55 protein-coding genes (2 of these 55 only partly in view) are annotated in these 56,419 nt (G+C 67.7%); 22 read left to right on the top strand and 33 right to left on the bottom strand.

Annotated features, from left to right (window positions below):
• The 3 genes from CJZ80_RS10730 to CJZ80_RS10720 form a co-directional block, all read right to left on the bottom strand.
• Nucleotides 1-897 carry the 5' portion of an N-acetylmuramoyl-L-alanine amidase gene (locus CJZ80_RS10730; RefSeq protein WP_094512980.1) on the bottom strand. Its footprint begins 186 nt before the window's first position, so 897 of the gene's 1,083 nt are visible here — the first part of the coding sequence; the start codon lies at nt 895-897; its stop codon lies off the left edge, out of view.
• A gap of 35 nt (nt 898-932) precedes the next feature.
• Nucleotides 933-1,751 (bottom strand): carbon-nitrogen hydrolase family protein, encoded by an 819-nt coding sequence (locus CJZ80_RS10725; protein WP_094513055.1) that lies wholly within the window; start codon nt 1,749-1,751, stop codon nt 933-935.
• A 74-nt stretch (nt 1,752-1,825) separates the two neighbouring features.
• Nucleotides 1,826-2,584 carry a 2-phosphosulfolactate phosphatase family protein gene (locus CJZ80_RS10720; protein ID WP_094513054.1) on the bottom strand — a complete coding sequence of 253 codons (759 nt, stop codon included), beginning with the start codon at nt 2,582-2,584 and terminating at the stop codon, nt 1,826-1,828.
• 57 nt (nt 2,585-2,641) lie between these two features.
• Between CJZ80_RS10720 and CJZ80_RS10715 the strand changes: the two genes are divergently transcribed.
• From CJZ80_RS10715 to CJZ80_RS10700, 4 genes are all read left to right on the top strand, one after another.
• Nucleotides 2,642-4,204: a UbiD family decarboxylase gene (locus CJZ80_RS10715; protein ID WP_094512979.1), complete on the top strand. Its 1,563-nt coding sequence runs from the start codon at nt 2,642-2,644 to the stop codon at nt 4,202-4,204.
• Nucleotides 4,201-4,647, top strand: a complete 447-nt coding sequence (locus tag CJZ80_RS10710; protein WP_094512978.1) for an Rrf2 family transcriptional regulator — start codon at nt 4,201-4,203, stop codon at nt 4,645-4,647. Before CJZ80_RS10715 ends, CJZ80_RS10710 begins: the two co-directional genes overlap by 4 nt.
• Nucleotides 4,648-4,711: 64 nt before the next feature.
• Nucleotides 4,712-7,375, top strand: coding sequence for a glucosidase (locus CJZ80_RS10705; protein ID WP_094512977.1), 2,664 nt, complete (start codon nt 4,712-4,714; stop codon nt 7,373-7,375).
• A 51-nt stretch (nt 7,376-7,426) separates the two neighbouring features.
• A complete protein-coding gene (locus CJZ80_RS10700) occupies nt 7,427-9,064 on the top strand; it encodes a GMC family oxidoreductase (RefSeq protein WP_094512976.1) in 1,638 nt (545 codons plus the stop codon).
• A gap of 104 nt (nt 9,065-9,168) precedes the next feature.
• Here the strand turns inward: CJZ80_RS10700 and CJZ80_RS10695 are convergent, their stop codons facing one another.
• The 3 genes from CJZ80_RS10695 to CJZ80_RS10685 form a co-directional block, all read right to left on the bottom strand.
• On the bottom strand, nt 9,169-9,660 hold the full coding sequence (locus CJZ80_RS10695) for a DoxX family protein (RefSeq protein WP_369803040.1): 492 nt from the start codon (nt 9,658-9,660) through the stop codon (nt 9,169-9,171).
• 66 nt (nt 9,661-9,726) lie between these two features.
• A complete protein-coding gene (locus CJZ80_RS10690; RefSeq protein ID WP_094512974.1) occupies nt 9,727-10,737 on the bottom strand; it encodes a VOC family protein in 1,011 nt (336 codons plus the stop codon).
• Nucleotides 10,734-11,714, bottom strand: coding sequence for a DMT family transporter (locus CJZ80_RS10685; protein ID WP_144037011.1), 981 nt, complete (start codon nt 11,712-11,714; stop codon nt 10,734-10,736). Before CJZ80_RS10685 ends, CJZ80_RS10690 begins: the two co-directional genes overlap by 4 nt.
• 66 nt (nt 11,715-11,780) lie before the next feature.
• Between CJZ80_RS10685 and CJZ80_RS10680 the strand changes: the two genes are divergently transcribed.
• Complete coding sequence (locus CJZ80_RS10680) at nt 11,781-12,590, top strand: SDR family NAD(P)-dependent oxidoreductase (protein WP_233133006.1); 810 nt, start codon at nt 11,781-11,783, stop codon at nt 12,588-12,590.
• Here the strand turns inward: CJZ80_RS10680 and CJZ80_RS10675 are convergent.
• From CJZ80_RS10675 to hemL, 7 genes are all read right to left on the bottom strand, one after another.
• Nucleotides 12,565-13,941, bottom strand: a complete 1,377-nt coding sequence (locus CJZ80_RS10675) for an NAD(P)/FAD-dependent oxidoreductase (RefSeq protein ID WP_094512971.1) — start codon at nt 13,939-13,941, stop codon at nt 12,565-12,567. The two genes, CJZ80_RS10680 and CJZ80_RS10675, sit on opposite strands and share 26 nt — an antisense overlap.
• 107 nt (nt 13,942-14,048) lie before the next feature.
• On the bottom strand, nt 14,049-14,786 hold the full coding sequence (locus tag CJZ80_RS10670) for an ABC transporter ATP-binding protein (protein WP_094512970.1): 738 nt from the start codon (nt 14,784-14,786) through the stop codon (nt 14,049-14,051).
• On the bottom strand, nt 14,783-15,556 hold the full coding sequence (locus CJZ80_RS10665) for an ABC transporter ATP-binding protein (protein ID WP_094512969.1): 774 nt from the start codon (nt 15,554-15,556) through the stop codon (nt 14,783-14,785). The genes CJZ80_RS10670 and CJZ80_RS10665 overlap by 4 nt, the downstream gene beginning before the upstream one ends.
• Nucleotides 15,553-16,458, bottom strand: coding sequence for a branched-chain amino acid ABC transporter permease (locus CJZ80_RS10660; RefSeq protein WP_233133005.1), 906 nt, complete (start codon nt 16,456-16,458; stop codon nt 15,553-15,555). Before CJZ80_RS10660 ends, CJZ80_RS10665 begins: the two co-directional genes overlap by 4 nt.
• A complete protein-coding gene (locus CJZ80_RS10655) occupies nt 16,455-17,387 on the bottom strand; it encodes a branched-chain amino acid ABC transporter permease (protein WP_094513052.1) in 933 nt (310 codons plus the stop codon). The genes CJZ80_RS10660 and CJZ80_RS10655 overlap by 4 nt, the downstream gene beginning before the upstream one ends.
• 8 nt (nt 17,388-17,395) lie before the next feature.
• Nucleotides 17,396-18,589: an ABC transporter substrate-binding protein gene (locus CJZ80_RS10650; RefSeq protein ID WP_094512968.1), complete on the bottom strand. Its 1,194-nt coding sequence runs from the start codon at nt 18,587-18,589 to the stop codon at nt 17,396-17,398.
• Nucleotides 18,590-18,594: 5 nt separating this feature from the next.
• A complete protein-coding gene (gene hemL / locus CJZ80_RS10645; RefSeq protein ID WP_094513051.1) occupies nt 18,595-19,896 on the bottom strand; it encodes a glutamate-1-semialdehyde 2,1-aminomutase in 1,302 nt (433 codons plus the stop codon).
• A gap of 240 nt (nt 19,897-20,136) precedes the next feature.
• Here hemL and CJZ80_RS10640 point away from each other — a divergent pair, with 240 nt between their 5' ends.
• A complete protein-coding gene (locus tag CJZ80_RS10640) occupies nt 20,137-21,687 on the top strand; it encodes an FAD-linked oxidase C-terminal domain-containing protein (RefSeq protein WP_094512967.1) in 1,551 nt (516 codons plus the stop codon).
• Between the two features lie 70 nt (nt 21,688-21,757).
• Here the strand turns inward: CJZ80_RS10640 and ppsA are convergent, their stop codons facing one another.
• The 7 genes from ppsA to hemH all read right to left on the bottom strand — a co-directional run bounded on the left by ppsA (nt 21,758) and on the right by hemH (nt 30,066).
• A complete protein-coding gene (ppsA, locus tag CJZ80_RS10635) occupies nt 21,758-24,262 on the bottom strand; it encodes a phosphoenolpyruvate synthase (RefSeq protein WP_233133003.1) in 2,505 nt (834 codons plus the stop codon).
• A 25-nt stretch (nt 24,263-24,287) separates the two neighbouring features.
• The gene (locus tag CJZ80_RS10630) at nt 24,288-25,475 is read right to left on the bottom strand and encodes an ABC transporter substrate-binding protein (protein WP_094513050.1); all 1,188 of its coding nucleotides are present in this window, start codon (nt 25,473-25,475) and stop codon (nt 24,288-24,290) included.
• 26 nt (nt 25,476-25,501) lie between these two features.
• The gene (locus CJZ80_RS15950; protein ID WP_369803035.1) at nt 25,502-25,846 is read right to left on the bottom strand and encodes a GIVxVP protein; all 345 of its coding nucleotides are present in this window, start codon (nt 25,844-25,846) and stop codon (nt 25,502-25,504) included.
• Nucleotides 25,843-26,220 (bottom strand): hypothetical protein, encoded by a 378-nt coding sequence (locus tag CJZ80_RS10620; protein WP_315855824.1) that lies wholly within the window; start codon nt 26,218-26,220, stop codon nt 25,843-25,845. The genes CJZ80_RS15950 and CJZ80_RS10620 overlap by 4 nt, the downstream gene beginning before the upstream one ends.
• A 176-nt stretch (nt 26,221-26,396) precedes the next feature.
• Complete coding sequence (ilvB, locus tag CJZ80_RS10615) at nt 26,397-28,265, bottom strand: biosynthetic-type acetolactate synthase large subunit (protein WP_369803034.1); 1,869 nt, start codon at nt 28,263-28,265, stop codon at nt 26,397-26,399.
• A 78-nt stretch (nt 28,266-28,343) separates the two neighbouring features.
• Nucleotides 28,344-28,910 (bottom strand): M23 family metallopeptidase, encoded by a 567-nt coding sequence (locus CJZ80_RS10610; protein WP_094512964.1) that lies wholly within the window; start codon nt 28,908-28,910, stop codon nt 28,344-28,346.
• Nucleotides 28,891-30,066 (bottom strand): ferrochelatase, encoded by a 1,176-nt coding sequence (gene hemH, locus CJZ80_RS10605; protein WP_094512963.1) that lies wholly within the window; start codon nt 30,064-30,066, stop codon nt 28,891-28,893. Before hemH ends, CJZ80_RS10610 begins: the two co-directional genes overlap by 20 nt.
• Before the next feature lie 167 nt (nt 30,067-30,233).
• Here hemH and CJZ80_RS10600 point away from each other — a divergent pair, with 167 nt between their 5' ends.
• The 5 genes from CJZ80_RS10600 to CJZ80_RS10580 all read left to right on the top strand — a co-directional run bounded on the left by CJZ80_RS10600 (nt 30,234) and on the right by CJZ80_RS10580 (nt 34,752).
• Complete coding sequence (locus tag CJZ80_RS10600; protein ID WP_094513048.1) at nt 30,234-31,421, top strand: site-specific integrase; 1,188 nt, start codon at nt 30,234-30,236, stop codon at nt 31,419-31,421.
• A 93-nt stretch (nt 31,422-31,514) separates the two neighbouring features.
• Nucleotides 31,515-32,279, top strand: coding sequence for a cob(I)yrinic acid a,c-diamide adenosyltransferase (gene cobO, locus CJZ80_RS10595; RefSeq protein ID WP_094512962.1), 765 nt, complete (start codon nt 31,515-31,517; stop codon nt 32,277-32,279).
• 55 nt (nt 32,280-32,334) lie between these two features.
• Nucleotides 32,335-33,048, top strand: a complete 714-nt coding sequence (pyrH, locus tag CJZ80_RS10590; RefSeq protein ID WP_094512961.1) for a UMP kinase — start codon at nt 32,335-32,337, stop codon at nt 33,046-33,048.
• Between the two features lie 25 nt (nt 33,049-33,073).
• Nucleotides 33,074-33,613 (top strand): ribosome recycling factor, encoded by a 540-nt coding sequence (gene frr, locus CJZ80_RS10585; protein WP_094512960.1) that lies wholly within the window; start codon nt 33,074-33,076, stop codon nt 33,611-33,613.
• A 5-nt stretch (nt 33,614-33,618) separates the two neighbouring features.
• Complete coding sequence (locus tag CJZ80_RS10580; RefSeq protein WP_094513046.1) at nt 33,619-34,752, top strand: NAD(P)/FAD-dependent oxidoreductase; 1,134 nt, start codon at nt 33,619-33,621, stop codon at nt 34,750-34,752.
• Here CJZ80_RS10580 and CJZ80_RS10575 read toward each other — a convergent pair.
• The 5 genes from CJZ80_RS10575 to CJZ80_RS10555 all read right to left on the bottom strand — a co-directional run bounded on the left by CJZ80_RS10575 (nt 34,730) and on the right by CJZ80_RS10555 (nt 40,320).
• On the bottom strand, nt 34,730-35,113 hold the full coding sequence (locus CJZ80_RS10575; RefSeq protein ID WP_233133001.1) for a Crp/Fnr family transcriptional regulator: 384 nt from the start codon (nt 35,111-35,113) through the stop codon (nt 34,730-34,732). The genes CJZ80_RS10580 and CJZ80_RS10575 overlap by 23 nt on opposite strands.
• A 98-nt stretch (nt 35,114-35,211) precedes the next feature.
• Complete coding sequence (locus CJZ80_RS10570) at nt 35,212-36,399, bottom strand: transaldolase (RefSeq protein ID WP_094512959.1); 1,188 nt, start codon at nt 36,397-36,399, stop codon at nt 35,212-35,214.
• A gap of 65 nt (nt 36,400-36,464) precedes the next feature.
• Nucleotides 36,465-38,324 (bottom strand): penicillin-binding protein 2, encoded by a 1,860-nt coding sequence (locus CJZ80_RS10565; protein WP_233133025.1) that lies wholly within the window; start codon nt 38,322-38,324, stop codon nt 36,465-36,467.
• A 46-nt stretch (nt 38,325-38,370) separates the two neighbouring features.
• Nucleotides 38,371-38,718, bottom strand: a complete 348-nt coding sequence (locus CJZ80_RS10560; RefSeq protein ID WP_094512957.1) for a hypothetical protein — start codon at nt 38,716-38,718, stop codon at nt 38,371-38,373.
• 177 nt (nt 38,719-38,895) lie between these two features.
• Complete coding sequence (locus tag CJZ80_RS10555; protein WP_233133000.1) at nt 38,896-40,320, bottom strand: CPBP family intramembrane glutamic endopeptidase; 1,425 nt, start codon at nt 40,318-40,320, stop codon at nt 38,896-38,898.
• Nucleotides 40,321-40,394: 74 nt separating this feature from the next.
• On the opposite strand from CJZ80_RS10555, the gene CJZ80_RS10550 reads away from it, so the two are divergent.
• Nucleotides 40,395-41,771, top strand: coding sequence for a histidine phosphatase family protein (locus CJZ80_RS10550; RefSeq protein WP_094512955.1), 1,377 nt, complete (start codon nt 40,395-40,397; stop codon nt 41,769-41,771).
• Complete coding sequence (locus CJZ80_RS10545; protein WP_198948289.1) at nt 41,771-43,042, top strand: dihydroorotase; 1,272 nt, start codon at nt 41,771-41,773, stop codon at nt 43,040-43,042. The genes CJZ80_RS10550 and CJZ80_RS10545 overlap by 1 nt, the downstream gene beginning before the upstream one ends.
• Here CJZ80_RS10545 and lepB read toward each other — a convergent pair.
• Nucleotides 42,981-43,811, bottom strand: a complete 831-nt coding sequence (gene lepB, locus CJZ80_RS10540; protein WP_255374148.1) for a signal peptidase I — start codon at nt 43,809-43,811, stop codon at nt 42,981-42,983. The two genes, CJZ80_RS10545 and lepB, sit on opposite strands and share 62 nt — an antisense overlap.
• Before the next feature lie 114 nt (nt 43,812-43,925).
• On the opposite strand from lepB, the gene CJZ80_RS10535 reads away from it, so the two are divergent.
• Nucleotides 43,926-45,440, top strand: coding sequence for a hypothetical protein (locus CJZ80_RS10535; RefSeq protein WP_094513043.1), 1,515 nt, complete (start codon nt 43,926-43,928; stop codon nt 45,438-45,440).
• Here CJZ80_RS10535 and CJZ80_RS10530 read toward each other — a convergent pair.
• Nucleotides 45,376-45,753 (bottom strand): Spx/MgsR family RNA polymerase-binding regulatory protein, encoded by a 378-nt coding sequence (locus CJZ80_RS10530; RefSeq protein ID WP_094512954.1) that lies wholly within the window; start codon nt 45,751-45,753, stop codon nt 45,376-45,378. The two genes, CJZ80_RS10535 and CJZ80_RS10530, sit on opposite strands and share 65 nt — an antisense overlap.
• On the bottom strand, nt 45,750-46,112 hold the full coding sequence (locus CJZ80_RS10525) for a 2Fe-2S iron-sulfur cluster-binding protein (protein WP_094512953.1): 363 nt from the start codon (nt 46,110-46,112) through the stop codon (nt 45,750-45,752). Before CJZ80_RS10525 ends, CJZ80_RS10530 begins: the two co-directional genes overlap by 4 nt.
• 171 nt (nt 46,113-46,283) lie before the next feature.
• Here CJZ80_RS10525 and CJZ80_RS10520 point away from each other — a divergent pair, with 171 nt between their 5' ends.
• Entirely contained in the window at nt 46,284-46,982 is a 699-nt protein-coding gene (locus tag CJZ80_RS10520; protein WP_233132999.1) for a class I SAM-dependent methyltransferase, read from the top strand.
• Between the two features lie 157 nt (nt 46,983-47,139).
• Here the strand turns inward: CJZ80_RS10520 and CJZ80_RS10515 are convergent, their stop codons facing one another.
• Both CJZ80_RS10515 and CJZ80_RS10510 read right to left on the bottom strand, forming a co-directional pair.
• Nucleotides 47,140-47,448 carry a hypothetical protein gene (locus tag CJZ80_RS10515; RefSeq protein WP_094512951.1) on the bottom strand — a complete coding sequence of 103 codons (309 nt, stop codon included), beginning with the start codon at nt 47,446-47,448 and terminating at the stop codon, nt 47,140-47,142.
• A 236-nt stretch (nt 47,449-47,684) separates the two neighbouring features.
• Nucleotides 47,685-48,197: a hypothetical protein gene (locus CJZ80_RS10510; RefSeq protein ID WP_233132998.1), complete on the bottom strand. Its 513-nt coding sequence runs from the start codon at nt 48,195-48,197 to the stop codon at nt 47,685-47,687.
• 153 nt (nt 48,198-48,350) lie between these two features.
• On the opposite strand from CJZ80_RS10510, the gene CJZ80_RS10505 reads away from it, so the two are divergent.
• The 4 genes from CJZ80_RS10505 to CJZ80_RS10490 all read left to right on the top strand — a co-directional run bounded on the left by CJZ80_RS10505 (nt 48,351) and on the right by CJZ80_RS10490 (nt 53,136).
• Nucleotides 48,351-50,171 carry a proline--tRNA ligase gene (locus tag CJZ80_RS10505; protein WP_094512950.1) on the top strand — a complete coding sequence of 607 codons (1,821 nt, stop codon included), beginning with the start codon at nt 48,351-48,353 and terminating at the stop codon, nt 50,169-50,171.
• A 72-nt stretch (nt 50,172-50,243) separates the two neighbouring features.
• Nucleotides 50,244-50,717: a photosystem II protein Psb27 gene (psb27, locus tag CJZ80_RS10500; protein ID WP_198948288.1), complete on the top strand. Its 474-nt coding sequence runs from the start codon at nt 50,244-50,246 to the stop codon at nt 50,715-50,717.
• Between the two features lie 116 nt (nt 50,718-50,833).
• Nucleotides 50,834-52,147 (top strand): adenylosuccinate synthase, encoded by a 1,314-nt coding sequence (locus CJZ80_RS10495; protein WP_094512949.1) that lies wholly within the window; start codon nt 50,834-50,836, stop codon nt 52,145-52,147.
• On the top strand, nt 52,147-53,136 hold the full coding sequence (locus CJZ80_RS10490; protein WP_094512948.1) for an adenosine kinase: 990 nt from the start codon (nt 52,147-52,149) through the stop codon (nt 53,134-53,136). The genes CJZ80_RS10495 and CJZ80_RS10490 overlap by 1 nt, the downstream gene beginning before the upstream one ends.
• On the opposite strand, the gene cutA is transcribed toward CJZ80_RS10490, so the two are convergent.
• Nucleotides 53,050-53,472, bottom strand: coding sequence for a divalent-cation tolerance protein CutA (gene cutA / locus CJZ80_RS10485; protein ID WP_094512947.1), 423 nt, complete (start codon nt 53,470-53,472; stop codon nt 53,050-53,052). The genes CJZ80_RS10490 and cutA overlap by 87 nt on opposite strands.
• 2 nt (nt 53,473-53,474) lie before the next feature.
• The gene (locus tag CJZ80_RS10480; protein ID WP_094512946.1) at nt 53,475-54,287 is read right to left on the bottom strand and encodes a precorrin-6A/cobalt-precorrin-6A reductase; all 813 of its coding nucleotides are present in this window, start codon (nt 54,285-54,287) and stop codon (nt 53,475-53,477) included.
• Nucleotides 54,288-54,328: 41 nt separating this feature from the next.
• On the opposite strand from CJZ80_RS10480, the gene CJZ80_RS10475 reads away from it, so the two are divergent.
• Nucleotides 54,329-54,838, top strand: a complete 510-nt coding sequence (locus tag CJZ80_RS10475; protein ID WP_094512945.1) for a single-stranded DNA-binding protein — start codon at nt 54,329-54,331, stop codon at nt 54,836-54,838.
• Between the two features lie 141 nt (nt 54,839-54,979).
• Here CJZ80_RS10475 and CJZ80_RS10470 read toward each other — a convergent pair whose 3' ends face one another.
• Complete coding sequence (locus CJZ80_RS10470; protein WP_094512944.1) at nt 54,980-55,249, bottom strand: hypothetical protein; 270 nt, start codon at nt 55,247-55,249, stop codon at nt 54,980-54,982.
• A 59-nt stretch (nt 55,250-55,308) separates the two neighbouring features.
• Here CJZ80_RS10470 and CJZ80_RS10465 point away from each other — a divergent pair, with 59 nt between their 5' ends.
• Together CJZ80_RS10465 and argB are read left to right on the top strand one after the other, a co-directional pair.
• On the top strand, nt 55,309-55,872 hold the full coding sequence (locus CJZ80_RS10465; protein WP_094512943.1) for a DUF2854 domain-containing protein: 564 nt from the start codon (nt 55,309-55,311) through the stop codon (nt 55,870-55,872).
• A 185-nt stretch (nt 55,873-56,057) separates the two neighbouring features.
• A protein-coding gene (argB, locus tag CJZ80_RS10460; RefSeq protein WP_094512942.1) for an acetylglutamate kinase crosses the window boundary here: on the top strand, nt 56,058-56,419 show its start. The gene runs 580 nt beyond the window's last position; only the first 362 of its 942 coding nucleotides appear in the window; its start codon is at nt 56,058-56,060; its stop codon lies beyond the right edge, outside the window.

Genomic DNA, 56,419 nt, shown 5'->3' with positions numbered 1-56,419 from the left:
GCTGCCGGGTGAAACCCGCAGCATCTCCTCCTGCACGGCCTCCGCAAGCGCCCGCGACTGCGCGCCCTGGAAGTAGAAGGTTTCGATGCCGTTCACATCCGGCCGGGCCATGCTCAGGGCGTTGGCGTGGATGCTGAGGAAAGCCTGGGCACCGCTGCTGTTCGCCAGCGCCACCCGCGGCGGCAGGTCGACGTCGATTTCGGAGGTGCGCGTCAGCACCACCTGCACACCCTTGCTCTGCAGAAGCTGGGCCACCTGCAACGAGATGTCGAGCACCACATCGGTTTCCCGCAGCCCGCCGATGCCCACGGCGCCCGGGTCGGGTCCGCCGTGGCCTGGATCGATCACCACCCGGAAGCGGCCGCGCGGCACTGCGGGCATGCCGCCGGTGGAGGGGAGGGGGCGGCTGCCGCCGAAGGGAGTCGGCCGTACCCAGCCTCCGCCTGCCACCTCCACGTTGCCTTCGCCGAGGGTGGAGATCAGCCGGTTGGAGCCCAGCCCGGTCAGCTCGAGGCGCCAGCGGTCGCGGGCGGTGCCCACCAGGCGCATGTTGCGCGGATCGAGCTGGGTGCCTGGGGCGAATTCGAGCACAAGGCGGGTGGTGCCGGGATCGGGCTTGCCGATGCGCACCTCGCGCAGGGCGCCGCTGCCGCGCAGGGTGCGAGGCCGCACCGGGGCGCCGGGGAGGTCGATCCACACCCGAGGACCCTGGGCGCCCCTGCCGCTTTCGTAGAAGGCCTGCAGGGAGATTGAGGGCGAGGTGCGCAGCTCAAGCACCCCATCCCGGCTGACGCGCCAGGCGGCCAGGGCGCTGGCGGCGTGGGCCGGCAGAGAGGCCAGCAGCAGGGCAGACGGCGCGAGCGTGGCGAGGGCGATCGCGCGGCACGACGCCCGCAGCGTGGTGAGCAGTGACGGGCAGGGCTTCCCCAGGGTCAGAACAGCGAAGGACGGCGGTGGTTCAGGCTCGGCATCTGGGTGCGAACCCGTTGGCCATGATCAGGGTCGACCGGCGCCACCGCCAGCCCGGGGGAAATTCCCGCATCCGCCAGCACCGTGCCCCATGGGTCGATCACCAGGGCGTGGCCATGGCTCTGCCTGCGGCCGTAGTGCAGGCCGGTCTGGGCCGGTGCCATCACGTAGGCCGTGTTCTCGATCGCCCGCGCCTGCAGCAGCACCTGCCAGTGGTCCTTGCCGGTGAAGGCGGTGAAGGCGGCCGGAATCATGATGAGTTCGGCACCAGCACCGGCTAGGTGGCGGTAGAGCTCGGGAAAGCGGACGTCGTAACAGATCGAAAGTCCGATGCGGCACAGGCCCGGCACATCCACCACCGGCGGCAAGGTTTCGCCCGCTTTGACCGTTCCCGACTCCCGATAGGTGTTGCCATCGGGAAGATCCACGTCGAACAGGTGGATCTTGTCGTAGCGGGCCAGCAGCTGGCCTTCGGTGCCCACCAGCTCTGCGCGGTTGAAGGTGGCCCGCTCCCCGGCCGGCACCGGATAGCCGCCGCCCAGCAGAGTCACCTGGTAGCGCCGCGCCATCGTCACCAGAAAGCGGCTGCAACGTTCGGCCAGGCTGCCCGCCAGCTCCAGCCGCCGCTCGTCGTTGCCCATGAAGGCGAAGTTCTCGGGCAGCCCCACCAGATCGGCGCCGCGCCGGGCCGCCAGATCGATCAGCTCCTCGGCGGCCGCGAAATTGGACTCCGGATCGGGCGTGCTGGTGAGTTGCAGAGCAGCGGCCAGGAAGCTCGTCACCATGAGCAGGGAAGAGGTCGGCGGAACTGTAAGGGAGCTGCCTTCCGGCGCCGGAACGGGGCGGGGTGCCGGCTTCAGCTGGCTTTGAGTACGCCTGGCTCGGCCTGCATCGGCACGATCTCAAGCGAATCCACGCTGGCGCAGCAGCGGAAATCATCGTCGTGATCGCCCAGGCCGATCAGCCGCCGGCCATGGCTGGCGGTACGCAGGCAGCCTTCGGGATCGTGGCGCCACTGCTGCCAGAGCGCCAGCGCCGCCACCATCTCGTCATTGCCCGCCTCCACCGACCGGCCGCCAGCGGCTGCGGCATCCATCGCCGCCTGGGCCACCGCGCCAGCCGCCAGGGTGTCTTCCAGCGAGTAGGAGCCCTCCCAGCCGCTGCCCACGATCCACACCTGCTCGCATTGCCGCTCCAGCAGCCGCGCCGCCACTGCCGCGCGGTTGGGCAGGCAGGCGGTCAGCAGCAGGGGCACAGTGCGCACCTTGTCGAGCGAGCGGGTGCCGTTGGTGGTGCTCATGAAGATGCGCTTGCCCGCCACCAGCGCCGGCGTGACGGCCAGGGGGGAGTTGCCGAGATCGAAGCCCTCCACCCGGGCGCCGCCCCGTTCGCCGGCTGTGAGCCGTTGCGCGGCCGGCCAGGCCGCGGCCGCGGCCTTGAGGCTGTCGAGATCGGCGAACGCCTGCACCGCCTCGGCGCCGTTCTGGAGTGCCCAGGCGATCGTGGTGGTGGCGCGCAGCACGTCGATCACCACGGCCGCATCCGGGCCCGCCGCCGCTGCTCCAGGGCCGCGGTCTGGCACATCTTCGGAGGTGTGGAAGGTATGGATCTGCACGGCGCAGGGCACGGGTCGCGTGCGTCACAGTAGGCAGCGACGCTCAGGACCCACTCAATGACGGCCACGCTGCCGCGGAGTTCCACCAGAGATCTGCGGGGCTTTCTGTCGCTACTGGAGCAGCGCGGCCAGCTGCGGCGCATCACAGCCCCCGTCGACCCCGACCAGGAACTGGCTGCCATCGCCGACCGGGTGCTGGCCCGCGGGGGCCCCGGCCTGCTGTTCGAGAACGTGATCGGCAGCCCGATGCCGGTGGCTGTGAACCTGCTCGGCACCGTGCAGCGGGTGGTGTGGAGCATGGGCCTGGAGTCGGCCGAAGAGCTGGAGGATCTCGGTGCGCGGCTGGCCCTGTTGCAGCAGCCCCGGCCGCCGAAGGGGCTGCGCGAGGCGGTGCGCTTCGGCGGGGTGCTCTGGGATGTGGTGAAGGCCCGCCCCGACCTCGACCTGCTGCCGCCCTGCCACCAGCAGGTGTTCAAGGGGGAGAACGTGAACCTCGACAGCCTGCCGCTGCTGCGCCCCTGGCCCGGCGATGCCGGCGGGGTGATCACGCTCGGCCTGGTGATCACCAAGGACCCGGAAACGGGCGTGCCCAACGTGGGTGTCTACCGGCTGCAGCGCCAGTCGGTGAACACCATGACGGTGCACTGGCTGAGCGTGCGTGGCGGTGCCCGCCACCTGCGCAAGGCGGCGGCCATGGGCAAGCCCCTGGAGGTGGCCGTGGCGATCGGCGTGCACCCCCTGCTGGTGATGGCCGCCGCCACCCCGATCCCGGTGCAGCTCTCCGAATGGCTGTTCGCCGGCATCTACGCCGGCGAAGGGGTGCGGCTGGCCAAGTGCAAAACAGTGAACCTGGAGGTGCCCAGCCACAGCGAAGTGGTGCTGGAGGGCACGATCACCCCCGGCGAGGAACTGCCCGACGGCCCCTTCGGTGATCACATGGGCTTCTACGGCGGCGTCGAGGCGTCACCGCTGGTGCGCTTCCAGTGCATGACCCAGCGCCGGAACCCGGTGTTCCTCACCACCTTCAGCGGCCGCCCGCCAAAGGAGGAGGCGATGCTGGCGATCGCGCTCAACCGCATCTACACGCCGATCCTGCGGCAACAGGTGCCCGAGATCATCGATTTCTTCCTGCCGATGGAAGGGCTCAGCTACAAGCTGGCTGTGCTCTCGATCGACAAGGCCTATCCCGGCCAGGCGAAGCGGGCGGCGATGGCCTTCTGGACCGTCCTGCCCCAGTTCACCTACACCAAGTTCGTGGTGGTGGTCGACAAGTCGATCAACATCCGCGACCCGCGCCAGGTGATCTGGGCCATCAGTGCCCAGGTGGATCCCCAGCGCGATCTGTTCGTGCTGGAGGACACCCCGTTCGACACGCTGGATTTCGCCAGCGAGCGTCTGGGGCTGGGCGGCCGTCTGGCGATCGATGCCACCACCAAGGTCGGGCCGGAAAAGCGCCACGACTGGGGCGAACCGCTCCGCCGGCCGGCGGCGATCGAAGATCGGCTCGATGCCCGCTGGCAGGAGCTGGGCCTGGCCGACATCGACGCCACCGAACCGGATCCCACCCTGTTCGGCTACACCCTCGAGAACGTGCTGGAGCGTCTGGCGGCGCGGCGTTGATCAAGCGCCGCGGCCTGCAGGCGCTCAAGGCGCTGCTGGAGCTGGCCAGGGAGCCGGGCGCCTGGCGCTCGGTGACGCAGATCGCCGCCGCTCAGTCGATTCCGGCCCCGATGCTGGAGCAACTTCTGCTGCAGTTGCGGCGAGCCGATCTGGTGGAGGCGCGCCGGGGCCGCAGCGGCGGCTACCGCCTGCGGCGGGTACCGGCGGCGATTCCTGTCGCCACCGTGCTGCAAGCCGTGCAGGCTGATCCAGCTCTGGGGCCGGCGGCGGCTACAGCCAGCGACCCGGCACTGGCGGGCGAGCAGGTGGCCCAGGCTCTGGTGCGGCGTCTGCAGCGGGCGCTGGAGCAGGAACTGGCCGTGCTCACGCTCGAGGAACTGCTCTTCGATCTGCGCAGCTGGCAGGAATGCCTCAGTGAAGACGGCGGCCTGATGGTGGGCTAACGCACAGAGCGGCCTGCGGAACCGCCGAACCCGGCCAGGATGGCCAGGTGTTGATCACGCGCTGATGCCCGACCGCGACGCCATCGAGTTCGCCGAACGGCGCCGCATGGCCGAACGGGATCAGGGGCTGGTGCCCTGGGCGCTCTGGGGCAGCTACCTACCTGATCGTCAGTGGGGCACGGTGCGGGAGGACTACTCCGCCGACGGCGATGCCTGGCGCTCCTTCCCGCACGACCACGCCCGCTCGCGCGTGTACCGCTGGGGGGAGGACGGCCTGTTGGGCCTCTGCGACGAGCACGCCCGCCTCTGCTTTTCGGTGGCGCTCTGGAACGGCCTCGATCCCATCCTCAAGGAGCGGCCCTTCGGGCTGGGCAACCCGGAAGGCAACCACGGCGAAGACATCAAGGACTACACCTTTCACCTGGCCAACACCCCCACCCACAGCTTCATGCGGGGGCTCTACAAGTACCCCCAGCGCTGCTTCCCCTACGACCACCTGATCCACGAGAACGGGCGGCGCGGGCGCGAAAGCGCGGAGTACGAGCTGGTCGACACCGGGCTGTTCGACGACGACCGTTACTTCGATGTGGAGGTGGAGTACGCGAAGGCGGCGGCCGACGACCTGCTGATCCGCTTGCGCCTCACCAACCGAGGCCCCGATCCTGCCCCGCTCACCCTCCTGCCCACCCTGTGGTTGCGCAACACCTGGAGCTGGGGCTATGCGGGCGCGCTCGAGCAGCCGCTGGAGCTTGAAGGGGATCTGCTGCGCACCCCTGTGCTGCCCGGCCTCGGGTCGTACCGGCTGGCCTGCGCCGAGCCTGGCCCCTGGATCTTCACCGACAACGAGACCAACACCGAGCGCCTGTTCCGCCAGCCCAACCAGCGGCCGTATCAGAAGGACGGCTTTCACCGGTATGTGGTGGAGGGGGAGGAGGGAGCCATCAACCCCGCCCAGCGGGGCACCAAGGCAGCCCGCCTGCTGCGCCGCACACTGGCCCCGGGGGAGACCTGGGTGGTGGACCTGCGCCTGTGGGCGGGCGAGCAGCCGGCGGCGTTCGGCGCGGCGTTCGAGGCCACCCATCAGGCACGCGTGCAGGAATGGAGGGCCTACTTCGAGCACTGCGTGCCGGGGCTGGAAGCCGACGACCGCCGCATTCACCTCGCAGGCGCCGCCGGATTGCTGTGGTGCAAGAAGTACTACAGCTGGGACGTGAAACGCTGGCTGGAGGGGGATCCGGGCCAGCCGGTGCCGCCGCCGGAGCGCTTCAGGAGCGCCAATGCGGCCTGGCGCCGTCTGCATGTGGAAGATGTGATCTCCATGCCCGATTCATGGGAATACCCCTATTTCTGCCAGTGGGATCTGATGGTGCATGCCGTGGCCTTCGCCGGCTTCGATCCGGCCACCGCCAAGGAGCAGTGCATGCTGCTGCGCAGCCCCCGCTTCACGGCGCCCAACGCCCAGACCCCTGCCTACGAATGGGCGCTCTCCGATCCGAACCCACCGATCGGTGCCTGGGCGGCGATGCGTGTGTATCAGATCGACCGCAAGCAGAACGGTGAACCGGACATGCCCTTTCTGCGGGCGGCACTGCGCAAGCTGTTGCTGGAATACGGCTGGTGGGCCAACCGCAACGATCGTTCGGGCGACAACGTCTTCGAGGGTGGATTCCTCGGTCTGGATAACATTGCCGTGTTCGATCGCCGCTTTCCGCTCGCCGATGGCAGCCACATCGGAGAAAGCGATGGCATCGCCTGGATGGCGTCGCTGAGCCTGAATCTGCTCAACATCAGCGTGGAGCTGAGTGTGCGTGAACCGGAGTATGCGGATCTGTGCGAGCGTTTTGTCTACGACTTCGTGCAGCTCAACCTCACGCTCAACACCCCCACAGACAACGAGTTTCTGAACTGGGATGAGCAGGATGGCTTCTACTACGACGTGATCAAGCGGCCCGATGGAAGCACTGATTTCCTGCGCAGCCGCTCGATTGCTGGCCTGATTCCCCTGCTGGCGGTGGCCAGTTTCGATCAGGAAACGCTGGAACGTCTGCCGGTGCTGGATGTGAAGAACAGCATGGCGTGGTACACCCACGAGCGCACCTCTCCCTCCTGGGTGGAAACGCACCTGGGCCGGCGCCACAACGACCGGCTGCTGTTTTCCCTGGTGCCGGAAGATCGGCTGCGCCGCATCTGTGAGCGGCTGTTCGATGAGACGGAATTCCTTTCTCCCTACGGCATCCGCTCTCTGTCGAAGGTGTATGAAACCGCACCCTTCTGCTACACCGAAGGCAGTGAATCAGATTGCCTCTCCTATTCACCGGCGGACAGCCCGGTGGCCATGTTCGGTGGCAACTCCAACTGGCGTGGGCCGGTGTGGATGCCGCTTAATTATCTGTTGATCGAATCTCTGCAGAAATTCGGCCATTTTTATGGCGACAGCTTCACGGTGGAGTTCCCCACCGGCTCTGGCGTATGGCTCAGCCTCTGGGATGTGTCATTGAAGCTGGAGCAGCGGCTGGTGAATCTTTTCCGCCGTGACAGCCAGGGCCGGCGCGCCTTCCTCGGGGATGTGGACCTGTTTCAGCACAACCCCCATTGGCGTGATCTGATCCAGTTTCATGAGTATTTCCATGGCGACAATGGCCGTGGGGTGGGCGCCAGCCACCAGACCGGCTGGAGTGCGATCGTCTGCAAGATGATCAACCAACTCTCCCAATATCCAGTGCCCTGATCGCAGCACCTGTCTCTGCCTTCCCCTCTGTTCCGCCGCCACCCTTCCGCCATGCCTGCCACCCCAACGGCCCGGATCATCGACCCGTCGATCACCCTCGCCCCGTTGCCTGGTGCCGGGCAGCTGAATCCACCGGATGGCAGCCACGTGGATGTGTTGATCATCGGCAGTGGGGCCGGCGGCGGCACCCTGGCGCGGCACCTGGCTGGCAGCGGCCTCAAGGTGCTGGTGCTGGAACGCGGCGACTGGCTCCCCCAGGAACCGCAGAACTGGAGCGCCGAAGCGGTGTTTCAGCAGGGGCGCTATGTGTCTGCGGACACCTGGCACGACAAGCACGGCAAGGCCTTTCAGCCCGGCAGCCACTACATGGTGGGAGGCGCCACCAAGATGTACGGGGCCGCCCACTTCCGCCTGCGCGAGGCCGATTTCGGCGAGCTGATTCACCACGACGGCATCTCACCGGCCTGGCCCCTCCCTTACGACGTCTTCGAGCCCTATTACCAGCGCGCCGAAGAACTGTTCCACGTGCATGCCCAGCAGGGGGAAGATCCCACCGAACCCCGCCGCACTGCCCCCTATCCCCACCCGCCGATTGCCCATGAGCCGCGCATGCAGAAGCTGGTCGACGATCTGCGTGCCGCCGGCCTGCGCCCCTTCCACGCCCCCAGCGGGGTGATGCTCGATGAGGCCAACCTGCCCTTCAGCCGTTGCCGCAAGTGCAACCGCTGTGATGGCTTTCCGTGCCTGGTGCATGCCAAGGGCGATGCGGACGTGGTGGGCATTCGGCCGGCCTTGGCCGATGCGAACGTGTCGCTGCTCACCCGCGCCCATGTGCAGCGGCTGCTCACCGATGCCAGTGGTGGGCGGGTCACGGCGGTGGAACTTCTGCGCGATGGCGAGCCGATGCGCTTTTCCGCCGATGTAGTGGTGGTGAGTTGCGGCGCCGCCAACAGCGCCCGGCTGCTGCTGATGTCTGCCAACGACCGCCACCCGGCCGGCCTGGCCAATGGCTCGGGGCAGGTGGGGCGCAACTACATGTTCCACAACAGCAAGGCCCTCGTGGCCCTGGCCCATGAACCCAACACCACCGTGTTTCAGAAAACGGTGTCGATCAATGACTGGTATCTGGGCTCTGAGGCGTTTCCCTACCCGATGGGCAACATCCAGATGACCGGCAAGACCAGCGGCACGATCATGAAGGGCTATGCCCCACTGGAAACCTTCCTGATGCCCGGCTGGAGCATGGACCAGATCGCGGAACATGCACTGGATTTCTGGCTGAGCAGCGAGGATCTCCCCGACCCTGAGAACCGCATCACCGTGAACAAGGAGGGGGCGATCACCCTCTCCTACACCCCCAACAATCAGACGGCCAGCGCCAAGCTTGAGCATAATCTTCGCGGCTTGCTGGATTCTCTCTATCTGAAGAATCACCTGGTGGAGCGGCAGATCTACGTGAAATCCAGCATGGCGATTGCCGCCGTGGGCCACCAGGCTGGCACCTGCCGCTTCGGCACCGATCCCACCACCTCGGTGCTGGATCTTGATTGCAAAGCCCACGAGCTCGATAACCTCTACGTGGTGGACACCAGCTTCTTCCCCAGCATCGGTGCGGTGAATCCCTCGCTCACCGCCATCGCTAACGCCCTGCGGGTGGGCGATCATCTCATCGCCCGGCTGCAGGGATGATCCAGCCGGGGAGAGGCACCAGGGGGAATCTTCTTGGTTGAACGCTGTCAACCGAGTTGAATGCCCTCAGCACAGTTGCATCCTCTCAGCAGCGCCGAATGGTGTCAGCCGAAGTTGAGCATCAGGGCGTCGCGAATCAGGAGTCCGTCGAGGGAAAGGGCGCCACCTCCGGCTCCGATCAGCACCAGGCACATCACCACATACATGGCGGCCTTTTCCCAGCTGGGTGGTTCCCCCACGCCCATGGGGCCGGCATAATCTCCCGGCGGAATCTGATAGGGATCGGGGGCGATGAAGGGGGTGCCCGCTAGAACCTCCAGCACCATGGCATACCCCATCGACACCAGAATCGCCAGGGCGGCCAGCGGCGTGAGCAGACCGGGGATCAGGGCGATACCGCCCGCCCACATTGAGAATGCCGACAGAAAGCAGAGCCAGCGTGGTGTTTTCAGCGCGGTTGCCCAGGTGGTGAGGTTGCGCAGCTTCGGCCAGCCGTGGCGGATGAAGGCGATGCCGGTGAACACCCGCAGCAGTGTCAGCACCGCTTCACTGAGGGGAGAGGGGCCGATGGGCACCAGGATCTCCACGATGTCCACGGCCACGGCAGCTCACGTGCGTCGGTGCCTCAAGGTAACCAAGGCGTCCCGAGCGGCTGCCGGGCTTCAGGGAGCGCTGACGCCAGCGGTTTCCAGCACCAGCAGCTCGTGGCCATCGGGATCGGCCAGCCGCAGCGCCCGTCTGCTCCCGACGGCCCCCGCTTCCAGCGCCACCAGGCCGGGCGGCAGCAGCTCGGCCCCGAATGCCGCCGCGCTGGCGGCGATGCGATCGAGGCCGCTGGCCGCCAGGTGGATCTGCCAGTGGGCCAGGTCCTGCGGCGCCTGATCCGCCAGTCGCGGGCGCCCCTGGTTGGGGGGCAGATAGCCAAGGGTTTCGATGCCCATGCCTGCCGCGCAGCGCAGGGGCGTGATCTGCACCCGCGTCTCGCTCAGCCCATCGAGCCGGTCCTGCTCCAGCCCGCTGTTTTCGCCGCTGGGCAGTGCCGTCAGGCCGAGCAGCTCGCTGTAGAAGGCACGGCTGCGGGCGGTGTCGGCGATGGCGATGGCGCTGTGATCGATGCCGAGCAGCTCAGAGGCACCGGCCGGCCGCGGGCGATGCCAGCGGGGATCCCCCTTGCCGTCGGGAAACTGCAGCAGCTCCAGGTTGTGGCCATCAGGATCACGGAACTTGAAGGCCCAGATGCCGGCGGCGGCGGTGTTCCACTCGGGCAGCCGCTGCGGCGCCGCTGATACCGCCGTGATTGCGCCAGCGGCCAGCAGGGGCTGCAGCCGGGCGTGGCTCGCCGCCAGATCCGCCGTGACGAGGCAGAGGTGTTGAAACCAGAGATCGCAGCTGCGTGAGTCAGGTGGCAGCGGCCGCCCCGGGCGCTGCCCCGGGCCAGGATCGAGCACTTCGATCAGATCCAGCCGCTCCTCGCCCAGCCCCAGCTGCACCCGTTGCAGCCGTCCCTGCGGCAGCCCGAACAGAGCGGCCTGGGGCCCGCCCTCCACCCGCTCCTCAGCCAGCCGGATGAAGCCAAGCGACGCGCAGAAGAAGGCGGCGCTGCGCTCGGCACTGGCACAGGTGATCGCCACCGCTTCGATGTGGGGGCCAGAGCTGACCAGGGGGGGCGTCATGTGCCGGTGCTGCCGGTGCTGCCCATGGGGCCAGCAGGCTGTGCGGTGCTCCCCGGGCGTTGCAGCACGATGCTCAGCACGCCGCCGAGGGTGATCAGCGCGGTGCCGACCCACACCGCCAGGGTGGGCGTCTCGGCGAACCAGATCCAGCCGATCAGGCCGGCGAACACCACCGACGAATACTGAAAGGCGCCGATCGCGCCGGGTTCGGCATAGGTGTAAGCCTTGATCAAGAGAAACTGAAAGCAGGCCAGGCACACGCCGGAGGCCAGCACCGTGAGCCATTGGCTGGTGTCCAGCCCGCTGAGCAGTGCACCGGCCTGTCCCTCCGGCCGCAGCGGACCAAGGATCGCCAGGGTGGAGCCGACGCTGCCGATGAGCAGGAAATAGATCATCTGGGTGAGCGGCGCCTCGGTGCGGTCGAGCCGCTTCACGGCCAGGAACTCCACGGCGCAGAGCAGGCCGGCAGCCAGGCCCAGCAGATCGCCGGGGCGGGTGAGCAGGGAGGCGTTGGGCTGCACCACGATCACCATGCCGGCAAAGCCGATGGCGAGGCAGCCCCACAGAGCTCTGGGCACCTGCTGGCCGAGCACCAGCAGACCCAGCAGCGGGATGAACAACGGCGTGGTGTTCAGCAGCACATTGGCGTTGACCAGATTCACCAGTCGCGCGGCGGTAATGAACAGAAAGAACCCCGCCAGCCCGGTGCAACTGCGCAGCAGGTGCAGCAGTGGCACGGACGTGCGCAGATCACGGCCACCGCGCCACAGCACCCAGGGCAGGATCAGTGCCAGCGCGATCACGAAGGTGAGCCAGGTGAACGGCACGGGCCCCATGCCACTGCCGAGCGCTTTGCCGAAGGCGCTCTGGGCGGTGTTCGCCAGAAAGGCCAGCACCAGCAGGGCGGCGCCCAGCAGCAGTGAACGCATTGAGCCGGAGGCCTCCTGCGGGGGTGTGGATGGAATCACATTCGCCACGGCGTTCAACCCTTCCCGTTGGGCCCATGCTTACCTTCAAAGCTGCCCCTGTCACCCATGGATTCCGTGACCAGCACCACCAATCCAGACGCCATCCGCACCCTGGCCAAGCTGCTTGAAGGCAAGGTGGCGATCGTGACCGGCGGCAACAGCGGCATCGGCAAAGCGATTGTGGAAGCCCTGGCGCACCGCGGCGCCAAGGTGGTGATCGACTACCGCTCCCATCCTGAGGCCACCGAAGAGATCGAGCGGGAGATCGGCGCGTTCGGCGGCAGCAGCTTCGGTGTGCAGGCTGATGTATCCAAGCTGGATGATCTTCAGCGCCTGGTGGATGCTGCAGTGGCGAAATACGGGCGCATTGATGTGATGGTGAACAACGCCGGTATCGAAACGCGCACCTCCATTCTCACCACCACCCCCGACGACTACGACAAGGTGCTGGATGTGAACCTGCGTGGCGTTTTCTTCGCCACCCAGTACGCCGCCAAGCAGATGATTGCCCAGGGCGGCGGCGGCCGCATCATCAACATCTCCTCGGTTCACGAAGACTGGCCCATGCCCAACAACACGCCCTACTGCCTCGCCAAGGGCGGCGTGCGCATGCTCACCCGCACAGCTGCCCTCGAGCTGGCTCCCCACGACATCACCCTGGTGAATGTGGGCCCGGGGGCCGTGGCCACTCCGATCAACGACGCCACGATGAAGGATCCGGAGCTGATGGCCAAGCTGGATGCCGCCATCCCGCTGGGCCGCATGGCCCAGCCGGAAGAGGTGGCCAAGGTGGTGGCTTTCCTCGCCAGCGACGACGCCAGCTACATCACCGCCACCACGATCTTTGCCGATGGCGGCATCATGCAGAGCAGCCCGGGTCTGTAGCGGCAGAGCCCTCCGGCACACCCTCCTCAAAACGCGGTTCTCCCATGATCAGCAGGGAGCCGCGCTGCCGGGTGGCGATCGCCCACAGCCATTTGACCAGCAGGCTCACCCGGTTCTCGTTGGCGGGCATGAAGCCCAGGTGGGCCACGCCCCAGATCAGCCAGCCCAGCGGACCGTCCACGCGCCAGCCGCGCAGGTCGGCTTCGGCGTGCAGGCGCCCCAGGATCGCCATCGAGCCGAAATCCACGAAGCGGAACGGCGCCTGCGGGCGGCCTTCCAGGCCGGCCCGCAGATCACGGGCCACCCAGCTGCCCATCTGCACCGCCACGCTGGCCAGCCCCGGCAGCGGGCTGGCGCCCGGGCTGGGGGCATAGGCGCAGAGGTCACCCACCACCCGGATCTCGGGATGGCCGGGCACGGAGAAATCCGCCTCCACCGGCACCCGGCCGCCCCGGTCGAGGGGCACGCCGGTGGCCTCAGCCAGCCGGGCACCCAGTGGGGACGCCTTCACCCCCGCCGTCCAGCACACCGTGGCCGCCTCCCGCACCTGCTCGCCAGCGGCGGTGCTGATCGTGACCCGCCCCGGCTCGATCGCCTTCACCCGGCCCCCCAGCAGCACCTCCACGCCGATGGATTCCAGGAAGCGCCTGGCGCCGGCGCCCAGATCGGGATGCATGCCCCGCAGCAGGCGATCGCCGGGATCCACCAACAGGATGCGGGTGTCTTCGGGATCGAGCTGGCGGAAATCCCTGGCCAGGGCGTGGCGCAGCAGCTCCGACACCGACCCCGCCAGCTCACAGCCGGTGGGTCCGCCTCCCACCACCACCACCGACTGCAGCAGGCGCCGCTTCTCCGCCTCGGGCGTCTGCTCCGCCTCCTCCATCGCCAGCAGCAGCCGCTCGCGGATCTCCAGGGCGTCTTCCAGCTGCTTCATCGGCGGGGCGATCGCCTGCCATTCGTCGTGGCCGAAGTAGGAGCTGCCGGAACCTGCCGCCAGGATCAGGTGGTCGTAGCTGAAGCGGCGCTCGTTGAACACCAGCTCCTTCGCCTCGGCATCGATTTCCTTCACCTCCCCCATCAGCACCTGCACGTTGCGCTGCCGCCCCACCAGCAGCCGCAGCGGCACGGTCACATCCCCCGGAGCCACCAGCCCGGTGGACACCTGATACAGCAGCGGTTGGAACAGGTTGTAGTTGCGCTTGTCGATCAGCGTCACGCGAACATCGGCGCCGGCCAGGGCTTTGCACGCCGATAGCCCAGCAAAACCCCCTCCCACGATCACCACATGGGGTCGCCCGCGCAGAGCTTCAGCCGGCGGCTCCAACTCCAGAAAGAAGCGCTCGCGTGGCATGGCGGTTGCAGGCCGGACGGTCGCAGCCTATTCAGGGCGCATCGGCGTGGATAGGCGCCCAGGATGTTGGTGCGAAGAACAGAGCAGGGCCGCGTGCTGACGTGCCCTCAAGCGCCCAGATAGCTGGCGCGCAGTTCGTCGTCGGCGAGCAAGGCAGCGGCAGAGCCGCGCAATTGCACTGTCCCAGCTTCGAGCACCACGCCACGGTCGGCGATCGCCAAGGCCGCCTGGGCGTTCTGCTCGACCAGAAGGATCGTGAGGCCCTGGCTGTGCAACGTGTGGAGCACCGCCATCAGTTCCTCCACCAGCCTGGGGGCGAGTCCAAGGCTTGGCTCATCCAGCATCAGCAGTTCCGGCCGTCCCATCAGGGAACGGGCGATCGCCAGCATCTGTTGCTCGCCCCCCGAGAGGCTGCCGGCCGGCTGGCGGCGCCGATCAGCAAGCCGCGGAAACAGGCTGTAGCACCAGTCGAGGTCGGCTTGGATCGCCTTGGCATCACGCCGCAGGAAGGCCCCCAGTTCCAGATTGGTGGCCACGCTCTGGCGCGCCAGCACCCGGCGGCCTTCCGGGCAATGGCCGATGCCAAGGCGCACGGTGGCTTCGGTGGACAACGAGGCGAGAGAGCGCCCCTTCCATTCCACCGATCCCGCGGCAGCATCCACCAACCCCGAGATGGCGCGCAGCGTGGTGCTTTTGCCGGCGCCGTTGGCACCGAGCAGCGTCACCAGCTCGCCGCTGTGGAGTTCGAGGTTCACATCGCCGAGGGCCTGGATCGCCCCGTAGCGGACCGTGAGCCCCCGCAGGGCCAGCAGCGGCGTGGGTCCGCCTGGCGGAACCCCGTTCATGTCGTGCTCCCCAGGTAGGCCTCGATCACCAGCGGATCGTTGCGTACCTCGGCGGGAGTCCCTTCAGCGATCCGCTGCCCGAAGTTGAGCACGGCAAGGCGGTCGCACAGGCGCATCATCAAGGGGACGTGGTGCTCGATCACGAGCACGGTGAGATCGAAGTGCTGGCGCAGCCGCCGAATCAGATCGGCGAGTGTGGCTTTTTCGGCCGGATTCATGCCGGCAGCCGGCTCATCGAGCAGCAGCAACCTGGGGCCGGTGGCCAGTGCACGGGCCATCTCCAGCCGGCGCCGCAGCCCATAGGCGAGGCTGTCGGCCGGCTGGTGCGCCAGGTGATCGAGCTCCAGCAGTTCCAGCAGCTCATGGGCTCGCTGACGCAGCTGGCCCTGCTGGCGCCGGAAAGCAGACCGGTTCAGCAGGGCGCCGAGCAGAGGTGCTCTGTCGGCGCTGTGCAGTCCCACCAGCACGTTGTCGAGGCAGCTGAGCGGTCCGAACAGGCGCAGGTTCTGAAAGGTGCGGGCGATGCCCAGCCGGTTCACCCGTTCCGGCGGCAAGCCATCGATGGCGGCACCGTGCCAGAGGATGCGGCCCGCATCGGGGGGCGTGAGCCCGGAGATCAGGTTGAACAGAGTGGTCTTGCCAGCTCCGTTCGGTCCGATCAGCCCGGTGATCGACCCGGCTTCCACCTGCAGCGACACGCGGTTCACGGCGATCAGCCCGCCAAAACTCCTGGTGACCGCCTCCAGTTCCAGCAATGGTGTGGCGATCATGCCGAGGTGCTTTTTCTGGCCGTTGGCAGTGGCAGGGCGTGAACCAGGGCCGCCAACCGTTCCGGTGTGATCAGGCCCTGCGGCGCCAGGATCGGGCCCACCAGGATCACCAGACCGAACACGATCAGGCGCAGATCCCCCACCGGCCGAAGCAGTTCCGGCAGTGCGGTGAGAAAGAGGCCACCCAGCACCGGCCCGAGCCAGGTGCGTGAACCCCCGAACACCACGAAAGCGAGGGTGGTGATGCTGGCATCGAAGCTGCCTTGGCGGGCGTTCCAGGTGTTGAGGAAATGGGCGGCCACCACCCCGGTGAGCGCCGCGATCGCGGCGCTCAGCACAAAGGCGCTCAAGGCCACCTGAGCCGTGGGCACTCCCATGCAGCGGGCGGCCAGTTCGTCCTCCCGCATGGCGGCCATCGCCCGTCCCAGGCGCATCTGCTCCAGCCGGGCGCACAGCCAGCAGCAGAACGCCAGGAGAAGGGCCGTGCAGATCAGATAGCCCTGCGGGCCGTTGAACGGTTGTGGGATCGCGAAGATGCCCACCGCACCACCACTCCAGCCGGCGTTGAGGTTCACCACCCGCAGAATCTCCACGAGGGCGATCGTGGCGATCGCCAGATAGATGCCCCGCAGCTGGAGCACCGGCCGGCCGATCAGCAGCGCCAGCCCTGTGGCCAACCCTGTCGCCAGGACCATTTCCAGCAGCAGCGAGGGCAAGGGATAGAGCGCTCCGTTGCCGGCCAGCGCTGGCCAGCGCGTGGAAAGCAGTGCGGCCACATAGCCGCCGATGGCATAGAAGCCCGGGGTGGCGAGTGACAGTTGACCCGCACGCAGTGGCAGGTAGACCGAAAGGGCGAGCAGAGCGCCCAGCCCCATCTGCACCAGCAGGGAGAGGTCGCTCACACCTTGCTGATCAGGGTTTTGCCCAGCAACCCCTGGGGCCGAAGCAGCAGCACCGCGAACAGGAAGGCATAGGCAACCCCGTCTTTGTAGCCGGAAAAGTCGGCAGGCACGAGTGCCTCGGCCAGGCCAACCACCAGGCCCCCCAGCATCGCTCCGGGCACACTGCCCAGGCCGCCAAGCACCAGAACCCCGAGGGCCTTGATGCCGAAGCCGATCCCGAAGTACGGCCCGGAGATGCTCACGCTCAGCCCCACCAGCCCACCGGCCACGCCGGCGAGAAAGCCGCTCAGTGCAAAGGCGAGCTGGATCATGGCCCCGGCATTGATGCCCAGCAGTCGGGCGGTGTCTGGATCTTCCGAGACGGCCTGCAGAGCCTTGCCCATGCGACTGCCTTCCAGCCAGAGCGTCAGCGTGACGAGCACGATGGCAGCCACCGCCATCAGCAGCAGTTGCACGGAGCGCACCTGGGCTGCTCCGATCCGGATGGTGGCCGGTAGCTCTGCCAGGGTGGCGGCGGGGATCGAATAGCTTTCGGCGCCCATCAGCAACTGCACCACATTCACGATCACGACCCCAGCGCCCAGGCTGGAGATGAGGTAGAGCAGCGGCTCGGCCCGCCGCTGGCGCAAGGGTGCAAAAGCGGTGGCTTCCACCAGCACGCCCATGCCGGCGGCGCCGACACCGGCAAGCAGCAGGGCCAGCCAGAAGGGCAGGGCAAAGGGCAGCTGGACGCCTGCGAGCAGGCCATTGGAGCCCACGCTGCCGCCGATCAGCAGATACGTGAAATAGGCCCCGAGCGTGAACAGGGCCCCTTGCGCGAAGTTGATCACCCCGAGCACCGAGAAGACCAGCGTGTACCCGAGGGCAAAGAGGGCATAGACGGCCCCACTGGCCAGGCCATTGAGCAGCACCTGCAGCAGGTGATCCACGGTGTCGCTCAATCGAGCAAGGCGAAGCGCCCGCTTTGCCCGCCCGTAACCATCTGCACTTCTGCAACGTAGAAGCGCTTCTGAACCACTTCGCCCTCTGGGGTGAAGCCGATCTCACCCAAGGGTGTGTCGTAGCGACCGGCCAGCAGTTCCTTCATCAGCTCCTGGCGCACCTCCGTCAGCGGCCGGCCGTTGATGGGCGAACGGCGGTTCAGCCGTGTGAGCGCTTCGGCCACGACCTGATACGCGGTGAAAGCCTGGGCAGTGAACTGGGGGGGGATGGCGCCACCAGAGGCCTCCTTGAAGAGCTTCACGAAGGCCGCGTTGGTGGCTGTGTCCAGCTCCGGGCTGTACGCCTGTGCGATCAGGATCCCGTCGCAATAGATCTGGCAGATCGGATAGATGTTCGGGGTGTTCATGCCGTTGCCCACCACGATGCGGCCTTTGTAGCCGAGCTCTCGCAGCTGGCGGATCAGGTTGCCGCCATCGACGGCCTGGGCCGAGATCACAATCAGATCAGGCTTCAACCGCAGCGCCGCAGTGATCTGGTTCTGAAAATCCTGGTCGTTCAACTGGGTGCGTTGCACGGTGACCGGTTTCAGCCCCTTTGCCACCAGGGCGTTCTGGAAGATCTCGGCTTCAGAGGTGCTGTAGGCGTCGTCCTGAGCGAAGAACACCGCTGTGCGCCGGATCGTTGGATCCTTCTTCAAGGCGGCTTCGATCGCCAACGGAGCGATCACAGCGCTGGAGGCTGAAACGCGGCTGATGAAGCTGCCGATCTGCGGAATGCCCTTGGCGGTGTTGGAAGGCGCGACGACAGGCACCCCGCGGCGCTGGGCGATCGGGGCGGCGGCAAAGGCTTGCTGGGAGAGGGTGGGACCGATCAGGGCCACCACACCGGCATCGATCAGGAGATTGAAGGCCTGGCTGGCTGCCTGCTCATCACCACCTCCATCCTCGATCGTGAGCTGGATCGGCACACCCTTTCCCTTGAACCAGCGTTCGGCGAGCTTGAGGCCCAGCTGTTGGTCCTGCCCGTAGACGTTCGCGTTGCTGGTGAGAGCCAGCACCGCCCCCACCGGCACCCCCTTGTTGACATCGAGAGGCTTGTCGGAGGTGGTGGCCTCACAGCCAGCCACCCCAAAGGCGAGCCCGATCATCGCCAGCAGGAGGCGGCGGGCGGGGTAAAGGTGCCTATGCATGCCGATCAGGCGATGGCAGCGAAGGCGGCCCGGAAGGCTTCGAGCGTGGCGTCGATGTCCTCCTCGCTGTGGGCCAGCGAGGTGAAGCCGGCTTCAAAGGCGCTCGGCGCCAGGTAGACGCCACGCTCAAGCATGGCGCGGTGCAGCTTGCCGAAGCGCACGGTGTCGGCGGCTTTGGCGTCTTCGAAGTTGCGCACCGGCCCGTCGCAGAGGAAAAAGCCGAACATGGCGCTGATGCTGCCGCCGCAGATCGGCAGGCCCGCATCCCTGCCGGCCGCCAGGATGCCGGCGATCAGCCGCGAGGTGGTGGCCTCAAGTTTCTCGTAGGTGCCTGGCTGGCGCAGCAGTTCGAGGGTGTGGATGCCGGCGGTCATCGCCAGCGGGTTGCCGCTCAACGTGCCCGCTTGATACATCGGCCCGGCCGGCGCCACCATGGCCATGATGTCGGCGCGGCCGCCGTAGGCGCCCACAGGCAGACCGCCACCGATCACCTTGCCCATCGTGGTGAGATCGGGGGTGATGCCGAAACGGGCCTGGGCACCGCCATAACTGATGCGGAAGCCGGTCATCACTTCATCGAAGGTGAGCAGGGCCCCGTTTTCGGTGGTGATCTCGCGCAGACCCTCCAGGAAGCCCGGTTCGGGGGGCAGGAAGCCGGCATTGCCCACCACCGGCTCGAGGATCACCCCGGCGATTTCACCGGGGTTCTCAGCGAAGAGCCGCTTGACCGCTTCCAGGTCGTTGTAGGGGGCGGTGAGCGTGTTGGCGGTGGTGCTGCGCGGTACGCCGGGGGAATCGGGCAGGCCGAGCGTGGCCACGCCCGAGCCCGCCTTCACCAGGAACATGTCGGCGTGGCCGTGGTAGCAGCCCTCGAACTTGATCAGCTTCTCGCGGCCGGTGAAGGCCCGCATCAGCCGCAGCACCGACATGCAGGCTTCGGTGCCGGAGTTCACGAACCGCACCATCTCCACAGAAGGCACGGCATCGACCACCATCTGGGCCAGCTGGTTCTCCAGGGCACAGGGGGCGCCGAAGCTGGTGCCTTTGCCCAGGGCGTTGCGCAGCGCACCGATCACCTTGGGGTGGGCATGGCCGCAGATCGCCGGCCCCCAGGAGCCGATGTAATCGATGTAGCGGTTGCCGTCCACGTCCCAGGCGTAGGCCCCCTGGACCCGATCGAAGACGATCGGTTGGCCGCCGACGGAACGAAAGGCCCGCACCGGAGAGCTCACCCCTCCGGGCATGAGCTTCTGGGCAGCGGCGAAGAGTTCCTGGGAACGGCTGGTGTTCAGGGCAGGAACTGACACAGGGGCCGAGGTCAAGGCGCGATCCGCAGACGGTTGAGAACGGCGCGACAGCGCAATGCCGCTCGGCCGATCTCCATCCTGACTCAAGATGTGTCAGTGCGGTGGTTGCCGCCTCTGCTCGGTAAGGTCTTGTTGGCCGAGGGCCATGAGCCTGGTGTCACAGGCCCATCACTGCTGGCCTGCCGGCCGCTCTGCCCGCCCAGCGTCCCCACCTCCAGGCCGTCACCAGGCCGAAACCCCGTGAGCCTGCCCTGGTCCACCATCGAACGTCAGCTGCGCCGTCTGCTCCCGGCGCGTGCTGTGGTGGCCCGGCGCCAGGAACTGCTCACCTACGACAGCGACGGTCTCACCCTGCATCGCCATGAGCCGCCGCTGGCGGTGTTGCCGGAAACCACCGAGCAAGTGGCGGCGATCCTGCGCTGCTGCCATGCCCTGGGGGTGCCGTTCGTTGCCCGTGGCAGCGGCACGGGGCTGTCAGGCGGCGCCGTGGCGGAGCAGGAGGCTCTGCTGGTGGTCACCAGCCGCATGCGTTCGGTGCTGGCGATCGACCTCGACAACCAGCGCATCACCGTGCAGCCCGGTGTGATCAACAGCTGGGTCACCCGCGCGGTGGCGGGCGACGGCTTCTACTACGCCCCCGACCCGTCCAGCCAGGTGGTGTGCAGCATCGGCGGCAATGTGGCCGAGAACGCCGGTGGCGTCCATTGCCTCAAGTACGGCGTCACCAGCAACCACGTGCTGGAGCTTGAAGTGGTGCTCCCCGACGGCACGCTCACCCGGCTGGGGGGGGCGCTGGCAGAGCTGCCCGGTCTGGATCTGCGCGGTGTGTTCATCGGCAGCGAAGGCACCCTGGGCATCGCCACGGCGATCACCCTGCGCCTGTTGCCCCAGACCCCCAACGTGCAGGTGCTGCTGGCTGATTTCGTCACGATGGAGGCAGCCGGTGAAGCGGTGCGCCGGGTCACGGCCGCCGGGGTTCTGCCGGCGGGGATGGAGATCATGGACAACTTCACGATCAACGCCGTCGACGACCTCTTCGGGGTGGAGGAGTATCCGCGCGATGCAGCGGCGGTGCTGCTGATCGAGCTCGACGGCCAGGCGCGGGAAGTGGCGGCCGCGGTGGCTCTGGCCAGCGACCTATGCCGTGAGGCCGGGGCCCGCTCCATCCGCCAGGCGGAGCAGGAAGCCGACCGGGCCCAGCTGTGGAAGGGCCGCAAATCGGCATTCGCGGCGGTGGGGCGCATCACCCCCACGTATTACGTGCAGGACGGGGTGGTGCCGCGCAGTGCCCTGCCTTCGGTGCTGGCGGCGATCGAGCAGTTGAGCCGCCACTACGGCCTGCCCGTGGCCAATGTGTTCCACGCCGGCGACGGTAACCTTCACCCGCTGATCCTTTACACCGCAGGCGAGCCCGGCGTGCAGGAGAAGGTGCAGGCCCTCGGCGCCGAGATCCTGCGGCTCTGCATTGAGGCGGGCGGCAGCATCACCGGGGAGCACGGCGTGGGCGCCGACAAGCGCTGCTATCTCGATTGGATGTTCTCCCACGACGACCTCGAGACCATGCAGCTGGTGCGTCGCGCCTTCGACCCGCTGGGGCGGGCCAATCCCGGCAAGATCTTTCCCACGCCCCGCAGTTGCGGCGAGTCGTCCCGGCGGGTGGCGGTGCTGCGCGAAACGCCTGCCCACAACGGCGCTGCGGCCACACTGCCGCCGCCGGAGCCAAAGTCCGCCCCCTGGCTGGCCGACGGCCAGCCGGGCTTGCTGGAACGCGAGGCCGTCGAGCTTTTCTGAGCTCAGCTGTTCTGAACTGCTCTGATTGCTCTGAACCCGGCTGTCCTGGCTGGAACTCCTTCCCGCGCGTTCAGGCGCCCTTGCCAAGCTCCTGCTCGATCGCTGCCACCTGCAGGCGTGTGGTGATCACCGCATCGGGGTTGAGGCTGATCGAATCGATTCCCTCCTCCACCAGGAAGCGGGCGAAGTCGGGGTAGTCGCTGGGAGCCTGGCCACAGATGCCGATGCGGCTGCCACAGCGGTGAGCCGTGCGGATCGCCAGGCGGATCATCTCCTTGACGATCGCGTGCCGCTCATCGAACAGATCCGCCACCAGCGCGGAATCCCGGTCCAGCCCAAGGGTGAGCTGGGTGAGGTCGTTGGAGCCGATCGAGAAGCCATCGAAGTGCTCGGCGAAGGCTTCGGCGCCGATCACGTTGCTGGGCAGTTCGCACATCACATACACCTGCAGGCCGTGGCGGCCCCGCACCAGCCCATGACGGGCCATCTCGGCAAGCACCCGCTCGCCTTCCTCCGGTGTGCGGCAGAACGGCACCATCGGGATCACGTTCGTGAGCCCCATCGCCTCCCGCACCGCCTTGAGCGCCTGGCATTCCAGACCGAACGCCTCCCGGAATGCTTTGGCGGTGTAGCGGGAAGCGCCCCGCCAGCCCAGCATCGGGTTCTCCTCGTGGGGCTCGAAGCCGCTTCCCCCGAGCAGACGGGCATATTCGTTGCTCTTGAAATCCGAAAACCGCAGGATCACCGGTCGTGGATGGAAGGCGGCGGCGATGCGCGCCATGCCCTGGGTGAGCAGGTCCACGTAGTAATCGGCGGGGTGGGCATACCCCTTGGTGCGCTGCGCGATCGCCTCGCGTTCACCGGCATCGGCCACCAGCTCCGGCTTCAACAGCGCCATCGGATGCACCTGAATGTGGTTGGCGATGATGAACTCCAGCCGGGCCAATCCCACCCCGTCCACAGGCAGAGCCGCCTGCTGGAACGCCTGCTCCGGATTGCCCACATTCACCAGGAGGCGGGTGCGGGTAGGAGGCAGCTCGGAGAGTTCCTGTTCCTCCACATGAAAGGGCAACGCGCCGCGATAGACCCGGCCCGCATCCCCTTCGCAGCAGCTGGCGGTGATCAGATCGCCATCGGCGATGCGGCTGGTGGCCGTGCCACAGCCCACGATCGCGGTGATCCCCATCTCGCGGGCAATGATCGCCGCATGGCAGGTGCGGCCGCCCTGATTGGTGATCACACCGCTGGCTTTGCGCAGGATCGGCTCCCAGTCGGGGTCGGTGCGCTCTGTCACCAGCAGATCCCCCTGCTCGAAGCGGTTGATGGCATCGGCGCTGGCCAGCACCCGGGCCACACCGCTGCTCACCGAGGCTCCGATCGCCCGCCCCTCCACGATCAGTTCGGCCTGATGGGGATCCAGTTGCCAGCGTCGCAGCAGGGTGCTCGAACGCCGCGACTGCACCGTTTCCGGCCGGGCCTGCAGGATGAACAACCTCCCGTTGAGGCCATCCTTGGCCCACTCGATGTCCATCGCGGTGGGAACACCGTGCAGGGCGCTGTAGTGCGCCTCGATCACGCAGGCCCAGCGGGCCAGGGTGAGCACATCAGCGTCGTCGATAGCAAAGCGTTCACGCTCTTCCGCCGGCACCGGCACGTTGCAGGTGTCCGTCTCGGCGTACACCATGCGCAGCTTCTTGCTGCCGAGCCGTCTGCTCAGGATCGGCGCGTGCCCCTGCAGCAGGGTCGGCTTGAAGATCAGGTATTCATCGGGGTTCACTGCCCCCTGCACCACGTTCTCACCCAGGCCATAGGCGGCGGTGAGCAGCACCGCCTCACGGAAGCCACTCTCGGTATCAATGGTGAACATCACCCCTGAGGCCGCCAGATCGGAGCGCACCATCGTCTGCACGCCGATCGACAGAGCCACCGCGTCGTGAGCGAAGCCGTTGATCTGCCGGTAGGAGATGGCCCGATCCGTGAACAGCGAGGCGTAGCAACGGCGGCAGGCCGCCAGCAGGGCGTCGATGCCCTGCACATTCAGAAAACTCTCCTGCTGCCCGGCGAAGCTGGCTTCCGGCAGATCTTCAGCGGTGGCACTTGAGCGCACGGCCACCGAAACTGGAACCGGCACCGAGCTGTCGGTACCGCCAGTGCCGCCCGTGACGGTGCTGCGCGCGCCGCTGGCGCTGCTGTCACGATCACCGACACTGTCCTCATTCAGCTGCTTGTAGTGCTGACGGATCGCTTCCTCCAGCGGCGGCGGCAGGCTGGCGTTCAGCACGAGTTGCCGCGCGGCGGCGCCACTCGCCTGCAGGGCCGCCAGATCGGTGGCATCGAGGCCATCGAACAGGTCGGCAAGCCGGGCCTCCAGTCCGTTGTGGGCGAGCAGCAGGCGGTAGGCCGCCGCCGTGGTGGCAAAGCCGCCGGGCACCGCCACCCCTCGGGGCCCCAGCTGGCGGATCATCTCTCCCAGGGAGGCGTTCTTGCCTCCCACCTGGGCGATGGCATCAAGGCCGACGGACGCGAGCGGCACCACCAGGAGATCGGGGCTGGCCATCGCAGGTGCCTGACCCATCCCGATCTCCGCTCATCCTTTGAGACTAGGAAGGGGGGGCGTTCCCAGCTGCAGGCAGGGGAGTCAGTCGCAGTTCGGCACTTGGAGCGCTGCCCGCGCCCAGATCCAGTTGGCTGGCGGCGCCCTTGAGCGCCGTGCGCCCGCCCTGCCGCCGGCTTTCGATCGCAGCGCAGAGGGTCCGGGGTAGTGCCTTGGGGTCGAGCCAGGCCATGTCCCACGGGGCGGTGTCACCTGGGCGGCGGGCGGTCACGGCCGCCACCTGGCCGGTGTCGTACCCGGTGGCTTCCACCAGGCTGGGCACATAGTTGTAACGGCGCTGAAAGTTGGCGGCGAAGCGGTTCCAGCCGGGCCCGCGGCTGAGTGGATCCACGCCCAGCTGGGCGTTGGCCAGCGGTTCCGTGGCCGGAAACGGCCACACCAGGGTGAGATCGGCAGGCCAGCGCGCTTCTCGCACCGCCTTGGCCAGCGGGCTGGTCGGTGCTGTCATCACCACCAGGGCCTCGGGGCGGTAGTAGTCCACGTCGTCCATCAGGCGGGTGATGGTGCGGGCATCGGGATCGGCGATCTCCTGGCTTCCCTCCTGATAGCCCACCACCCGGCCGCCGTCGCCGCTGAGCGAGGCCACGAAGCGATTGGCCAGGGCGATCTGCTCACTGCTGCCGTCGTGGATCACCATCACGCGTGAGCGTTTCTCCTCGATCAGCCCTTTGGCAAGGCGATCGGCCTCCAGGCTGCGCGCCGGCAGCACCGGCCAGAGCCGGTCGGCGCCGGCAAGGCTGGGCAGGCCGTTGAGGGAGCTGCCCCGCTGCAGCGGCAGCAGCACGGTGAGGCCCAGCTCCTGCGCCAGCAACCCATACGACACGAGGGACACCGCCGGCGGCGCGATCAGCAAGCCGGGCAGCGGCCGCACCATGAGCGCCGCGCGGGGGTCCTGCTCCGGCGGCAGCCAGCCGAGTTGGAGCGTGGGCGGCTTCACCCCGCAGACGCGTGCCTCTTCCATGGCCAGCGCGTAGCCGCGGCGCAGGCCGTCACCCACCCCTGCCAGCAGCCCTTCAGGCGTGAGCAGCATCAGCACATCGCTGCGGATCGGTGCACTGGCAGCGAGGCCCTGCAGCCCGAGCAGGGCGGCCACCACACCGGCACCCATCCAGAAGAGGTGGCGGCGAGGAGGTGGTTCAGCACCGGAGCCGGACGCGGACTTCCCCGGGGACATGCGGGTTTCCATTCAGCCGGTGAACACTAGGAGGGTTGTGCTCCACCGCCATCCTTGGTTGCGGTGCCGCCAAGGTTGCCCGCGCTTCCCCCCTCCTTGTTCGTGCTGCCCCCAAGCTTGCCCAGGCTGCGGCCGGGCCGCGCTGGTGGTGTTGTTCCCTCTGGTTCGTCGAGGCTTGAGCCTTCCTTCTGGCTTTCCGGAAGCAGCTGGGTGAACAGCCCCGCAGCCACAAGCACTCCACCCAGGGTGAAGGCCAGGGGGCGGTTGGCGGCGGCTGCCCCCTCCATCCAGGTGCCTGCGGCGAGAAAGGCGCCGCCCAGCAGCAGGCTGGGCACCAGCACGATCCCTTTGGCGGTGCGGTTGATGCTCATGACACCGCCGAGGCGGCTGCCGCCGGGCAGCCCTGTGGCGCGGCTGTCGCGTCGAGCGGGGTGGCCAGACCGGCCTGTTGCAGCCCTGTGCCCAGGTCGATGCCGCTGGAGAGCACGGTGACCCGCGCCAGCAGGGTGCCATCGGCGGTGCCCAGCGGGCGCAGATTCACGCGCGTGCGCCGCGGCAGTGCTTCCCGCAGCCAGGAGGTGGCGGCCGCACCATCGGCAGGGTCCACCTGTACACATCCCAACCGCACCGGGTAGCTGCGGTTCTGGTCGCCCACCTGCAACAACGTGGCGCCACGCACCTGGAGCACTTCGGCCGCCTCAGCGGCAGCAGGGCTGAGGGTGACCATGAGCAGCGCGGCCAGCAAGCAAGGAAAAACAATCCACAGCAGACACTGCAGGGGATCGTGCAGAAGGCTGGAGTGCCGGTGAGGTCTCTGTCTCAGCTTCTTCTGCGACGGGACGGGGAGACCGGGCCCGAGTGCGCTGGCGATGCTCAGGGGGGCTAGGGCGCTGTGGCCTCCCGTCAGGTCGGCAGGGGAAGTCAGAGCTTTGCCCCGCAGCTGGGGCAGAACAGATGGGCGCTCTCGGTGGTGGCACCGCAGGAGCCGCAGTCGCGGGTGGTGTCGATCGCCAGCTCCGGATGGCTGGGCAGGCCCACCATCTGGGCGTTGCTGGCACCGGGGGGAACCATCGGGTAGCAGTTCTCGTTGCGCCGCACCTGCACATTCACCACGGCCGGGCCTGGATGGGCCAGGGCCTCCTGCAGATCCTGATACAGACGGTTGCGGTCGGTGATGTCGACGCCGCGCACCCCGAAGGCTTCAGCCAGGGCGGAGAAGTTCGGCATGCCGCCGGTCATCTCCGAGGCGGAGTAGCGCTCGCCGTAGAAACTTTCCTGCCACTGGCGCACCATGCCCTGCCAGCCGTTGTTGACGATCACGACCTTCACCGGGAGCCCGTACTGGGAGAGGGTGCCGAGTTCCTGGATGTTCATCAGGATGCTGGCGTCGCCGGCGACGCACACCACCTGATCCCCGGGGAAGGCCACCTGCACGCCCATGGCGGCTGGCAGTCCGTAGCCCATGGTCCCGAGTCCGCTGCTGCTGATCCAGTGGCGCGGAGGGGTGTTCATGAACTGGGCTGCCCACATCTGATGCTGGCCCACATCGGTGGTGACGAACGCCTCGGGAGCGAGCTGCTGCAGGGCCAGCATCACTTCCTGCGGGGCGATCTCCCCCACCGGTTCAGGGATCACGAGCGGATAGTGGAGCTTCCAGCTGCGGATGCGCTCCAGCCAGGCCTCGGTGCGGTTGGTGGGCGGCTCGTCGCTGGAGGCTGCCAGCAGGGCATCAAGTGCCAGGCCCACATCCGCCACGATCGGCACCTCCGGCACCCGGTTCTTGCCCACTTCGGCTGCATCGATGTCGATGTGGATGACCTGGGCCCGGGGGGCAAAGCTGTCCAGGCGGCCGGTGACCCGGTCGTCGAAACGGGCGCCGGCGGCGATCAGCAGATCGCACTCGGTGACGGCGAAATTGGCATAGGCGGTGCCGTGCATGCCGAGCATGCCCACCGCCAGTGGATTGCGCTCATCGAAGGCGCCCTTGCCCATCAATGTGGTGGTGACCGGCAGGGAGAAGCGCTCGGCCAACCGGCGCAGGGCCCCGTGCGCGCCTGCGCTGACGGCACCGCCACCCACATACAGCAGCGGACGGCGTGCCTTGCGGATCAGCTCCAGCGCCTGCTGAATGCGCACAGGGTCGGGGGCCACCGGCAGGGCGTAGCCGGCCGGAACCGAGCTGCCCGGCTCCACCGGCATGTAATCGAATTCCTCGAGGCCCACATCCTTGGGCACATCGATCAGCACCGGGCCCGGCCGCCCGGTGGCCGCGATCAGGAAGGCTTCCGCCACGATGCGGCCGATATCGGCGGGATCGCGCACCACCCAGGAGTGCTTCACGATCGGCAGGGTGATGCCGAAGATGTCGGTTTCCTGGAAAGCATCGGTGCCGATCGAAGCCCGGCCCACCTGCCCGGTGATCACCACCATCGGCACTGAATCCATCTGGGCGGTGGCGATGCCGGTGACCAGATTGGTGGCGCCCGGCCCGGAGGTGCCGAAGCACACGCCCACCCTGCCGGTGGCACGGGCGTAGGCGTCAGCGGCGTGGGTGCCGCCCTGCTCGTGACGCACGAGGATGTGCTTCAGCCAGCCGTGGCTTTCGGCCTGGTGAAGGGCGTCGTAGATGGGCAGGATCGCCCCGCCCGGGTAGCCGAAGATGTGCTCCACACCATGGCGATGCAGGGCATCCATCAGGGCGTGAGCGCCGGTGACCCTCCCCGGCACGGCCGGCATCGGCCGCAGGGGGGAAGCGGACACAACCGCTGTGGGGACGGTCGTCAGGGTCACGGTTGTCGCTGCAGACATCACGATGGCCTCACATTAAGAGGTGCTCAACGGCGGTGAGGTGAACTGTTTCGATTCCAATCAGCGGCCAGGGGCTCCGCCGCCGACACTGCGACGGCTGCGCACCATCGCCTGCAGGATCCGCGCCGGATCGAGCCATTGGCCCCGGTAACGGATTCCCCAGTGAAGATGGGGCCCGGTTGTGCGTCCGGTCATGCCGATGTGGCCGATCAGCTGGCCGCGCGCGACCCGTTGCCCGGCGGCCAGCAGAACCCGCCCGCTCTGATAGCGACCGCCGCTCATCTGCCCGCCGAGATGGCAATAGATGTGGTCGTAGTCGCCGGAGCGGATCACCAGGCCGATGCCGCAGCGGCCATCGTTGATCACATCACTCACCACGCCTCCCCACCAGCTGCGGATCGGTGAGCCCAGCGGAGCGGCAATGTCGAGGCCGGAATGCTGCTCGCGGCCACCGCCGGGCCCGATCCGAAAGCCGAAGTGGCTGGTGTACCCAGCGAAGTTCACCACCGGAAACACGCCCAGGCGCCAGCGTTCATTCGCCGCCTGAACCGGCGGAATCGTGGCCGGGCCGATGAGAAGGGCCAGGCCAAGGGCCGCCAGCCGGCGATTAGAGCAGCCCGATGGCATGCAGAGGGCCCTTGCCGCTCAGCAATTCCAGCAGGAAGGCGGAGAAGCCCAGCATGGCCAGCCGCCCGTTCCACACCTCCGAGCTGTTGTTCCAGCCCCACACCCACTTCTCCTGGGGGTAGAGCTTCACCGTGGTGGGCAGGCTGGCCGCCTGGTCGAGGTTCACCTCCGGCCCGGCCAGGGCCAGCTGCACAAGGTCGGCCAGTCCACGGATGAAGGTGGGGTAGGTGTCGAGCGCCGGCACGCGCCGGAAGGTGGTGATGCCGGCTTCGGTGGCGATCTCCCGGTATTCGATGTCGATTTCCTCGAGCGTCTCGATGTGTTCGCTCACGAAGCTGATCGGCACGACCACCAGCTCTTTGACCCCCTGTTCACCCAGCTCCACCAGCGCTTGATCGGTGTAGGGCTGCAGCCACTCCACCGGCCCCACCCGGCTCTGATAGGCGAGGGTGAAGGGGTTGCTGTGGCCGAGCTGCCGGGCCAGTTCGGCCATGATCAGGTCGGTGCAGGCCTCGATGTGCTGCTGGTAGGGGTCGCCGGCCTCCTCCACATAGCTCTTGGGCACGCCGTGGGCGCTGAAGAAGATGCGAGCGGTGGTGGGGTCGTTGCACTCCTGCACCTCCCGGGCGATCAACTCGGCCATCGCCTGCACATAACCGGGATGGTCGTACCAGCTGCGGATGCATCGGATCGGCAGGCGGCTGAAGGCGGGATCGGCCTGGCGCAGCCGCTGCAGCTCGCGGAAGCTTGAACCGCTGGTGCTGATCGAGAAGTGGGGGTAAAGCGGCAATACCACCACCTCATCCACCGCATCGGCCTTGATGTCGGCGACAGCGGATTCGGTGAACGGGTGCCAGTAGCGCATGGCCACGTAGGTGGTGGCCTGCACCTGGCGCTGGCGCAACTCGCTCTGCAGCTCCCGTGCCTGCTGGTCGGTGATGCGGCGCAAGGGGGAGCCGCCGCCGATCGAGCGGTAGGCCTCCTGCGACTTACTGCTGCGCAGGGTGCTGATCAACCAAGCCAGCGGCTTCTGCAGGGCCGGAATCGGCAGCCGGATGATCTCCGGGTCGGAAAACAGGTTGTAGAGAAAAGGCCCGACATCCTCGATCCGCTCGGGACCGCCGAGGTTCAGCAGCAATACGCCGACCCTGGCCATGCCAGATCATTCCGTCAAGTCAGCCGAGCGTAACGCTGCCCCTCCGAGGCTGCTCACCGCCGGCTGGCGTGGCCACGGCCGTGCCGATACCGTCGGCACCTGCCTGAGCAACGGCAACGGGGGTGAGCGAACAAGCGGTGAGCGCTGCAGCGGCCGGCGCACCGGGCCTGGCGGGGCTCGACGCTGAACTCCAGTTCGGCAACGCCCAGCTGGCCGCCGCCGGTGTCGCCCTGCGTCTGGAGCGACGCGGCCAGCGCCTCGGCCTGCGCGGCCCGCTGCCCTGCCGGCGGGGCAGCGGGCGTTTCCGTGTGCAACGGCTCAGCCTGGGGCTGCCCGCCGATGCGGAGGGACTGCGTCAGGCCCGCCGTGAACTGCGCCGCGTGCAGCAGGAGCTCCAGCAGCAGCGCTTCACCTGGCCCACTGCGCCGGCGGCGGGGCGGCCCGCCACCAACCCCTCTGCCGGCGGCATCGGTGTCACCCGTGCGGCGGCCACCGCGCTCGATGCCGCGCTGGAGCGTTTCGAGCGCCAGTTCTTCGAGGACCCTCGCCGTCGCCGCAACCCGGCCGGCACCCGCACCACCTGGACGGCGGCCTATCTGCCCTATGTGCGGCGCCTGGCCGCCCGCGCCGCCGGGGCCCGGCTCGACGGGGAGCTGCTGCTGCAGGTGCTGGAGAGCTACCCCGCCGCCAGCCGCAGCCGCCAGCAGTGCGGCACTGCCCTGGCGGCCCTGGCCGAGGTGGTGGCGATCGACCTGCCCGCCGACTGGAGCGCAAGGGCCGGCGGCTACGGCCTGCACCGGGCCCAGTTCCGCCAGCTGCCGAGTGATGCTCTGGTGGAGCAGCTGGTGGAGCGGATCCCCAATCCCGGCTGGCGGCTCGCCTATGGCCTGATGGCCACCTACGGCCTGCGCAACCACGAGGTGTTCTTCTCCGATCTGAGCGCCCTGCTGCCCGGCGGTGATCGGGTGATCCGGGTGCTTCCCACCAGCAAAACCGGTGAGCACCAGGTGTGGCCGTTCCAGCCCGACTGGGTGGAGCGCTTCGAGCTGCCACGCCTCGCTCTGGAGACGGGGGCCCTGCCACCGGTCTGCACCGATCTGCGCACCACCACCCTGCAGCAGGTGGGCCGGCGTGTGGCGGAGCAGTTTCGCCGTTACGAGTTGCCGATCACCCCCTACGACCTGCGCCATGCCTGGGCCGTGCGCACGATCCACATCGGCCTGCCCGACACCGTGGCGGCACGGATGATGGGGCACTCGGTGTCAATCCATACGCGCACTTATCACCACTGGATCACGCGCCGCGATCAGCAGCAGGCCGTGGACGCCGCCCTCTCCCGCCGCCGTGCCGGCTGAGTCGGGCAGGATGCGGCCCTGCCCTGCTCACGGCAGGGGGTGCCGCTGCTACGCCGCTGCAACCCCCTGGCCTCTGCCCCCTGGCCTGACCCAATGACCCGCTCCAGCACCGATTCGACGGCCAGCTCCGCTGCCACTACCCCGCCTCCTACGTCCCTTGCTGCCACCGACCTGGCTGTCACCGCCCCAGTTCCCGATGCCAGCGCGCTGGATCAGGAGGCGGCCCGCCTGGGTCCCGGAGGGGCTCTGGCGCCGGAGGCCGATGGGGAGGCCTACCGCCGCCGCATGCAGCGGCGTCAGGAGGTGCAGCGCCAGCGGGTGGGGGAGCGCAACCTGGAGAAGGGTCTGGTGCTGGTGTTCACCGGCGACGGCAAGGGCAAGACCACCGCAGCGCTGGGATTGGTGCTGCGCACCCTGGGGCACGGTGAGCAGGTGGCTGTGGTGCAGTTCATCAAGGGGGGCTGGCAGCCGGGTGAAGCCCGCGCCCTCGAGCTGTTCGGTGAGGCGCTGCACTGGCGCGCCCTGGGAGAGGGATTCACCTGGGAGACCCAGGACCGGGAGCGTGACCGCGCGCTGGTGCAGCAGGCCTGGCAGACATCGCTCACCTACCTCGAAGACGCCGGCCGCAAGCTCGTGGTTCTTGATGAGGTGAACGTAGCCATCAAATTGGGCTATCTCGCTGTTGAGCAGGTACTCGATGGGCTGAGCCGAAGGCCACCGCTCACCCATGTGGCGCTCACCGGGCGTGGGGCGCCGCCGGCGCTGCTTGAACGGGCGGATCTGGTGACGGAAATGCGCCTGGTGCGCCACCCCTTCCGTGAGCAGGGTGTGAAAGCGCAGGCCGGCATCGAGTTCTAGCGACCGCCATGCTTGCTACTGTTCGGCCGTCCGCAGCGGCTGAGCGCTCATAACGATGGCATTCAAGCGCGTCCTGCTCAAACTCAGCGGGGAAGCGCTGATGGGGGAGCTCGGCTATGGCATAGATCCGGCCATTGTCCAGTCGATCGCCACGGATGTGGCGGCTGTGGTGGCTTCCGGCACCGAACTGGCGATCGTGGTGGGTGGCGGCAACATCTTCCGGGGCCTCAAGGGTTCCTCGGCAGGCATGGACCGTGCCACCGCCGATTACGTGGGCATGCTGGCCACGGTGATGAACGCCATCACCCTTCAGGACGCCCTTGAGCGCGCCGGTGTTCCCACTCGCGTGCAGACGGCGATCGGCATGCAGGAAGTGGCCGAGCCCTATATCCGGCGCCGGGCGATCCGCCACCTGGAGAAAGGGCGGGTGGTGGTGTTCGGCGCCGGCTGCGGCAACCCCTTCTTCACCACCGACACCACCGCCGCTCTGCGGGCGGCCGAGATCAACGCGGACGTGGTGTTCAAGGCCACCAAGGTGGATGGGGTCTACGACAAGGATCCCGCCCGCTACCCGGATGCCGTTCGGTACGAGAGCCTCACCTTCCAGGATGTGCTGAGCGGCGAACTGGCCGTCATGGACAGCACCGCCATCGCCCTGTGCAAGGACAACGCCATCCCGATCGTGGTGTTCGATCTCTTCGGTGCCGGCAACATCGGTCGCGCCGTGGCGGGTGAGCCGATCGGCACCCGCATCACCCCGGCCCGCTGAGCCCTTCCCCTCACCCCACTCCTTCATGGAACTCGAAGCCAGCATGCGCAAGTCGGTGGAAGCCACCCAGCGCACCTTCAATACGATTCGCACCGGCCGGGCCAACCCCTCCCTGCTCGACAAGCTCAGCGTGGAGTACTACGGCGCAGATACCCCCCTGCGTTCCCTCGCCACCATCTCCACGCCCGACTCTCAGACGATCCAGATCCAGCCCTTCGATTCCGGTTCGATGGGCTTGATCGAGAAGGCGATCTCCATGAGTGATCTGGGCCTCACCCCCAACAATGACGGCAAGGTGATCCGCATCAATATCCCGCCGCTCACCGAAGAGCGCCGCAAGGATTTCTGCAAGCTGGCCTCCCGCTACGCCGAGGAAGGCAAGGTGGCCCTGCGCAATCTGCGCCGTGACGCCATCGAGAAGCTCAAGAAGCAGGAGAAGGACGGCGAGCTTTCCGAGGATCAGAGCCGCGATCAGCAGGACAACGTGCAGAAGCTCACCGACCGCTTCATTGCCGAGCTTGAGAAGCACCTGGCGGAGAAGGAAGCCGACATCCTTCGGGTTTGAGTCCGCTGGATGCCGATGTGATCGTCGTCGGCAGCGGAGCTGCCGGAGCGGCGAGCGCTTTCCAGCTGGCGGCTAAGGGCTGGCGCGTGAAGCTGCTGGAGGCGGCGGAGATGCCGCGCGCCAAGCCCTGTGGTGGCGGCATGGCAGCCTCGGTGCAGCGCTGGTTCCCCTTTGATCTCGCGCCGGCCGTGGATCGGGTGATCACACAGGTGCGGTTCACCTGGTGCCTGGAGGATCCTGTGCTGGCGGAGCTGCCGGGGGCATCGCCGTTCTGGATCGTGCGCCGCTCCGTGCTCGACGCCTTCCTGGCCCGGCAGGCCGTGGCGGCGGGCGCCGACCTGATGGCCGGCACTGCCGTCAGCGCCATCGTGCGGCAGGGGGAGCACTGGCAGGTGCAGCTGGAACGGGGCGGCGCCCTGCAGGCCAGGGCCGTGGTGATCGCCGATGGCGCCTGTTCGCGCCTCGCCGCTCCTCTGGGGCTGGGGTCACCGCGCCCCCGTTACGCCGCGGCTCTGTCGGTGGAGCTGGAGGGCGCCGCGCTGGAGCCGGACACGGCCCGCTTTGAATTCGGCCTGGTGCGCCACGGCTTCTGCTGGGCGTTTCCCCGCGAGGGGGGCGTGAGCGTGGGGGTGGGCACCTTCCTGGGCCGGGATCTTGTCGATGGTGAGGCTGCCCTGGCCCGGCTGTTGCCCAGCCTTGGCTTCGAGGCCGCCAGCGGCGTGCGGCGCCAGTGGCCGCTGCGGGTGTGGGATGGCCACCACCGCCTGCATGGCGATGGCCTGGCGGTGGTGGGTGATGCCGCCTCCCTCTGCGACCCCTTTCTGGCGGAAGGATTGCGGCCAGCCCTGTTGAGTGCCACCCGCGCTGCGGCAGGAATGGATGGCTGGCTGTCGGGCGACAGCGCAGCCCTGGCCGCCTACAGCGACACCATGCGCAAGGAGTGGGGCAGCTCAATGGCCTGGGGGCGCCGCATCGCCCAGGTGTTCTATCGGGTGCCGCGGGTGGGCTATCAGCTGGGTATCAAGCGCCCCACGGCGCCGCAGCGCATCGCCCAGATCCTCTCGGGCGACATGGGCTACGGCGACATCGCCCAGCGGGTGATCCGCCGGCTGCTGCTCAGCGGCGCAGGGAATCCTTGATGTGGCGCAGCCGTTCGTCGATCGAGCCGAGCAGCTCGATGGCGAACATGGGCGATTCCTGCACGGCGAACAGGAACTTCTCGCGGTTCATCACCAGGAGGCGGCAGTCGTTCAAGGCCGTGGCGTTGCCATAACGGCGGTGATCGCCGGTGACCAGGGCGCCTGCCCCGAACACATCGCCCGCCTGGATCTCCTCATGGGCGGCATCGCCGTTCCAGCTGAGCTGAACCACACCCTCCAGCACACCGAACATGCAGTCGCCGGAATCACCGGCGCTGAAGATACGCTCGCCGGCGGCAAAGGCGCACACTTCTCCCTGGGAGGCGAGGGCACGCATCGTGTCGAGGGCGTGAACGGTCATGGCCGGTGGGCAACTGATCCCAGTGTGAGCCCCGGAGGTTAAGGGCTCCTTCAGCCCAGCACTCCTTCAGCTCAAGGCTGCTTCAGCCGAGGACGCCCTCAGCCGGCGGCCGTTGCTGAGAGAGAGAGCGCCAGCGGTGCGCCGAGGCCGCCACGGACGTCCTCCGGGACCAGGCGGCCATCATGGTCGGTGTCGAGCGCGTCGAACACCGCGTCGCTGCCGAGCCATTCCTCGCGGGTGATGCAGCCGTCGCCATCCATGTCGTTGAGCAGGAAGATCTCCTGGGCGGCATGGGCGAAGGCGGCTTCACCCTCCAGTTCAGCCAGCCGGTGGGCCAGCTGGGCTTCGAGCGTTTCGATCGCCTTGCAGAAGCCGCTGATGCCTTCCTCCAGCTTCTCGCTGGCCATGCGGTCGTTGGCCATGCGCGCCTCGAATCCGGCGCGATCAAGCTGCAGCTTGGCTTCGGAGGCCGCCGGCGCCTCCGCGTCGAGCTTCCGGATCAGAACCCCCTCCCGTTGCCGCAACTGGTCGAGCAGCTTGGGCGAGATCGTGAGCAGGTCGCAGCCGGCAAGTTCAATGATCTCCTCGATGTTGCGGAAGCTGGCTCCCATCACTTCCGTGGTGTAGCCGTGCGTTTTGTAGTAGTTAAAGATGCTGGTGACGGAGATCACACCGGGATCTTCCGGGCCCGGGTAGTGATCACGGCCGGTGTCCTGCTTGTACCAGTCGAGGATGCGGCCCACGAAGGGAGAGATCAAGGTGACGCCGGCTTCAGCGCAGGCCACCGCCTGGGTGAAACTGAACAGCAGGGTGAGGTTGCAGTGGATGCCTTCTTTCTCCAGCTCCTCTGCGGCCTTGATGCCTTCCCAGGTGGAGGCGATCTTGATCAGCACCCGCTCGCGGCCGATGCCGGCCTCCTCATAGAGGCCGATCAGCTTGCGGGCCTTGGCCACTGAGGCGGCGGTGTCGAAGCTGAGCCGCGCATCCACCTCCGTGGACACCCGCCCAGGCACGATGCGCAGGATCTCCTTGCCGAAGGTGACACAGATTTCATCAAGCGCTTCCAGCACCACGGCCTCGGCCGGTGCATCGGGGCCGATCACCTGGCGGGAGGCCTGCAGGGATTCGTCGATCAGGCCCTGATACAGGGGAATCTGGGCCGCCGCCAGGATCAGCGACGGGTTGGTGGTCGCGTCCCGAGGGGTGAACTGCTTGATGGCTTCCAACTCTCCCGTGTCCGCCACCACCACGGTCATGGCGGCGAGTTGATCGAGCAGGTTGGCCATGGCTGCACACACAAGCGTGGAGTCTCAAGCTACCGAGCAGCTTTGCGGCCCACTCCTGACCGTGCTCAACCCCGCACCGTTGCGGCCCCCTGAGCCGGGGTGGTCCTGCCAGCAGCTCCAGCTTGAGCGCCTGCAGCCGCAGCGGGATTGGGCGCCGGTTCGCTGGGGGCCACCTTTTCGAGCACCAGCAGGGCTTCGATGATCTGCCGGGCCACCGGCACCGCCACGGTGGAGCCGTAGGCATTGGACCCCTGGGGTTCGTCCACCACCACCAGCACCACGTAGCGGGGGTCCTCGATCGGCAGCGTGGCCACGAAGCTACAGATGCGGGCGCCGGCGATGTACACGCCGTTGAGGGCCTTCTGGGCCGTGCCGGTCTTGCCGCCGATCCGGTACCCCTCCATCTTCACGCCAGGACTGCTGCTGCTCTTCACCACCGATTCCATCCAGGCCAGCACCTGCTTGGTGACGGCCGGATCCAGCACCGGCAGGCCCTGGGCCGGTGGTGCGGCGTCCGCCAGACCTTCGCCCGAGCGCAGGCCGCGGGTGATGTGCGGGCTCACCAGCCGGCCGCCGTTGGCGAGCATGGCGTGGAGCTGCAGCAGCTTGAGCGGGGTGAGCGAGAAGCCCTGGCCAAAGGCCGCGGTGGCCGGCTCGATCGGTTGGGTGGTGAAGATCTCCCGGCTCTTGAGCTGACCGGCGACGGCTCCCGGCAGGTCGGTGTCCGGTGTCGTGTCGATGCCGATCCTGCGCAGCCATTCCCAGAACTGCGCCGGCTTCACCTGCCGCATGGCCAGCACCATGCCCACGTTGCTCGACACCTGCAGCACGGTGGGGAAATCGATCAGGCCGTTGCCCTTGCGGTCGTGGTTGAAGATCGGCCAGCCGCCGATTGTGAGCTGGCCGCTGTCGCTCACTTTTCCATCGGCCTTGATCGCTTTTTCCTGCAAAGCAATCGCCAGGTTGATCGGCTTGAAGGTGGAGCCCGGTTCGTAGAGATCCTGCACCGACCACTCCCGGAAGAGGGACGGCGAGAAGCTCCAGAACCGGTTGGGGTCGTAGCTGGGGGCGGAGGCCAGCGCCAGCAGTTCGCCATTGCGCACGTCCATCACCATGGCGGCGCCGCGTTTCGCCTTCCATTGCTTCATCTGCTTCACCAGCGCCTGCTGGGCCACCTGCTGCAGCCTGGCGTCGAGGGTGAGCTGAAGCCTCAGGTCGTCGCTGTAGAGGGCACCTGCCTGGATGCCGTCCGGCAGAGGGGTGCCATCGGCGCCGCGGCGCATCTTGCGCACGCCCTCGTGGCGGCGGAGTTCCTTGTCGCGGCTCTGCTCAAGGCCCGCCTGGGCCACCCGTTCGAGATTGAGGAACCCCACCACGTTGGCGAACAGCTGGCCCTGGGGATAGATGCGCTGGGGGTAGGCCTCTAGATCCAAGCCGCTGATGCCCAGCTCCCGCACGCGGCGGGCAGTTTCCGGATCCAGCTCGGTGGCGAGTTTCACTCCTGAGCGGCGTGGCCCCATGCTCTGAACGAGGGCGGTTTCCGGCATGGCCAGCACCGATGACAGCCTCTGGGCCACATCGGTGGGCGTGCGGACCAATTGCGGGTCATCGCCCGGAAAGTTGAAAAAGCGGGGATGGGCCCAGAGGGTGAAGCGCTCTTCATCGAGAGCCACCAGTCGCCCCTGGCGATCCACGATCGGCCTGCGGCGGCCGATCGGTTCCACCTGCTGGGTCTGAACGGCGCGCGCCCTCGACTGCAGCCGGTCACCTTCCTTGACCTGCAGCCAGGCGAGGCGGATCGACAGACCGACCAGGCCGGCGGCCAGCAGCAGGAAGACGGCCACTAGCCGTCCTGCCGGCACCGACTGCAACGCAACCACCCGACGGTTGCGGCCACCGCGCGCAGGGGGGTCGTTTCGCCGGATGGGCGCAGACGGCGCGGAACCGGTCCATCCCCTTGATCGCACCACCTCAGTAACCAGGACGAACGGTGCGCTGGCTGACGTCGAGCATGGTGGCGTTCACCTGGCCGAGCAGGGGGAGTTGCGCAGCGGCCTTGTGGTGATCCGATGGCGAGGGTAGATAAACGAGTTGGCGGATGCTCGTCGGGATCAACTGACCGGGCCGCCGAGCCGCCGTCAGGTGATGGCGCTCCAACTGGGCCACCGATTCCTGCAGGCGGTGCTCAAGCACCTGGGACGACTCCAATTCCTGGTAGCTCCTGGTCCATTGGCTCTGCCAGTGGACCGTGAGGGCTGCCAGACCGATCATCGAGCCGCCAAGGGCGATCAGGAGACCATCAGCAGCCTTGTGAAGCACGGCGAGAACTGGAGCTTGTCGCGCAACCTTGCGCGACGACAGAGAACCGTGGATGACGGCGAAGGAGCGCCGGTGAAGGGAGGGCGCTGCAGCAGGTGCGGCTGAAGGGACAGCGACCACGGGAATGTGCCTCGATCCGCCAGTGAACCATGCGTGCGCAGGCTCAGCAAGGCGACGTCAGCTTCCCAGCAGAAGCAGGTTGGTGAAGGTGAAGCCGTTCCAGAGGGAATGCAGCCACACACTTGCACTCAACCGGCCGCTGTTGAGCCGCAGCCAGCCCAGGGCCAGGCCCAGCACGAACAGGGCGGGAAGCTCCCCAAGACTCAGGTGCGCCACCGCGAAGATGGTGGCACTGATCACCACTCCCCAGCTGGGTCCAAGGTCGCGGGCCACCACCGGCAGCAGCACACCACGAAAGATCACTTCCTCGAACAGAGGAGCCAGCACAACGGCGGTGAAGGCGAAACACAGCAGGCCGAGGCTGCTGCGGTTGTTCAGCACCATCTCCAGCAGCGGATTGCTGCCACCGGGATCCGGCCAGATCTGCTGCTGCAGCCAGCCGGCGAAGCTCACCAGCGGCAGCACCATCAGAAAATACTGAAACGACCTACCCAAAGTGGGCGCCAGCGGCCGCCAGCGGAACTGCAGCCACCCCCCCTCGGGGCCGGCCTTGGGCAGCATCAGCAGCAGGATCGCCAGCGGAGCGGCGATGAGGCCGAGGTAGAGCGCCACCACGGTGAGGCCTTTCGCCAGGGAGGGTTCCACCTGCAGCCCGTCGAGCAACTGCTTCAGCACCGGGCTCACCAGCACCGGCGTGAGCACTTCACCCAGCAGCACGAAGCCGCCCGAGATCAGCAGGATCAGATCCACCGCCCCCAGCTCCGGTCCCACCAGCGGCGGCAGCGGGCTCGGTTTGGTTCTCACGCGCACCCAGGCCGCTCGCACCAGCAGGGCCAGGCCGGCCAGCAGGGCCAGGGCCGGCAGCGCGTTCGCCGCCAGCAGCTGGGCCTTGGCCCGGCGCTCTTCTGCAGGCAGGGCGCAGCGGTCCGCAGACCCGCCCAGTGCCTGGCAGGTGAGGCGCCGCTGAAGCGGGTTCTCCAGCGGTCGAGCAGCGGCCACCGGGTCGACGCCGGCCCTTGGGCTGCCCGCCAACAGGCTCCGGATCAGGGCGCTCTGGCCAGGGTCGGTGCCGTCATCGAGCCGCTCCAGCAGGGGGCGGGCTTCCTCGGGAGTGCCCGCACGGATCAGCAGCAGCGCCCGGGTCAACAGGGTGGAGCGCTGCTGGACGCGGGCAAACTCGGGGTCCTGATCGTTTTCGGCGCTGTCCGGCAGGGGCGGCAGCTGGGCCTGGCGCTGCAGTTCAGCCAGCAGTGAGGCTTCCGGCTCCTGGCCCACCACGGCGGCACGCCAGCTGGGGGGCAGTTGGGGCGCCGCCAGCGCGGCCAACTCAAGCTGGCGCCGGCCGAGATCGTTGCCTACCGATGGACGGGTGAGGCTTGCCACCAGGCCATTGACCCAGAGCAGCAGGCTGAGGGCCAGGCTGACGAAGGCCAGCGCCGTTTTCCAGGGGGGGATGCGTTGTCTCGGGCCTGCCGTTGTCACAACACGTCCCGTCTTTGCATCGATTGTGCCCTGAAGCCCTCCCATACGATGGCCTCGCTTGCGGCTCCATCCCTGTGCCCCTCCGGCTTCTTCTGGTCCGTCACGGGCTGAGCAGCTTCAACACCGAGCATCGGGTGCAGGGGCGCGACGACCTTTCCACCCTCACGAGCGAAGGCGTGCGTCAGGCCACCGCCACCGGTGAGGCTCTGCGCGGGCTTGACATCGCCGCCTCTTACACCTCGCCGCTCAGCCGCGCCAGCGCCACGGCCGCCGCCCTGCTGGAAGCCCATGGCGGCGGACAGCGCGCCGAGGCGGACAGCGGTCTGCTGGAGGTGGATCTGGGCCCCTGGAGCGGTCTGCTGAGCCGCGAGATCCGCGACCGGTTTCCTGCCGACTACGCGCTCTGGCGCCAGGCCCCCCACACCCTCGAACTGACCCGCCACGGCCAGCCCTACCGGCCGGTACCCGAACTCAGGCACCAGGCCGCCGATTTCCTCGAACGCCTGCTGGAGCGCCATCTGCCGGTGACAGACCCTGCGGCCGAAACGTCTTCGGCTGATGGGCCCGTGTCGGTGCTCGTGGTGGCCCACAACGCCATCCTGCGCTGTCTGCTGCTGGCGGCACTCGGTCTGCCCGCCAGCGACTTTCAGCGGCTGCGCGTGGATAACGCCTCCCTCTCGGTGCTGAATCTGCGCCGACGCCCCGATCACACCGTGGAGGTGCAGATCGAATCGCTCAATGGCACCGCCCATCTGGGTGTGCCGGTGCCACCGAAGGGGGAGGGGCCCCGCCTGCTGCTCGTGCGCCACGGCGAAACCGACTGGAACCGCCAGGGGCGCTTCCAGGGACAGATCGACATTCCGCTCAACGGCCATGGCCAGGAGCAGGCCGCCGCCGCCGGCCGTTTCCTGGCCGAGCTGCCGATCCAGCGGGCCTACAGCAGTGCCATGGCGCGGCCACGCCAGACCGCCGAAGCGATCCTGGCGCTCCACCCCGGCGTGCCACTCACCAGCCTGCAGGGCCTGGTGGAGATCGGCCACGGCCAGTGGGAGGGCAGGCTGGAGGCGGAGATTGAGGCCGGTTGGCCCCAGCTGCTGGCCGACTGGAAGCGGGCGCCCCACACCGTGCAGATGCCCGATGGGGAGAATCTTCAGCAGGTCTGGGATCGTTCGCTCGACACCTGGGAGCGGATCGCCCGCAGCCTTGCCGACGACGAGACCGCGCTCGTGGTGGCCCACGATGCCGTCAACAAAACCCTGCTCTGCGCCTTGCTCGGGCTCAGCCCCGCCGACATCTGGATGGTCAAGCAGGGCAACGGCGGCGTCACTGTCATCGATTACCCCGCCCGCCAGGCCAGCGGCCCTGTTTCCGCCTGGCCGGTGGTATCCAGCCTCAACCTCACCAGCCACCTCGGTGGTGTGATCGACCGCACGGCTGCCGGTGCGCTCTGATGGCGGCCCGCTTCCTGTCGCAGGTGCAGGTGCTGGCCGGTCCGGATCAGCCCCTGCGCCACCGCGATGTGCTGCTCGATGATGGCGTGCTGATCGGTTTCGATCAGGCCGCCGCCAGCGAGGCGCAGCATCGTGGTCTCGTGCCGCTGGTCGCCCACGACTGGCTGCTGGCCCCGGCCTTGGTGGATCCCCACAGCACCCTGGAGGAGCCCTTCGCTGGTCGGGCGGAAACCCTGGCCAGCCTGGTGGCCTCCGCGGCGGCGGCGGGCTATGGCACCGTGGCTTTGCTCCCCCGGGCCGGCAGTTGGCGGGACCGTCCGGAGCGGCTGCAGTTGCAGGCCCCAGATCCCTTTCTCCTGCCGCTCTGGGGGGCGTTCAGCCGCGGAGGACGCGGCCAGGAGCTGGCGCCCCATGGTGATCTGGCGGCGGTCGGCGCCATCGGCCTGGCCGAAGACGGCGCCCTGCCGCCCCTGGCGTTGCTGGAGCGCGGGCTGCGGCTGGCGGAGGCGGGGCCTCTGCCCGTGTTGCTTTCACCCCGCGACCCTGACCTCACCCTCGGCGGTTTCGTGCGGGAGAGCGTGGAGGCGCTCCGGGCTGGTTGGCCGCCGGATCCCGTGTTCAGCGAAACGCTGCCGTTGCAGAGCCTGCTGCAGCTGGCCCGCGCCCTGCCCGATGCTCCGCTGCGGCTGGCGAATCTCTCCACCGCTGCGGGGGTGGCCCTGTTGCGCAGCTCCGGGCTGCCGCTGCAGGCGAGCGTCTGCTGGTGGCACCTGGTGGCGGACAGCGGCAGCCTTGATCCGGTGGCAGAAGGCTGGCGCCTTGAACCCTCGCTGGGCAGCCCGGAGGATCGCCACGCCTTGATCCAGGCCCTTGCCGACGGGGTGCTCACAGCGGTGGCAGTGCATCACCTGCCGCTTGATGCCGAAGAACGCCTGCTGCCGCTCGATCAGCGCCGCCCCGGGCTGGCTGGTCATCGCCATGTGCTGCCTGCCCTGTGGCAGGAGCTGGTGGTGCAGCAGGGTTGGGCGCCTGCTGCGCTCTGGCAGCGTCTCTGCTGGGGCCCCGCCAGGTTGCTGGGGCTGGACGAAGAAAGGCTGGAGCCCGGTTCACGCCGCTGGTTGCTGTTCGATCCCGCCGCCGCTTCAACCCCGGAGGCAGCTGATCCCTATGCGTCGCGTGCGGCAAATCAGCCCTTCGAAGGTGAAACTGTCACTGGCCGGGTGCTGGCGGTGGGGGTGCTGCCGGATCTGTGGCGGGGGCCTCAGGAATGAGCAGCGGCGGAACCGCTGATTCACCACTGGCCTTGTCGTTTTCGCCGAGCTCACCCAGGCGATCCAGCGGCCAGAACCGGTAGAAGGCCCGGCCGATCACCTCTTTCTGGGGCAGGAAGGGGGAGCCGGGCCAGAAGCGTCCATCCCAGCTGTTGGCGCGGTTGTCGCCCAGCACCAGCACCGAACCGGCCGGTACCACGGTGTTGATGGTGCGGCAGGGCCCCGCTCCCTGGCTGTCGACGGGGCAGTAATTCTTGACGTATGGCTCATTGAGCAGCTTGCCGTTGATGCTCACCCGCCCGCGGGGATCCACGGCCACGCGCTCGCCCGGCAGGGCCACCACGCGCTTGATGTAGGCATCGCAGGCCGGTTCCTGAAGGCCCGGCAGTGAGCCCACCAGTGGAATGTTCACCAGCAGGCAGCGCAGCGGACCGCTGTTGCGATCCTTTCGCAGAGCCGGATCGAAATGGAACGGGGAGTTGAACACCAGGATTTCGCCCCGGCGTGGCTCGCGGTTCCGCAGCGACAGCTTTTCCACCAGCAGCCGGTCGTTGATCTGCAGCCCCGGCAACATCGAGCCCGAGGGGATGAAGCGGGCCTCCATCAGAAACTGGCGGATGCCCAGCGCCACCAGCAGGGTGATCAGGACGCTGCGCCAGAAGGCCCAGGCGCTCTCGGATTCACCGCCGCGATGGCCCTTCGGCGGAGGGGAAGGCTGCTCGGGGTTCGTGGGCGCTTCTGGAGGCCTTGGCAGATCCTCAGTGGTCAAGAGAGTTCGGGCAGCGGAGGGCGGGCGCCGGAGGCGCGAAGTGGCCGACTTGAAACCTTAAGCGCCCAGCCATGTTCCCTCGCGTTCCTACCCTGACCGAACCGCTCGGTGTTCATGGTCCGCCCCCGCTGGCATGCGATCCGGCCTTTTGCCAGCAATGCGTTGGCGCGCCGCTGGGACCGTTTCGTGGCGGTCTGGGCCAGCTTCAATCTGCTGTGGGTCTGCTTCGACCTCACCTACGTGCCGCTGCGCACCTTCTGGCTGCAGCGGAACCTCTATCCGCTGCCTTCGCTGCCGGTGGTCCTGCCGCTGCCGTTGCTGCCCGACATCACCCCCCTCTACGACCCGGTGAAGGGCATCGAACCGCACCGGGAAACCCAGGCCTACCTGGCCGCGTTCGAGCAGCTCGATCGTGCCCTTTCCGCGGGTGAGAGCGCGCCGGAGCTGCGTCGTCGGCAGGTGGAGCTCACCCAGCAGATGATCGACGACAACCCGTTCCTGGCTTCGGTGGGGGCGGGCACGCTGGAGAAGATCAAGAACCGCCTGCGCCAGCAGGCTGACCTGGATTCCGCCAAAGGCTCTGCCGAGAGGCTGCTGAGCGATGCATGGCTGCGCCAGCACCCCTGGGAAACGGAGCGCCGCTTCTGGCAGCAGCAGGTGCTGCCGCTGGTGTCCACCAACTACTGGCGATCAATCGATGAGAACGGCCGCCCGACCGACCACTTCTGGCGACTGGATCTGCTGGCGTTCCAGAGCGTCTTTCTGCTCGACATTCTCTTGCGCGCCGCCCGGCTGCGGCGGCGCATCCCCGGGCTGAGCTGGGGGGGAGCGCTGCTGCGCCGCTGGACCGATCTGCCACTGCTGCTCCCCTTCTGGCGCTGGCTGCGCCTGGTTCCCGTGGTGGAGCGGCTGCAGGTGAGCGGCCTCGTCAACTTCGAGCCGCTGCGCGCGGTGGTGAGCCGGGGAGTGGTGTCGCTGCTGGCCGTGGAGCTGTTCGAGGTGCTGGCCCTGCAGCTGGTGGATGGGGCTCAGGGACTGATCCGTTCCCCCCACTGGCCCCGGCGCATCCGGGCCCTGCGCAGCCACCAGACCGTGACGATCAACGAGGAGCGTGAGCTGGTGGAGCTGTTGCGCATCTGGGGCCCCCTGCTGCTCAACGACGTGATGCCGCGGCTGGCGCCGGAACTGCGAGCCCTGCTGAGCCACATCCTTCAGCAGAGCCTGCAGCAGACCGTGGTGCCTCAGGCGCTGCGCCAGCTTCAGCCGCTGCTGCAGGTGGAGCAGGAGCTCGCCCGCCAGCTGTCCGCCGGCATGGTGGACAGCCTCCTGGAGCTGTCCCGCAATGCCGGCCGGCGGCTGGAGTACCCGGACGACCGCCAGATCGACCTGATGCAGCGCTCCCTCGACCGTTTCTGGGAAGAGCTGGCCGGCAGCCTCGAATCGGGCCCCGCCGTGACGCGCAGTCAGCACCTGTTGTGCTCGCTGCTTGAGGAGCTCAAGCTCACCTATCTGGGCCAGATCAACCGCAGCGGCATCGATGCCCTGATCCGCGAGCTCGATCAGCTCACGGTGGAGCCGGTGCCTCCGGTCGAAGCAGCGTCTGCCACTGCTGGGGATCAAAGCCCGTGAGCACGGTGCCGCTGGCGCTGATCAGGAAGGGCCGCTTGATCAGCTTCCCGTCAGAGGCCAGTGCGGCCAACGCGGCTTCGTCGTCCATGGCTTTCACCACGGCGGAGCCCAGGGCGCGGTAGCTGACGCCGCTGGTGTTGAACAAGCGGCGGCGTTCGAGCTGGGCGAGGGCCAGGCGCAACTCCTCCAAGGAAGGAGGATGAAGGGTGATGTCAATCACCTCGGCGTCGAGGCCCTGCTCCTGCAGCCAGCGCAGGGCTTTTCTGCAGGTGGAGCAGGCGGCGTAGCTGTAGACCCTCAGGCCCACGCTCACTTCATGCCGACGAGGGCCTTGAGCGCACCAACCAGACTGTTGGAGCCCTTGCCGACGGCGGCATCCGGACGGGTGCGGATGGTGACATCCCCCGTGACGCTGGTGCGGCAGCTCAGGCGGTAGTTGGCCGGACGATCGGAGAGGTACACCTGTTCGACGTCGCTGCGGGGGGAGAGGTTGCGCTCGCCCTCCAGCACCTCGACGACGCAGGTGCCGCACTGGCCCAGGCCCCCGCAGTTGTTGAGGTTGTTCAACCCTTTGTAGGGGTTGATGCCAGCGTCGAGTGCCGCCTTGCGGAGGTTCGCCCCCTCGATGCAACCGACGTTCTGGCCTTCGTTTTCGAACCGGATCGTGGGCACGGCAGGGAGGGAGTCTGGGCGCCGACCAACCTACCTGCAGGCGGTGGCCCTTGCCCGTGAATGCAACGCTTGTTGGCCCATTCCCCAGGCTCGGCGTCGCTGTCGCGGGATTGCCAATGGGCTGCCCAGCCCGCGGTGCCGCCTAGCATCGCTGACAACGGATCCTGGGCCTTGGCGTCAGCTGAAGTTTCTCCTCTGATCGATCCGCTCGAACCCGAGGGTTACGACCTGGTGGTGCAGCGGTTGATCCCGGGCTACGCCAGCCTGGCACGCTTGGCTGTGGCCTTGCTTGCCGCTTCCCCGCTCGCCGCTCCTGAGGGCGCCGAGGTGCTGGTGGCCGGATGCGGCACGGGGGCTGAGCTGGTGGAAGCCGTTGCTCAACGCCCCGATTGGCAACTCACGGCGATCGACCCTTCAGCGGCCATGCTCGCCGCCGCAAGGCAACGCCTCGGCGAGGCTGCCCCGATCCGCTGGCTGCAAACCACGGCAGAGGCGCTCACGAACGAGCAGGGGTTCGCCGGCGCTCTTTCCGTGCTCGTGCTCCAGTCGCTCCCAGACGACGGCACCAAGCTGGCGTTCCTGAGTGCCTTGGCCCGCTGTCTGCGGCCCGGCGGCCAACTGGTGCTGGTGGATCTGATGCGGCCGGCCCTGCCGCTCCTCCAGGAGCAGATCACCGAGGCCTGGCTCGGCTTTCAGAGGGTGAGCGGCCTCGAACTGGATGCCGACCGGATCGCCCCCCTCACCCAGGGCCTCCATCCGATCGGCGATGCCCGCCTCACGGCATTGGTGAATGCCGCAGGTTTCGGCGACCCTGCACGCATCTTTCAGGCCCTCGACTACGAAGGCTTTCTGCTCCAGCGCGTGGCCTGAGAGCAGACATTGCAGAGCCCCTGAGCACCGCCAGTGCACCGCCTGTGAGCGCCCTCATGGGGCAGCACGTGCGGCGTTGCCATCGCACAACTTGCCGCTGGACTTGGCTCTGCCTGTGGGGACGTTCAGGAAGTGAGCAAGCTCAGCGAGGGGCTGTTCAGCGCAGAACCTTTCGGGGCAGGCTCAATGTACCGATGCCCGAGGAAGGCGGCTGGGCCTGGTTGTGGTGCAGGGGCGCTGGTGCGCTTGGCAGACGGCTCAGTCGGGGCAGGACGGCAGGGCGGGATCCCATCACCGAGATCAACGGAATGAACACGGCCATCAGGCCGATCAAGCCGCCCGCAACGGCCGAGCTGGAAAACAGGAGGGATTCCGTACTGAATGGGTCCTCGCCAGGGTCGGCGTCGGATTCAGTGAGCGTGGAAGGGAGGTCTTCGGCTGGAAATCGAGACTGGGCGGAGTCCATGGACGGGGATTGAGGGACACCCCCCGAGCTCAGGATTGCGGCACGAAAGGCCGAAACGCCGTGGGGCTCGGGTGGCAGATCCAGAGCAGGAACAGCGCTGCTGGGGCAGGTCTGTAACGTCTGCTGCAAAAATGGTGGAGTTCATCCACCATTTCGGCATGGATCTTGGCTCGATTATGCCATCTTTTCGTTTTGCTTGCCGTGCGTCGTGTGGAACGCCTGTCAGGAGTCAGCGATCAGGCTGCCGGCCGTGACTGCTCAATGTGCTCCCGTTTGCTGTTCAGGTCGGTGGGAGCACGTTCCATGCCCTGAAGTAGGCGCCGGATCCCCTGCAGTTCGTCAAGGATGGATCCCAGCAATTGCTGGGTGATGGTGGAAGGGGCGTTGAGAACTTCCACTGTGACTTCCTTGATGCGAAGCACGTCACGGGCGAACCTGGCCACTTCGTTGGGGTGAAACAGCAGCGCTTCCTTCTGATCGGTGCGGTATTCGGGGTTGAGACGCCGTGGGTTGAAGGGAGGATTGAGATTGCGCGGTTCGGTGTTGGTGTAGCGATACACCGAGGCGCGCGAGCGGTTCAGAGCCCGCTGCACCTCATCGATGGTGATCAGGCCTTCCGGGGGTGCGTCGGCACTGAAGGACGGGGCGCCGGGGGGCGTGGAGTCTTGAGCGTGTGGGGGTACCGCAGGGGAACCAGGGCCAGGGCCGGCCACCCCACCCCCGAAAGCGCCCTTCGGATGTGTGGACATGAGACAAACCTTGGACTACTGGGACTCAAAAATGAATGTAGCAGAAATCGCCGCGGCGTTTGGGTTCCCGCCGAGCCTTTCGCCGTCGTTCTTGCCGCTCGCCCCTGCCGAGGGGCTCGGTGATAGCGTCCAGCCCCTGCTCCGGTTCGCTCGATGCGTGTCTCCCGCCTGATGCTGGTGACGCTTCGCGACGATCCTGCGGAGGCGGAGATTCCCTCCCATCGGCTGCTGCTGCGTGCTGGTTACATCCGCCGCATCGGTTCCGGGATCTACGCCTACCTGCCCTTGCTGTGGCGTGTGCTGCAGAAGGTGTCGGCCATTGTGCGAGAAGAGATGAACGCCACTGGGGCGCTGGAAACCCTTCTCCCCCAGCTGCAGCCCAGCGAGCTCTGGGAGCGCAGCGGCCGCTGGCAGGGCTACACCGCTGGGGAGGGCATCATGTTCCACCTGCTCGACCGCCAGGACCGTTCGCTTGGCCTGGGCCCCACCCACGAGGAAGTGATCACGGCTCTGGCGGCGGATCTGTTGCGTTCCTACCGACAGTTGCCGGTTTGTCTGTATCAGATTCAGACGAAATTCCGCGATGAGATCAGGCCCCGTTTCGGGCTGATGCGTGGCAGGGAATTCATCATGAAGGACGCTTATTCCTTCCACGCCGATGAGCAGGATCTCAAAGCGGCTTACGGCGTGATGGACCAGGCCTACCGACGCATCTTCGAGCGTTGCGGCTTGCGTGCCGTGGCGGTGGAGGCCGACAGCGGTGCCATCGGTGGTTCCGCCAGCCAGGAGTTCATGGTCACCGCCGATGCCGGCGAAGATCTGATCCTCGCCAGCCCCGATGGCCGTTACGCCGCCAACCAGGAGCGTGCCTGCTCCCGGGTGGAGCCGGCGGTGCCACTGGCAACGACGGCACCCCCCACCCTGCTGGCCACCCCCGCTCAGCGCTCGATTGAGGCGCTCTGCAGTGCCCATGGGTTTGATCCTTCCCAAACCGTGAAGGTGCTGGTGCTGCTCGCCCGCTTCGCCAGCGGTGGGCCCCTACCCGTGCTGGTGAGCCTGCGCGGCGATCAGACTCTCAATCCTGTGAAGCTCTCCAACGCGGTTTCCGCCCGCTGCGCCGATGCAGGCGCCTTGCTGAGCCTCGAGCCGATCACGCCTGAGCAAGTTCTGGCGGAAGGGCTTGAGCCCTGGCCGCTGGGGTTCCTGGGCCCCCACCTGCCTGATGCGCTGCTGCAAGGGGCTGCGAGCTGGCAGCAGCGCTTCCTGCGGCTGGCCGATCCGTCGGCCGCCGATCTCGGCGCTTTTGTCTGCGGTGCCAACAGCCTCGACCATCACCTGGTGGGAGCCTGCTGGGGCGAGGCCATGCCCACGCCCGACACTGCGGATCTGCGCGCCGCCCAGCCGGGTGACCGTTGTCTGCACGACCCCGAGCAGCGTCTGGAAGCCAGCCGTGGCATCGAGGTGGGGCACATCTTCCAGCTGGGCCGCAAGTACTCCACTGCCCTGGATGCCTGCTTCACCAATGAGGCCGGAGTGGAGGAGCCGCTGTGGATGGGTTGCTACGGCATCGGTGTGTCACGGCTGGCCCAGGCGGCGGTGGAGCAGCACCACGACGCCAACGGCATTTGCTGGCCGCTACCGATCGCGCCCTACGAAGTGATCGTGGTGGTGGCGAACATGCAGGAGCCTGTGCAGGTGGAACTGGCCGAGCGACTCGATGCAGCCCTGGAGGCCGGCGGGCTCGAGGTGTTGCTCGATGACCGCCCCGAGCGCGCGGGTGTGAAGTTCAAGGACGCCGACCTGATCGGCATTCCCTGGCGGGTTGTGGTGGGGCGCGGGGCCGCCCAGGGCCAGGTGGAGCTGGTGGAGCGCCGCAGCGGCGAGCGGCAGGAGCTGGCCGCCGCTGATCTGCCCGCCCAGCTGATCGCGGTGGTGGAAGCGGGCCGGCTGGGCCGGGGCGCACCCTCCTGCTGAGGCCTCGGGCTTGCGTGCCTGGGAACTCGCTGGCACGGCTTATAGAGTTTCCCGATTCAATCAGGAGCACCGATGGCCGCGCACCCCTGGCGTTTCGAAGCAGGCCAAGGCACCTTCCGGCCCTTGTTGCTCGCCGTTCAACGTCTCGGCCGCCGGCTGATGGCGTCGGCCCTGATGGTCGCGCTTTGCCTCTCCCTCACGCTCACGGCCTGTGGCAGTGCCACCGGCAACCTCAGCGGCGTCTACGTGGACGACACCGTGACCGTGGCCCAGAGCCTGCTGAGCACCATCGCCCTGGAGCAGGACGACCCCGCCCGCAGCGCTGCCGAGACCGACGCCCGCGCCCTGATCTCTGACTACATGGCGCTTTACCGCCCCCGGGCGAACGTGAACGGCCTGCCCTCCTTCACCACCATGCAGACCGCCGTCAATTCGCTGGCCGGCCACTACACCAACTACGCCAACCGCCCGCTGCCCGACGCGTTGCGCGCCCGCCTCGAGAAGGAGCTCAAGAAGGCTGAAACCAACGCCGTGCGCGGCGCCTGAAGCCCGGACCACCCCCGCCGGGATCACGGATGCCGCTGGGGGGTTTACGAAGGGGCAGCTGATCTGAGAGGCTCTCTGTTTGTGCTTAGAAGCGGCTTCGGGCCGCTGTTTCCTTCTTGGCCAATGTCGTCGTCATCGGTGCTCAATGGGGTGACGAAGGCAAGGGAAAGATCACCGATCTGCTCAGCCGCTCCGCCGATGTGGTGGTGCGGTATCAGGGGGGTGTGAACGCCGGTCACACGATCGTCGTCGACGACAAGGTGCTCAAACTGCACCTCATTCCTTCCGGCATTCTTTATCCCGACACCACGTGCCTGATCGGCTCCGGCACGGTGGTCGACCCGAAGGTCATGCTCGGTGAGCTCGACATGCTCGCCACGTTCGGCATCGACATCTCCGGCCTGAAGCTCGCCTCCACGGCCCACGTGACCATGCCTTACCACCGCCTGCTGGATCAGGCGATGGAGCAGCGCCGCGGCGATCGCCGCATCGGCACCACCGGTCGGGGCATCGGCCCCACCTATGCCGACAAATCGGAGCGCAACGGCATCCGGGTGCTCGACCTGCTCGATGTGGACCGGTTGCGGGATCGCCTGTTGGCTCCCCTGGCCGAAAAGAACCTGATCCTGGAGCGCATCTACGACCTGCCGCCGCTCGATCCCGAGGAGGTGATCCTTGAGTACGCCGCCTATGGCCAGCGGCTGGCGCCCCACGTTGTCGACTGCACCCGCACGATCCACGAGGCCGCCCGTGCCCGCAAGAACATCCTGTTCGAAGGGGCCCAAGGCACCCTGCTCGACCTTGATCACGGCACCTACCCCTACGTCACCTCGTCCAATCCGGTGTCCGGTGGCGCCTGCATCGGCGCAGGGGTGGGCCCCACGCTGATCGACCGTGTGATCGGTGTGGCCAAGGCCTACACCACCCGCGTGGGCGAAGGGCCTTTCCCCACCGAGCTCGAAGGCAGCCTCAACGATCACCTCTGCGATCGCGGCCATGAATTCGGCACCACCACCGGCCGGCGGCGCCGTTGCGGCTGGTTCGATGGCGTGATCGGCCGCTATGCCGTTCAGGTGAACGGCCTCGATTGCCTGGCGATCACCAAGCTTGATGTGCTCGATGAGCTCGACGAGATCCAGGTGTGCGTGGCCTATGAGCTCAACGGCGAGCGCATCGACCACTTCCCGAGCAGTGCCGAGGATTTCGCCCGCTGTCAGCCGATCTTCGAAACGCTGCCCGGCTGGCAGAGCTCCACTGCCGACTGCCGCCAGCTTGAGGAGCTGCCGGACACGGCAATGGCTTATCTCCGCTTCCTCGCCGAGCTGATGGAGGTGCCGATCGCCATCGTGTCCCTCGGGGCTCAACGTGACCAGACGATCGTCGTGGAGGATCCGATCCACGGTCCCAAGCGGGCCCTGTTGAGCGCGTGATGCCCAGACAATTTGATGTCGTCGGCATCGGCAACGCCATCGTGGATGTGCTGGTGCAGGCGGATGATGCCTTCATTGCTGCCCATGGCCTCACCAAAGGCACCATGGCGCTGGTGGATGAAGCCCAGGCCGATCGCCTCTACGCCGCCTCTGGCCCTGGCCTTGAAACCTCAGGCGGATCCGCAGCCAACACCTTGGCGGGCATCGCCCAGCTGGGCGGCCGCGCCGGTTTCATCGGTCGTGTCCGCAACGATCAGCTGGGCGGGATCTTCGCCCACGACATTCGTTCTGTGGGAGCTCACTTCCAGACGCCCCCCACCACGTCCGGTCCCTCCACGGCCCGCTGTCTGATCCTGGTTACCCCCGACGCCCAGCGCACGATGTGCACCTATCTGGGGGCCTCGGTGACGCTCGATCCCGCCGACCTCGACCTGGAGCTGGTGGGGCAGGCGAAGGTGCTCTACCTGGAGGGCTATCTCTGGGATTCCGAGCCGGCCAAGCGGGCTTTCATCGCCGCTGCCGAGGTGGTGCGCGCCCATGGTGGTGAGGTGGCCCTCAGCCTCTCCGACGGTTTCTGTGTGGAGCGCCACCGCGCCAGCTTCCTCGAACTGGTGGATGGCCACGTGGATCTGCTCTTCGCCAACGAGCTGGAGATCTGCTCCCTCTATGCCACCGACAGCTTTGAGGAGGCGGTGGACCGGGTGCGTGGTTGCTGCAAGGTGGCCGCGCTCACCCGCAGCGAAAAGGGATCGCTGGTGCTGGCCGGAGGGACCAGTCACACGATTGCGGCATATCAGCTGGGCCCCCTGGTGGACACCACCGGCGCCGGCGACCTCTACGCGGCCGGCTTCCTGCACGGCTACACCCAGGGCCAGAGCCTTGAGGACTGCGGTCGACTGGGCTCACTCTGCGCCGGCCTGGTGGTCACCCAGCTGGGACCCCGACCCCAGGCCTCCCTGCAGGATCTGGTGCGGCTGCATCTGGGCTGAGCCGGCCAGCTCATCCTGCAGCCACAGGCCATAGGCGCCTTCAGTCTGGGCCGGCCAGTGGATCCACTCCGGCGTGTCGTAGCTGTGCAATGCGTGCAGGCGCCGCCTCAACGCCTCCAGCTGGGTGGCGCTGGTTTTGATCAGCAGCTGCACTTCCGTGCTGCGCTCCATCCTTTCTTGCCAGTGATAGAGCGAGGTGATCGGCAGCAGGCTGACGCAGACCGCCAGCCGCTCCTCCAGCAGGGCCTGCGCCAGCCGCTCAGCATGGGCGGCGTCCGCCTCGGTGGTGAGCACCAGTGTGAGCGCCGTGGCAGGGTCGTTGGAAGGCGGTGGCATGGCTAGAGCCAGCGGGCGGGCTGGCCCAGCTTCTCCAGCAGCTCTGTCAGCGGCAAGCCTTCCACCCCTGGGGGTTCGGCGGGGCGCGCCAGCAACAGCAGCTGCAGATTTCTGGCGGCACAGAGCTGTTGCCAGCCGCGCTCTGTGTGCCCACCCGACTGCCGGCAGAGCACCGCGCTGATCTGCCACTGCCGCAGCAGCGCCTGCTCGATGCCGAGGGCCGCCCCCCCCAGTGGGCCGCCCGCCGGCCGCAGGCAGGCCAGGTGGGCATCCGGCAGCCCCGCTGCCCGCGCCTGCTGCAGGCTCGCGGGTGTGGGCAGCACCCGTGCGAAGAGCTCCACCCCGCTGGCATGGGCAGCGGCGGTGGCCAGATGGCGAGCACCGATCGCCAGCAGCAGCCGTTGACCGCGCAGATCTTCCTTCCCCAGGGCCTGCAGATCGCTCAACAGGGTCTGCCGCGGGGCGAGGTGCGGCTCCAGCGGCCGCAGCAGCCGCAGCAGCGGTTGCCCCAGCGGCTGGCAGGTCGTCGCCAGCTGAGCGCTGATCTGCACCGCAAAGGGATGGCTGGCGTCGATCACCCATTGGTAGGGGCGCCGCTGGAGGCGCGCCGCCTCCAGGTGCCGCTGGATGCCGGCGCTGCCCTGCATCGCGCCCACCTCCAGCAGCAGCCGGGGGTGCGGGGAGTAAGCGCGCCCCGCCGTTTGGCTCACCACGGAGACGGTCAGCTCCCAGCCGTTCGCCAGCAGCGCCCCCGCGAGCCAGGGACCTTCACCGGTGCCGCTGATCAGCCACAGGCGCCCGCTGGTGCATTTCACGGCCGTGCATCAGGATGTGGCCCGCCGGTGCGGACGGAGAGATGAATCACTGCTTGCTGGAGGGGGTGGTGCTGGAGGCGCCCCAGGTGCGCTACACCCAGGACAACCAGACGCCGGTGGCGGAGATGGCCGTGCAGATCGACGGGCTGCGCCCGGATGACCCGCCCGGCCAGGTGAAGGTGGTGGGCTTCGGCAATCTGGCGCAGGACCTGCAGAACCGCGTTCAGGTGGGCCAGCGCTTGGTGCTGGAAGGGCGCCTGCGCATGAACACTGTGAACCGCCCGGATGGCACCAAGGAGAAGCGGGCCGAGTTCACCCTCTCCCGGCTCCATCCCCTCGGCGGAGCTGTGGTCGGTGCTGGCGGAAGCGCCGACCCATCCAGGGCGCCGGCGCCAGCTCCTGCGCCGATGGGGGCCTCACGGGCCGCCGCTCCTGTGCGCCAGCCGGTGCGGCAGAACCCGCCACCTGCCGCTCCCGCCCCGGCCACACCCACCTGGAATTCCGCTCCTCTCGTGCCTGACACCCAGGAGGAAGACGAAATCCCGTTCTGATCAGGAGACAGGGCATGCGTGAACCAACCTGCGCGCGTGGCTGAAGCAAGCGGGCGTGCCCTGCTGAACGAATGGGCCGGATGCGCTCGGATGAGGGGGTTGGCGGCCAAACGGCCGTCGCCACTCCCACCACCGGACGTTTCAGTCGGTCTGCAGCTTCTCGCGGGCCTGGTCGAGCATCTGGCCCAGTTCGCGCTCCAGGGCTGCCAGATCGAGGCGCAGCTCACTCCAGCGGCCCGCATCGATCTGACGCAGCAGCCAGAGCCGGTCTTCGGTGAGCTGATCGAGCAGCACCCGGTTGCTCGGTGCCTGTGCGGCTCCAGTGGGGTTGGCTGAGGCTGCCGCCCGGCCGGCATCAACGTTGGCGGCTACCGCAGGGTCGAGGCCGTCGGCAGGCGGCGACAGGGACATGGAGGCGGATCGCTGGCGTTGCCTCTCCATCCTGCACGGCTTTGCTGGAGGATGGGTCCATGCAAGCCCTCACCTCCCCCGGCAGCCTGCTCACGATTCTCGGAGCGGTGCTCACCGTGATCGGTTCGATCGCGTACGTCACCGATAGCCCGAACATCAGCCTGGCCGGTGTCTTCTATGGCATCCCTGTGTTGTTGGGTGGCCTGGCGCTGAAATCCTCGGAGTTGCCGCCTGCCGAACGGCTCACCCCCCCGGCCACCTATCAACGTCTGCGGGAGGAGACGGCCAGCGAGCCGCTGCGAAAAGTGCTCAAGGACGTGACCCGTTGGCGCTACGGCCAGAAGGCCCACCTGGAATCCTCCCTCGAAGCCCTCAAACTCTGGGACGAGGACAGCCCGCCCGAGCTGGTGAGCGTGGCTGAGCTGGAGCAGGGCGGTGCTTATTGCCTGATCCTGCGCTTCCGTCTCAATGGCGTGAGCCTGGAGCGTTGGCAGGCACGCCAGGAGCGCCTTGGTCGTTTCTTCGGCCCGGGCCTCACGGCCGAGTTGCGGCCGCTCGATGCCTCGCTCCTGGAGCTGGCGCTGCTCCCCACGGCGGCTGTCAGCCCCGAGCCTGTGCCCTGATCTCCGCACCTCCCCAGGGCCTCCGACGGCTCTGAACCCGTGGCGTTCCACCGCCCGGGCACAGCTCGGTACCAGCCCATCCCGGCCACGGACCCGTCCACTCCAGTCCAGCCCGGTACCCGCCAGCGCCGTCGATCCCGGCCCGCTCTCCTCAGTCTCTCCACCCACCATCACCCCGCAGTCCATTGAGCCAGGACCCCTTGATCAGCGCCGAGGACAGCCTGCGGGTCTCCGTCCTCAGCGAGGCCCTTCCCTACATCCAGCGCTTCGCCGGCCGCCGGGTGGTCGTCAAGTACGGCGGTGCGGCCATGGCCCACAAGTCGCTGCAGGAGGCGGTGTTCCGCGATCTGGCCCTGCTCGCCTGTGTGGGGGTGCGGCCGGTGGTGGTGCACGGCGGCGGCCCGGAAATCAACGAGTGGTTGACCCGGCTGGCGATCAAGCCCACGTTCCGTGACGGCCTGCGCGTCACCGATGCCGACACCATGGATGTGGTGGAGATGGTCCTGGTGGGCCGTGTAAACAAGCAGATCGTCAACGGCCTCAACCG

Origin of the sequence: Synechococcus sp. MW101C3 (genome assembly GCF_002252635.1) — a bacterium.
Lineage (GTDB): Bacteria > Cyanobacteriota > Cyanobacteriia > PCC-6307 > Cyanobiaceae > MW101C3.
This window is presented reverse-complemented; position numbering and strand designations above follow the sequence as displayed.

Bases quoted from the DNA above. Each gene is read 5' to 3' on its own strand.
- CJZ80_RS10715 (WP_094512979.1), top strand. From the start codon at position 2,642: ATGACGGCCACGCTGCCGCGGAGTTCCACCAGAGATCTGCGGGGCTTT.
- CJZ80_RS10705 (WP_094512977.1), top strand. From the start codon at position 4,712: ATGCCCGACCGCGACGCCATCGAGTTCGCCGAACGGCGCCGCATGGCC.
- CJZ80_RS10700 (WP_094512976.1), top strand. From the start codon at position 7,427: ATGCCTGCCACCCCAACGGCCCGGATCATCGACCCGTCGATCACCCTC.
- CJZ80_RS10690 (WP_094512974.1), bottom strand. From the start codon at position 10,737: ATGACGCCCCCCCTGGTCAGCTCTGGCCCCCACATCGAAGCGGTGGCG.
- CJZ80_RS10675 (WP_094512971.1), bottom strand. From the start codon at position 13,941: ATGCCACGCGAGCGCTTCTTTCTGGAGTTGGAGCCGCCGGCTGAAGCT.
- CJZ80_RS10670 (WP_094512970.1), bottom strand. From the start codon at position 14,786: ATGAACGGGGTTCCGCCAGGCGGACCCACGCCGCTGCTGGCCCTGCGG.
- CJZ80_RS10665 (WP_094512969.1), bottom strand. From the start codon at position 15,556: ATGATCGCCACACCATTGCTGGAACTGGAGGCGGTCACCAGGAGTTTT.
- CJZ80_RS10650 (WP_094512968.1), bottom strand. From the start codon at position 18,589: ATGCATAGGCACCTTTACCCCGCCCGCCGCCTCCTGCTGGCGATGATC.
- ppsA (WP_233133003.1), bottom strand. From the start codon at position 24,262: ATGGGTCAGGCACCTGCGATGGCCAGCCCCGATCTCCTGGTGGTGCCG.
- CJZ80_RS10630 (WP_094513050.1), bottom strand. From the start codon at position 25,475: ATGTCCCCGGGGAAGTCCGCGTCCGGCTCCGGTGCTGAACCACCTCCT.
- CJZ80_RS15950 (WP_369803035.1), bottom strand. From the start codon at position 25,846: ATGAGCATCAACCGCACCGCCAAAGGGATCGTGCTGGTGCCCAGCCTG.
- CJZ80_RS10610 (WP_094512964.1), bottom strand. From the start codon at position 28,910: ATGCCATCGGGCTGCTCTAATCGCCGGCTGGCGGCCCTTGGCCTGGCC.
- hemH (WP_094512963.1), bottom strand. From the start codon at position 30,066: ATGGCCAGGGTCGGCGTATTGCTGCTGAACCTCGGCGGTCCCGAGCGG.
- cobO (WP_094512962.1), top strand. From the start codon at position 31,515: ATGACCCGCTCCAGCACCGATTCGACGGCCAGCTCCGCTGCCACTACC.
- pyrH (WP_094512961.1), top strand. From the start codon at position 32,335: ATGGCATTCAAGCGCGTCCTGCTCAAACTCAGCGGGGAAGCGCTGATG.
- frr (WP_094512960.1), top strand. From the start codon at position 33,074: ATGGAACTCGAAGCCAGCATGCGCAAGTCGGTGGAAGCCACCCAGCGC.
- CJZ80_RS10575 (WP_233133001.1), bottom strand. From the start codon at position 35,113: ATGACCGTTCACGCCCTCGACACGATGCGTGCCCTCGCCTCCCAGGGA.
- CJZ80_RS10570 (WP_094512959.1), bottom strand. From the start codon at position 36,399: ATGGCCAACCTGCTCGATCAACTCGCCGCCATGACCGTGGTGGTGGCG.
- CJZ80_RS10545 (WP_198948289.1), top strand. From the start codon at position 41,771: ATGGCGGCCCGCTTCCTGTCGCAGGTGCAGGTGCTGGCCGGTCCGGAT.
- CJZ80_RS10535 (WP_094513043.1), top strand. From the start codon at position 43,926: ATGGTCCGCCCCCGCTGGCATGCGATCCGGCCTTTTGCCAGCAATGCG.
- CJZ80_RS10515 (WP_094512951.1), bottom strand. From the start codon at position 47,448: ATGGACTCCGCCCAGTCTCGATTTCCAGCCGAAGACCTCCCTTCCACG.
- CJZ80_RS10510 (WP_233132998.1), bottom strand. From the start codon at position 48,197: ATGTCCACACATCCGAAGGGCGCTTTCGGGGGTGGGGTGGCCGGCCCT.
- CJZ80_RS10505 (WP_094512950.1), top strand. From the start codon at position 48,351: ATGCGTGTCTCCCGCCTGATGCTGGTGACGCTTCGCGACGATCCTGCG.
- psb27 (WP_198948288.1), top strand. From the start codon at position 50,244: ATGGCCGCGCACCCCTGGCGTTTCGAAGCAGGCCAAGGCACCTTCCGG.
- CJZ80_RS10490 (WP_094512948.1), top strand. From the start codon at position 52,147: ATGCCCAGACAATTTGATGTCGTCGGCATCGGCAACGCCATCGTGGAT.
- cutA (WP_094512947.1), bottom strand. From the start codon at position 53,472: ATGCCACCGCCTTCCAACGACCCTGCCACGGCGCTCACACTGGTGCTC.
- CJZ80_RS10475 (WP_094512945.1), top strand. From the start codon at position 54,329: ATGAATCACTGCTTGCTGGAGGGGGTGGTGCTGGAGGCGCCCCAGGTG.
- CJZ80_RS10470 (WP_094512944.1), bottom strand. From the start codon at position 55,249: ATGTCCCTGTCGCCGCCTGCCGACGGCCTCGACCCTGCGGTAGCCGCC.
- CJZ80_RS10465 (WP_094512943.1), top strand. From the start codon at position 55,309: ATGCAAGCCCTCACCTCCCCCGGCAGCCTGCTCACGATTCTCGGAGCG.